The organism is Chryseobacterium ginsengisoli (assembly GCF_039542325.1).
Lineage (GTDB): Bacteria > Bacteroidota > Bacteroidia > Flavobacteriales > Weeksellaceae > Chryseobacterium > Chryseobacterium ginsengisoli.
In genome coordinates, this window is the sequence record NZ_BAABHX010000002.1 from 115,343 (window position 1) to 173,013 (window position 57,671).

General features: G+C 33.7%; 56 protein-coding genes and 1 tRNA gene (1 of these 57 cut by a window edge). 20 read left to right on the forward strand and 37 right to left on the reverse strand.

The window, feature by feature from the left end; translation table 11 throughout:
• Positions 1 to 690 carry the 5' portion of a DEAD/DEAH box helicase gene (locus tag ABD940_RS05565; RefSeq protein WP_345200864.1) on the reverse strand. 453 nt of this gene lie to the left of the window's left edge, so the window shows 690 of its 1,143 coding nt (coding positions 1–690); its start codon is at positions 688 to 690; its stop codon lies beyond the left edge, outside the window.
• A gap of 301 nt (positions 691 to 991) precedes the next feature.
• Between ABD940_RS05565 and pncA the strand changes: the two genes are divergently transcribed.
• The gene (gene pncA / locus ABD940_RS05570) at positions 992 to 1,597 is read left to right on the forward strand and encodes a bifunctional nicotinamidase/pyrazinamidase (RefSeq protein WP_345200865.1); all 606 of its coding nucleotides are present in this window, start codon (positions 992 to 994) and stop codon (positions 1,595 to 1,597) included.
• A 217-nt stretch (positions 1,598 to 1,814) separates the two neighbouring features.
• Here the strand turns inward: pncA and ABD940_RS05575 are convergent, their stop codons facing one another.
• Entirely contained in the window at positions 1,815 to 2,966 is a 1,152-nt protein-coding gene (locus ABD940_RS05575; protein ID WP_345200866.1) for a pseudouridine synthase, read from the reverse strand.
• A 102-nt stretch (positions 2,967 to 3,068) separates the two neighbouring features.
• Here ABD940_RS05575 and aroB point away from each other — a divergent pair, with 102 nt between their 5' ends.
• The 3 genes from aroB to ABD940_RS05590 all read left to right on the forward strand — a co-directional run bounded on the left by aroB (position 3,069) and on the right by ABD940_RS05590 (position 5,898).
• Positions 3,069 to 4,115 (forward strand): 3-dehydroquinate synthase, encoded by a 1,047-nt coding sequence (aroB, locus tag ABD940_RS05580; RefSeq protein ID WP_345200867.1) that lies wholly within the window; start codon positions 3,069 to 3,071, stop codon positions 4,113 to 4,115.
• Positions 4,116 to 4,388: 273 nt separating this feature from the next.
• Entirely contained in the window at positions 4,389 to 5,099 is a 711-nt protein-coding gene (locus ABD940_RS05585; protein WP_345200868.1) for a porin family protein, read from the forward strand.
• Positions 5,100 to 5,319: 220 nt separating this feature from the next.
• Positions 5,320 to 5,898: a porin family protein gene (locus ABD940_RS05590; RefSeq protein ID WP_345200869.1), complete on the forward strand. Its 579-nt coding sequence runs from the start codon at positions 5,320 to 5,322 to the stop codon at positions 5,896 to 5,898.
• Positions 5,899 to 5,971: 73 nt separating this feature from the next.
• Here the strand turns inward: ABD940_RS05590 and purF are convergent, their stop codons facing one another.
• From purF to ABD940_RS05620, 6 genes are all read right to left on the reverse strand, one after another.
• Positions 5,972 to 7,471, reverse strand: a complete 1,500-nt coding sequence (gene purF / locus ABD940_RS05595; RefSeq protein WP_345200870.1) for an amidophosphoribosyltransferase — start codon at positions 7,469 to 7,471, stop codon at positions 5,972 to 5,974.
• Between the two features lie 64 nt (positions 7,472 to 7,535).
• Positions 7,536 to 7,895 (reverse strand): four helix bundle protein, encoded by a 360-nt coding sequence (locus ABD940_RS05600; protein ID WP_345200871.1) that lies wholly within the window; start codon positions 7,893 to 7,895, stop codon positions 7,536 to 7,538.
• Positions 7,896 to 7,932: 37 nt separating this feature from the next.
• A complete protein-coding gene (gene purC, locus ABD940_RS05605; RefSeq protein WP_259106868.1) occupies positions 7,933 to 8,652 on the reverse strand; it encodes a phosphoribosylaminoimidazolesuccinocarboxamide synthase in 720 nt (239 codons plus the stop codon).
• Between the two features lie 21 nt (positions 8,653 to 8,673).
• Positions 8,674 to 9,369 (reverse strand): DUF3307 domain-containing protein, encoded by a 696-nt coding sequence (locus ABD940_RS05610; protein ID WP_345200872.1) that lies wholly within the window; start codon positions 9,367 to 9,369, stop codon positions 8,674 to 8,676.
• Between the two features lie 3 nt (positions 9,370 to 9,372).
• Positions 9,373 to 9,978 carry a SatD family protein gene (locus ABD940_RS05615; protein ID WP_345200873.1) on the reverse strand — a complete coding sequence of 202 codons (606 nt, stop codon included), beginning with the start codon at positions 9,976 to 9,978 and terminating at the stop codon, positions 9,373 to 9,375.
• Positions 9,979 to 10,177: 199 nt separating this feature from the next.
• Positions 10,178 to 12,040, reverse strand: a complete 1,863-nt coding sequence (locus ABD940_RS05620) for an endonuclease (protein WP_345200874.1) — start codon at positions 12,038 to 12,040, stop codon at positions 10,178 to 10,180.
• Positions 12,041 to 12,233: 193 nt separating this feature from the next.
• Between ABD940_RS05620 and ABD940_RS05625 the strand changes: the two genes are divergently transcribed.
• From ABD940_RS05625 to ABD940_RS05655, 7 genes are all read left to right on the forward strand, one after another.
• Complete coding sequence (locus tag ABD940_RS05625) at positions 12,234 to 13,373, forward strand: acyl-CoA dehydrogenase family protein (RefSeq protein WP_345200876.1); 1,140 nt, start codon at positions 12,234 to 12,236, stop codon at positions 13,371 to 13,373.
• A gap of 26 nt (positions 13,374 to 13,399) precedes the next feature.
• Positions 13,400 to 13,897: a DinB family protein gene (locus ABD940_RS05630; RefSeq protein WP_345200877.1), complete on the forward strand. Its 498-nt coding sequence runs from the start codon at positions 13,400 to 13,402 to the stop codon at positions 13,895 to 13,897.
• 206 nt (positions 13,898 to 14,103) lie between these two features.
• Positions 14,104 to 17,034, forward strand: a complete 2,931-nt coding sequence (locus ABD940_RS05635) for a reprolysin-like metallopeptidase (protein ID WP_345200879.1) — start codon at positions 14,104 to 14,106, stop codon at positions 17,032 to 17,034.
• A 238-nt stretch (positions 17,035 to 17,272) separates the two neighbouring features.
• Entirely contained in the window at positions 17,273 to 17,740 is a 468-nt protein-coding gene (locus tag ABD940_RS05640) for a pyrophosphohydrolase domain-containing protein (protein ID WP_345200880.1), read from the forward strand.
• Position 17,741: 1 nt separating this feature from the next.
• Positions 17,742 to 18,308: a TlpA family protein disulfide reductase gene (locus ABD940_RS05645; RefSeq protein WP_345200882.1), complete on the forward strand. Its 567-nt coding sequence runs from the start codon at positions 17,742 to 17,744 to the stop codon at positions 18,306 to 18,308.
• Between the two features lie 3 nt (positions 18,309 to 18,311).
• Complete coding sequence (locus ABD940_RS05650; RefSeq protein WP_345200883.1) at positions 18,312 to 18,917, forward strand: DUF4230 domain-containing protein; 606 nt, start codon at positions 18,312 to 18,314, stop codon at positions 18,915 to 18,917.
• A 12-nt stretch (positions 18,918 to 18,929) separates the two neighbouring features.
• Positions 18,930 to 19,115 carry a hypothetical protein gene (locus ABD940_RS05655; protein WP_345200885.1) on the forward strand — a complete coding sequence of 62 codons (186 nt, stop codon included), beginning with the start codon at positions 18,930 to 18,932 and terminating at the stop codon, positions 19,113 to 19,115.
• A gap of 165 nt (positions 19,116 to 19,280) precedes the next feature.
• On the opposite strand, the gene leuB is transcribed toward ABD940_RS05655, so the two are convergent.
• From leuB to ABD940_RS05675, 4 genes are read right to left on the reverse strand one after another with little or no spacing between them, the layout of a single operon-like run.
• Positions 19,281 to 20,402: a 3-isopropylmalate dehydrogenase gene (gene leuB, locus ABD940_RS05660; protein ID WP_345200886.1), complete on the reverse strand. Its 1,122-nt coding sequence runs from the start codon at positions 20,400 to 20,402 to the stop codon at positions 19,281 to 19,283.
• Complete coding sequence (gene leuD, locus ABD940_RS05665; RefSeq protein ID WP_345200887.1) at positions 20,392 to 20,991, reverse strand: 3-isopropylmalate dehydratase small subunit; 600 nt, start codon at positions 20,989 to 20,991, stop codon at positions 20,392 to 20,394. Before leuD ends, leuB begins: the two co-directional genes overlap by 11 nt.
• Positions 20,992 to 21,021: 30 nt before the next feature.
• Positions 21,022 to 22,410 carry a 3-isopropylmalate dehydratase large subunit gene (leuC, locus tag ABD940_RS05670; RefSeq protein ID WP_345200889.1) on the reverse strand — a complete coding sequence of 463 codons (1,389 nt, stop codon included), beginning with the start codon at positions 22,408 to 22,410 and terminating at the stop codon, positions 21,022 to 21,024.
• Between the two features lie 30 nt (positions 22,411 to 22,440).
• A complete protein-coding gene (locus ABD940_RS05675; RefSeq protein WP_345200890.1) occupies positions 22,441 to 23,604 on the reverse strand; it encodes a 2-isopropylmalate synthase in 1,164 nt (387 codons plus the stop codon).
• Between the two features lie 147 nt (positions 23,605 to 23,751).
• Between ABD940_RS05675 and ABD940_RS05680 the strand changes: the two genes are divergently transcribed.
• The 8 genes from ABD940_RS05680 to ABD940_RS05715 all read left to right on the forward strand — a co-directional run bounded on the left by ABD940_RS05680 (position 23,752) and on the right by ABD940_RS05715 (position 32,607).
• A complete protein-coding gene (locus tag ABD940_RS05680; RefSeq protein WP_345200891.1) occupies positions 23,752 to 25,296 on the forward strand; it encodes a hypothetical protein in 1,545 nt (514 codons plus the stop codon).
• 170 nt (positions 25,297 to 25,466) lie between these two features.
• The gene (gene thrS / locus ABD940_RS05685; RefSeq protein WP_345200893.1) at positions 25,467 to 27,404 is read left to right on the forward strand and encodes a threonine--tRNA ligase; all 1,938 of its coding nucleotides are present in this window, start codon (positions 25,467 to 25,469) and stop codon (positions 27,402 to 27,404) included.
• 139 nt (positions 27,405 to 27,543) lie between these two features.
• Positions 27,544 to 28,044, forward strand: a complete 501-nt coding sequence (infC, locus tag ABD940_RS05690) for a translation initiation factor IF-3 (protein WP_345200895.1) — start codon at positions 27,544 to 27,546, stop codon at positions 28,042 to 28,044.
• A gap of 295 nt (positions 28,045 to 28,339) precedes the next feature.
• Positions 28,340 to 29,161, forward strand: coding sequence for an alpha/beta fold hydrolase (locus ABD940_RS05695; RefSeq protein WP_345200896.1), 822 nt, complete (start codon positions 28,340 to 28,342; stop codon positions 29,159 to 29,161).
• Between the two features lie 243 nt (positions 29,162 to 29,404).
• Positions 29,405 to 29,602 carry a 50S ribosomal protein L35 gene (gene rpmI / locus ABD940_RS05700; RefSeq protein ID WP_002979658.1) on the forward strand — a complete coding sequence of 66 codons (198 nt, stop codon included), beginning with the start codon at positions 29,405 to 29,407 and terminating at the stop codon, positions 29,600 to 29,602.
• 119 nt (positions 29,603 to 29,721) lie between these two features.
• Positions 29,722 to 30,066, forward strand: coding sequence for a 50S ribosomal protein L20 (gene rplT, locus ABD940_RS05705; RefSeq protein ID WP_047402053.1), 345 nt, complete (start codon positions 29,722 to 29,724; stop codon positions 30,064 to 30,066).
• 106 nt (positions 30,067 to 30,172) lie between these two features.
• Complete coding sequence (locus tag ABD940_RS05710; RefSeq protein ID WP_345200899.1) at positions 30,173 to 31,345, forward strand: M28 family peptidase; 1,173 nt, start codon at positions 30,173 to 30,175, stop codon at positions 31,343 to 31,345.
• A gap of 89 nt (positions 31,346 to 31,434) precedes the next feature.
• Entirely contained in the window at positions 31,435 to 32,607 is a 1,173-nt protein-coding gene (locus ABD940_RS05715) for a M28 family peptidase (RefSeq protein ID WP_345200902.1), read from the forward strand.
• A gap of 207 nt (positions 32,608 to 32,814) precedes the next feature.
• On the opposite strand, the gene hisIE is transcribed toward ABD940_RS05715, so the two are convergent.
• The 24 genes from hisIE to amaB all read right to left on the reverse strand — a co-directional run bounded on the left by hisIE (position 32,815) and on the right by amaB (position 56,978).
• Complete coding sequence (gene hisIE / locus ABD940_RS05720) at positions 32,815 to 33,402, reverse strand: bifunctional phosphoribosyl-AMP cyclohydrolase/phosphoribosyl-ATP diphosphatase HisIE (RefSeq protein WP_345200904.1); 588 nt, start codon at positions 33,400 to 33,402, stop codon at positions 32,815 to 32,817.
• Positions 33,399 to 34,151, reverse strand: coding sequence for an imidazole glycerol phosphate synthase subunit HisF (hisF, locus tag ABD940_RS05725; RefSeq protein WP_345200907.1), 753 nt, complete (start codon positions 34,149 to 34,151; stop codon positions 33,399 to 33,401). The genes hisIE and hisF overlap by 4 nt, the downstream gene beginning before the upstream one ends.
• Positions 34,144 to 34,866, reverse strand: coding sequence for a 1-(5-phosphoribosyl)-5-[(5-phosphoribosylamino)methylideneamino]imidazole-4-carboxamide isomerase (gene hisA, locus ABD940_RS05730; protein WP_345200910.1), 723 nt, complete (start codon positions 34,864 to 34,866; stop codon positions 34,144 to 34,146). Before hisA ends, hisF begins: the two co-directional genes overlap by 8 nt.
• A gap of 2 nt (positions 34,867 to 34,868) precedes the next feature.
• The gene (gene hisH / locus ABD940_RS05735) at positions 34,869 to 35,447 is read right to left on the reverse strand and encodes an imidazole glycerol phosphate synthase subunit HisH (protein WP_345200912.1); all 579 of its coding nucleotides are present in this window, start codon (positions 35,445 to 35,447) and stop codon (positions 34,869 to 34,871) included.
• Positions 35,448 to 36,542, reverse strand: a complete 1,095-nt coding sequence (gene hisB / locus ABD940_RS05740) for a bifunctional histidinol-phosphatase/imidazoleglycerol-phosphate dehydratase HisB (RefSeq protein ID WP_345200914.1) — start codon at positions 36,540 to 36,542, stop codon at positions 35,448 to 35,450.
• Positions 36,539 to 37,570, reverse strand: coding sequence for a histidinol-phosphate transaminase (gene hisC / locus ABD940_RS05745; RefSeq protein WP_345200916.1), 1,032 nt, complete (start codon positions 37,568 to 37,570; stop codon positions 36,539 to 36,541). The genes hisB and hisC overlap by 4 nt, the downstream gene beginning before the upstream one ends.
• A complete protein-coding gene (gene hisD / locus ABD940_RS05750; RefSeq protein ID WP_345200918.1) occupies positions 37,557 to 38,849 on the reverse strand; it encodes a histidinol dehydrogenase in 1,293 nt (430 codons plus the stop codon). Before hisD ends, hisC begins: the two co-directional genes overlap by 14 nt.
• A gap of 1 nt (position 38,850) precedes the next feature.
• Complete coding sequence (gene hisG / locus ABD940_RS05755; RefSeq protein ID WP_345200920.1) at positions 38,851 to 39,708, reverse strand: ATP phosphoribosyltransferase; 858 nt, start codon at positions 39,706 to 39,708, stop codon at positions 38,851 to 38,853.
• 246 nt (positions 39,709 to 39,954) lie between these two features.
• A complete protein-coding gene (locus ABD940_RS05760; RefSeq protein ID WP_345200922.1) occupies positions 39,955 to 41,055 on the reverse strand; it encodes a glycosyltransferase family 4 protein in 1,101 nt (366 codons plus the stop codon).
• Positions 41,052 to 41,828 carry a polysaccharide deacetylase family protein gene (locus ABD940_RS05765; RefSeq protein ID WP_345200925.1) on the reverse strand — a complete coding sequence of 259 codons (777 nt, stop codon included), beginning with the start codon at positions 41,826 to 41,828 and terminating at the stop codon, positions 41,052 to 41,054. The genes ABD940_RS05760 and ABD940_RS05765 overlap by 4 nt, the downstream gene beginning before the upstream one ends.
• 1 nt (position 41,829) lies before the next feature.
• A complete protein-coding gene (locus tag ABD940_RS05770) occupies positions 41,830 to 42,762 on the reverse strand; it encodes a glycosyltransferase family 2 protein (protein ID WP_345200927.1) in 933 nt (310 codons plus the stop codon).
• 4 nt (positions 42,763 to 42,766) lie between these two features.
• Positions 42,767 to 43,936, reverse strand: a complete 1,170-nt coding sequence (locus ABD940_RS05775) for a glycosyltransferase family 87 protein (RefSeq protein ID WP_345200929.1) — start codon at positions 43,934 to 43,936, stop codon at positions 42,767 to 42,769.
• 29 nt (positions 43,937 to 43,965) lie between these two features.
• A complete protein-coding gene (locus ABD940_RS05780) occupies positions 43,966 to 44,778 on the reverse strand; it encodes a 2,3,4,5-tetrahydropyridine-2,6-dicarboxylate N-succinyltransferase (protein WP_345200933.1) in 813 nt (270 codons plus the stop codon).
• 256 nt (positions 44,779 to 45,034) lie between these two features.
• On the reverse strand, positions 45,035 to 45,568 hold the full coding sequence (locus ABD940_RS05785; protein ID WP_345200935.1) for a C40 family peptidase: 534 nt from the start codon (positions 45,566 to 45,568) through the stop codon (positions 45,035 to 45,037).
• Between the two features lie 187 nt (positions 45,569 to 45,755).
• Positions 45,756 to 46,133 carry a hypothetical protein gene (locus ABD940_RS05790; RefSeq protein ID WP_345200937.1) on the reverse strand — a complete coding sequence of 126 codons (378 nt, stop codon included), beginning with the start codon at positions 46,131 to 46,133 and terminating at the stop codon, positions 45,756 to 45,758.
• 37 nt (positions 46,134 to 46,170) lie between these two features.
• A tRNA-Ala gene (locus ABD940_RS05795) sits at positions 46,171 to 46,244 on the reverse strand.
• Between the two features lie 199 nt (positions 46,245 to 46,443).
• Entirely contained in the window at positions 46,444 to 47,859 is a 1,416-nt protein-coding gene (locus tag ABD940_RS05800) for an efflux transporter outer membrane subunit (RefSeq protein WP_345200940.1), read from the reverse strand.
• Positions 47,860 to 47,945: 86 nt separating this feature from the next.
• Positions 47,946 to 51,092, reverse strand: coding sequence for an efflux RND transporter permease subunit (locus ABD940_RS05805; protein ID WP_345200942.1), 3,147 nt, complete (start codon positions 51,090 to 51,092; stop codon positions 47,946 to 47,948).
• Between the two features lies 1 nt (position 51,093).
• Positions 51,094 to 52,278, reverse strand: a complete 1,185-nt coding sequence (locus ABD940_RS05810; protein ID WP_345200945.1) for an efflux RND transporter periplasmic adaptor subunit — start codon at positions 52,276 to 52,278, stop codon at positions 51,094 to 51,096.
• Between the two features lies 1 nt (position 52,279).
• Positions 52,280 to 52,735, reverse strand: coding sequence for a transcriptional regulator (locus ABD940_RS05815; RefSeq protein ID WP_345200948.1), 456 nt, complete (start codon positions 52,733 to 52,735; stop codon positions 52,280 to 52,282).
• A 117-nt stretch (positions 52,736 to 52,852) separates the two neighbouring features.
• Positions 52,853 to 53,365 (reverse strand): GNAT family N-acetyltransferase, encoded by a 513-nt coding sequence (locus tag ABD940_RS05820; protein ID WP_345200950.1) that lies wholly within the window; start codon positions 53,363 to 53,365, stop codon positions 52,853 to 52,855.
• A 342-nt stretch (positions 53,366 to 53,707) separates the two neighbouring features.
• Complete coding sequence (locus ABD940_RS05825) at positions 53,708 to 53,935, reverse strand: DUF2007 domain-containing protein (RefSeq protein WP_345200952.1); 228 nt, start codon at positions 53,933 to 53,935, stop codon at positions 53,708 to 53,710.
• A 63-nt stretch (positions 53,936 to 53,998) separates the two neighbouring features.
• Positions 53,999 to 55,324 (reverse strand): L-lysine 6-transaminase, encoded by a 1,326-nt coding sequence (gene lat / locus ABD940_RS05830; RefSeq protein WP_345200954.1) that lies wholly within the window; start codon positions 55,322 to 55,324, stop codon positions 53,999 to 54,001.
• Between the two features lie 103 nt (positions 55,325 to 55,427).
• On the reverse strand, positions 55,428 to 56,978 hold the full coding sequence (gene amaB / locus ABD940_RS05835) for an L-piperidine-6-carboxylate dehydrogenase (protein ID WP_345200956.1): 1,551 nt from the start codon (positions 56,976 to 56,978) through the stop codon (positions 55,428 to 55,430).
• 137 nt (positions 56,979 to 57,115) lie between these two features.
• Here amaB and ABD940_RS05840 point away from each other — a divergent pair, with 137 nt between their 5' ends.
• Entirely contained in the window at positions 57,116 to 57,316 is a 201-nt protein-coding gene (locus tag ABD940_RS05840; RefSeq protein ID WP_345200959.1) for a hypothetical protein, read from the forward strand.
• A gap of 77 nt (positions 57,317 to 57,393) precedes the next feature.
• Here the strand turns inward: ABD940_RS05840 and ABD940_RS05845 are convergent, their stop codons facing one another.
• Entirely contained in the window at positions 57,394 to 57,582 is a 189-nt protein-coding gene (locus ABD940_RS05845) for a type II toxin-antitoxin system antitoxin (RefSeq protein ID WP_345200960.1), read from the reverse strand.
• Positions 57,583 to 57,671 lie beyond the last annotated feature (89 nt).

A 57,671-nucleotide genomic window follows, 5' to 3' on the forward strand; every position in this document is an offset into this window, starting at 1 on the left:
ATTTTCCGGAGAAACGTGATAAGCCAATTGCTCGATATTATCAATTTCAACTTCTTCTTTCTTAATTTCAATCATCACCGGATTGATGGATAAACGTTCCTTCATTTCAGAAACTTTGTCATTTAAAGTTGCTGAAAATAAAGTCGTCTGTTTTGCAACAGGCATCATGGCGATAAGTTTATTCATTTCTTCTCCAAAACCTAGTTGAAACATTTTATCAGCTTCATCAATCACCAAATGTTGGATTCCTGAAATACTCAATGCATTATGATCAATCAAGTCCAATAAACGACCTGGAGTTGCAATAAGAACTTCCACGCCAAACATTCCTTTCATCTGCGGATTGATAGAAACACCGCCATAAACAGCCATTGTACGAACTTCACGTTTCAGATTTTCCGTAAAGGCTCTAAAAACCTCATCAATCTGAATCGCTAATTCTCTCGTAGGAACCAATATTAAAACCTGAACATTACGGTCTTTTTTAACCTCAGCATTTTGCAGTTTTTCCAAAATAGGCATCACAAAACATGCAGTTTTCCCTGAACCAGTCTGTGCAATTCCCATAAGATCTTTTCCCTGCAAAATAACGGGAACAGCCTGTTCCTGAATTGGAAACGGCTTCAGATAGCCTAATTTGTTGACAGAACGAATAATATTGTGTGATAATCCTAACGATTCAAATGACATAAAAAAACTTATTTTATGCAAAGATAAGCTATTGAAATTTGGTTTATATACTAATTTGTTGGTAATCGCAAAGGTGCAAGAATTATATTTGAAATGAGGTTTTTAGGCGTAAGGATTCTATTTGCGATAAATTGAGTAGGTAAAAAAATTGCTGAAATTTTTTACGCCTTTGCAGTTACCAACACTTTAAATCCATTAAAAAATTATTAAACTAAATGCCGATTTGTCCGATATTTTAAGATTGGGCAATTTTTTGAATAGTAGTTTTCGTAATTTTATCAATAATTCGAGAATTTTAAATATGAAAAAAGCGTTAATAATCGTAGATGTACAGAATGATTTTTGTGAAGGCGGTGCATTGGCAGTTCCGGGAGCAAATGAAGTGATTCCTTACATCAATGCTCTAATGGAAGAAAATGAGTATGATCAAATTGTTTTAACTCAGGATTGGCATCCTGCAAATCATAAAAGTTTTGCCAGCAATAATGGCAGAAATGTTGGTGAAAGTATTATTCTGAATGGTGTTCCGCAATTTATGTGGCCGGATCACTGTGTTCAGGGAACTTTCGGGGCAGAATTTCATAAGGATCTAAACAGAGATAAAGTCACTCACATTATTCAGAAAGGAAAAAATACTGAAATTGATGCATACAGCGGTTTTCAGGACAACAATCATTTTATGAAAACAGGATTGGATGATTTCTTGAAGTATCATGACATTCAATTATTGGAAATTGTAGGTTTAGCAATGGATTATTGTGTGAAATTTACTTGTACAGACGCTGTTGCGAGTGGCTATGTTACTTGTCTTCACTTTAACGGAACCCGTGCTGTTAATGTAAAACCTGATAACGGAAGAGATGCTATTTATGATATGATTCAGAAAGGAGTGACTGTTTTGGGATAACTTTCTAAACACAAAAAACAAAAGTTCCAATAATATAATTCGTATTAAAATTTAACATTCTATTTGTTATTCTGAATGGAACAAAGTGAAATGAAGAATCTCTTTAACAATAAATAACAGATTCTTCCTTCGTCAGAATGACAGACTTTGAAAATAAAAAGACGTTGAATAAATTTTCAACGTCTTTTTATTTTTTAACTTAAAATCTACTTTAAAATTAAAGCATTTTAAGATTATTTACTTCAAGTTCTGTAAGAATTCTCCAGTGTCCTCTTTTGATATTCTTCTTCGTTAATCCGGCAAACATTACTCTGTCAAGAGCTTCCACTTCATATCCTAATCTTTGGAAGATTCTTCTGATAACACGGTTCCATCCGATGTGGATTTCGATTCCGATTTCATTTTTAGGTTTTCCTTCAATATATGAAATTTGATCAACAATTGCTACACCTTCATCCAGACGAATTCCTTCAACGATCAGTTTCATGTCTTCATGACTTAGTTTTTTATCTAAAGTTACATGGTAGATTTTCTTGGCATCAAAAGATGGATGTGTCAACTTTTTCGTCATATGTCCGTCATTCGTTAAAAGAATAACTCCCGTTGTAGAACGATCCAGTCTTCCGACAGGGAAAACGCGGTAAGGAGAAGCATTTGCTACCAAATCCATTACTGTTTTTCTTGCTTTATCATCTTTCGTTGTAGAAATATAACCTTTTGGTTTATTTAAAAGAACATAAACTGGCTTTTCAGGAGTGATATTCTGTCCGTCGAAAACTACTTTGTCTGTTTTCTGAACCTGATAACCCATTTCATTAACCACTTTTCCGTTTACTTCTACTAAACCTTGAGTGATTAATTCATCGGCTTCTCTTCTGCTGCAGATTCCTGAATTAGCGATGTATTTATTAAGACGGATAGTATCTTTATGAATATCTTTTTCTATTTTATTCAGTCTTCTTTTTTGTACGAAAGATTTTGCGCCATCCTGATTTCTATCATCTGTACTTCCCGGTCTTCTTCCGTATTTTAAGCTTCCTCTTTCATACTTATCTCTGGTATCAAAGCTATTAGGTCTGCTTCCTCCTCTTTTTGGAGCTGGTTTACTGAAAGATTTTTTTTCTTCACCAGCACTGGTAATAAAAGGCTCTTGTTCAGTTTTTCCAAACTTCTTATCCATTCTGTCTTGGTAACTTGTACCACTGCTCTTTCTGGAATCAGAATTTCTCTCTCCAGCTTTTGGAAATGGTTTTTTGAAAGGTTTTGAACCAGAAGAATTTCCTGATCTTGAAGCACGAGAATCATCAGAATTATTTCTTGTTGAACTTCTTGGTTTCTTTGGTCTTCCTGAATTATTGTCTCTGCTCATGCTAAATATTTGTGCAAAGATAGTTAATTTAGTAACGAGTTAAAAATTAAGAATCATAACTTTGCAATATAGTTTAATTCTAACATTACAGGAAAACCGAAAATGATAACAATAGTAGACGATAATTTCTCGCAGTTAAACAGCTTTTTACACGAAAAATCTTTCAGCAAAATTTTTATTTTAGTTGATGAAAATACGCACGAATATTGTCTTCCTACTCTTTTAGGAAATATGGAAACAGATCTTGGTTTTGAGATCTTGGAGATTGAAGCCGGTGAAGAAATGAAAAATATTCAAACTGCAAATCAGCTTTGGGAAATCCTTACAGAAATGCAGGCGGATAGAAAAGCATTAGTAATCAACCTTGGAGGCGGAGTAATTACAGATATGGGTGGTTTTGTAGCTTCTACTTATAAAAGAGGAATTCAGTTTATTAATATTCCCACTACTCTTTTATCGATGTGTGACGCTTCGATTGGCGGAAAAACAGGAATCGATTTGATGCACTATAAAAATATGGTAGGAACTTTCACTTTTCCTGAACAGATTTTTGTGTATCCTAAATTCTTAGAAACATTACCTTTTAAAGAATTAAGAAGTGGTTTTGCAGAAATGCTGAAACATGGATTAATTGCTGACAAATCACATTGGGAAAACCTTACGCAGATCAATAAATTGGATATTGAAGCAGTAATTCCTCATATTCAGACTTCAATGGATATTAAACAAAATGTCGTTGAACAGGATTTTCACGAAAAGAATATCAGAAAAAACTTGAATTTCGGGCATACAATCGGTCATGCGATCGAAAGCTTATGTTTAAATCAGGGAAATCCTATTCTTCATGGTGAAGCTGTTGTGATGGGAATGATTTCTGAAACATATTTGGCTTATCTGGAAGGTCTAATTTCTGAAGACGATTCAAAATTAATTATTGAAAATATTCAGAAATACTATCCTTATTTAGATATAAGCGATTTTAAGGATGAAGATATTTTTGATCTTTTATTAAATGATAAAAAGAATGTTGATAGCAAAATCAATTTCTCTTTATTAACGGGAATTGGTTCTTGTAATTTTGATCATCAATGCAGTCAAAAAAATATCTCAGAATCTTTGGATTTTTATAGAAAACTAAACGATGCATAAGATAATTTTCATTAAACGATGAAATAACTTTTCAATTTTTAACAAAAATGTCAATTTAGAATATTTTTAAATAAACGTTTAATTTAATTTTTAATAAATTGTAAATCAATCTATTAAAATTAAGAACCACTTATTTTTATAGGTGGTTTTTTGTTGAATTTTATCATAATTGGTTTTTTGGCAAGCAATTTGAAAGATACTCTCCGTCAAATGAAAAAATGACAAGTAGTAAAATTTAAAATAAGAAATAGTAAAAATTAAAAAATTAAAGTTATGAAAAAGTTAATCTTAGGAATAGCAGTAACAGCAAGTTCATTAGCATTCGCTCAAACAACGACTTCAAGCTCGAATATGTCATCTGAAAAACCAGTGCAATTTGGTATTAAAGCTGGAATAAATGTATCATCAATTTCAAAAGATGGATATGAAGACGCTAAAGCTAAAGTAGGATTTGCCGGAGGTGTTTTTGCAAACATTCCTTTATCAGAAATGTTCAGTGTTCAGCCGGAAGTAATGTATTCTCAAATGGGATCAAAAGTAACTAGTAGCTACAGCGGTACAGTTCTAGGAAATAATTTCACTTCAAAAAGTTCTGCAACATTGAATTTAGATTATGTTACTGTTCCTTTAATGCTTCAATTTAGAGCTACTCCTGCATTTTATGTGGAAGCAGGTCCTGAATTTGGATTTTTGGTAAGTGCAAAAACTAAAGATGCAAGTACAACTACTGTAAATGGATCTACAACTACTACAACATCAGAATCTGGTGACGTTAAAGATTATTTTTCAGGATTTAATATGGGTGTTGGTCTTGGTTTAGGATATGATATTACTCCAAACTTTGGTATTAGTGCAAGATATGTTGCCGGATTTACAGATATTAACAAGAAAGACAGTAATACAAACGGTAATACTTCTCTTCAAAATGATGGAAATAAAAACAGAAATAATACATTCCAAGGAGGTGTATACTTCAAGTTTTAATAATCCAGGAATTTAGGAAAAAACAATTTTGATTTCAATAAAGAAAGATCAGACTTACCATTAAGTTTGATCTTTCTTGCATTATAGAACTTTGTATTTATGAATTACATTTTATTTAAACCTGATTTTTATCAATATTTAAGTTAATTAATAAATTTTGGCAAGAAATTTGCTTATTAGAGTTGAAATTTTATTAATTATTAATTAAAAATTTATAACTATGAAAAAATTATTTTTAGGATTAGCAATTGCTATCAGTTCACTGACTTTTGCTCAGGAAAAAGAAAAATCTTCAGCCCAGCCTGTAAAATTCGGAATCAAAGCTGGATTAAATGTATCTTCTATTAATGATGACGATTCAAAAGCAAAGGCAGGCTTCTATGGAGGTTTTTTTGCCAACATTCCTGTAGCAAGCTCTTTTAGCGTACAACCTGAGGTTTTGTATAACGGAATGGGTGCTAAAGATAAAACTTATTCATCTTTAAAATTGAACTTGGATTATATTTCTCTTCCTGTAATGGTTCAATACAATGTTCTTCCGGAATTATATCTTGAAGCAGGTCCTCAGTTCAGCTTTGCAATTAGCCAGAAAGTAAAAGGCGATGGAGGTTCTGTAGATGTAGACAAAGCTTTTAAAGGTTTTGATCTTGGTTTGGGTCTTGGTGCAGGATATTATATTGAGCAGAAATTCGGAATTACGGCAAGATATGTTGCCGGACTTACCGATATTGCAGAAGATAATCCAGGAGATGCAATCAGAAATGGTGTTTTCCAGATTGGTATAGCTTATAAATTCTAAGCAAATTATTCTAAGAAAAAAGGTCAGACTTGTTATTAAGCCTGACCTTTTTGTTTTTATTTAAACTAAAATTTTAATTAAATAATTCCACTTCTTCACCTTTTTCTACAGGATATTCTTCTGTAAAACATCCGAAGCAGTGATTTGCAGAACCTAAAATTACTTTTAAGTTTTCTGTGCTTAAAAATTCTAAAGAATCAACTCCCAAATAATCTCTAAGCTCTTCTGTTGTCATATTTGCAGAAATCAAATCATCTTTTGAAGGAGTATCAATTCCTAAATAACAAGGTGCAATAATCGGCGGAGAAACACTTCTGAAGTGAATTTCCTTCACGCCTGCATCTTTTAGAATCTTAACCAGTCTTTTAGAAGTAGTTCCACGAACGATTGAATCATCAATGATCACTACTCTTTTGTCTTTGATTTCAGAAATGATAGGGTTCAGCTTAAGGTTTACTACCCTTTCTCTCATTTCCTGAGTCGGTACGATAAAACTTCTTCCGATGTATCTGTTTTTAATCAAAACCGGACGGAAAGGTATTCCTGAAGCTTTAGAAAAACCAATGGCAGCCGGAACTCCCGAATCAGGAACCCCGATTACAATATCAGCTTCTACAGGAGCCTGTTCCCAGATTTTCTCCCCAGATTTTTCTCTGATTTCGTAAACGTTGATATTTTCTAAAGATGAATCTGGTCTTGCAAAATAAATGTACTCGAAAGAACAAATTCTTTGCTTCGCTTTCGATTCATCTACCATAATTGAGTGAAGTTTTCCAGGCTCATTTTCATTCGTATAAATGATTTCTCCCGGTAAAATATCACGAACATATTGTGCTCCAACAGCATCTAAAGCTACAGATTCTGAAGCTACAACGTAAGAATTTTCGTTGATTGCTCCCAAAACTAAAGGTCTGATTCCGTTGAAATCTCTGAATGCAAAGAATTTATTTCTTGTCATTCCGACAACAGAATATGCTCCCTCAATTTTCTCCATAGTCGCTTTAATAGCTCCACGAAGTCCAAGATCAAGATTTTTTTGGATTAATCTTAAAATAACCTCAGAATCGGAAGTTGCTCTGAAAACAACGCCTTCAGCTTCCAATTCAGCTTTTAATTCTTTTGCATTGGTAAGATTACCGTTATGCGCAATTGAAAGGATAATCTGGTCATATTCGTTTTTTGCGAAAAATGGCTGAAAATTATACTTCTTTTTATCTCCTGCAGTCGTATAACGTGTATGTCCGATTGCAGAATTTCCCATAAAAGTTTCAGGATCCTGGATCTCTTTATAAACATCTAAAACCAGCCCTTCATCTTTCATATTGGTGATTTTTCCGTCCTTTAAAACAGAAATACCACAAGCTTCCTGACCTCTGTGCTGTAACGCAAAAAGCCCGAACTGCGAAAGAGAAAACGTATCCAAATCATTATCAGAATACATTCCGAAGATACCGCATTCCTCATTGGGAGCATCCAGTCTTTCTTCTTCCTGCGTTCTGAAAAGATTTCTTCCGTAGGTTTGAGTTTCAAATTGTTTTAAATATTCACTTTTATGAATGTCTAAACTTTTCATTTCTATTTTTTCTAAATTAGAAGTTAGATATTAGATGTTAGAAATTAGTCTAAGTTAACTTCAATTATAATTTTAAACTTGTCTTTAATGAATAAATCATTTTCTGTATCTCAGCCAAAAGTTCTTTTAAAGGAATTATTTTAGTTTCGGAAATAAAATCTAAATCTATTAATAATTGTAGTTGAGTTTGTAGTTCATAAGTTGAGCCAAACGCAATTCCAAGAAATTGATAAAATTCATTCTTATTATTTCTTCCTGCTCCTTCTGCAATATTTGAAGGTATTGAAACAGCACATCTTCTAATTTGAGACAGTAAACCAAATTTTTCTTCACTTGGCAATTCTGCAGTAACTAAATAAACTTGTTTTACTAAAGCCATCGATTTACTCCAAACTTTAAGATCTTCTATTCGATGTGATTTCATACTAACCTCTAATATCTAACTTCTAACTTCTAAAAATTTACTTACCAAGTAAATTTTTCAATCTATTGTAGATCTCAACGTAAGCCTCAGTAACTTCTCCTAAATCTCTTCTGAATCTGTCTTTATCCAGCTTCTTCATTGTATCCTTATCCCAAAGTCTGCATGTATCAGGAGAAATTTCGTCTGCAAGGATGATTTCACCGTCAGAAGTTTTTCCTAATTCGATTTTGAAATCAACTAAGATGATATTCATTTTGTCGAAAAGATCGATCAAGATTTCGTTAATGTCTGAAGTTAATTCATACATTTCGTCAAGCTCTTCATACGTTGCAGCGCCTAAGAAAACAGCGTGATGATCATTGATAAGCGGATCTCCCAATTCGTCTTTTTTGTAGCAGATATCGAAGATCGTAACCGGAGATTTAATTCCTTCTTCAACTCCTAATCTTTGAGCCATACTTCCCGCAGAATAGTTTCTTACCACCATTTCCAAAGGAATAATTGATACTTTCTTTACCAATTGCTCTCTTTCGTCCAATTGTTTGATGAAATGAGTTTTAATCCCTTTTTCATTTAAATATTCGAAGATTAAAGTAGTGATCGCGTTGTTCATCTCCCCTTTCAAATCTACAGAACCTCTTTTTTGAGCATTAAATGCAGTAGCATCGTCCTTGAAACGAACTACAACTTGGTCAGGATTATCGGTAGCAAATACTTGTTTCGCTTTACCTTCGTACAACATTTCTTTCTTTTCCATTTCTTACTAGATTTATTTTTATTATTTAATTAAAATTCCTGTTAAAACTGCCAATCCAAAGCTCAGAAGTGTACCTATTAATACATATTCTGTTAATTTTCTTTGTTTGGCCTGTGCTAAGTCGCTGAATCTGAAAACAGATTTTGCAGCAACCATAAAACCAACGCCTTCCCAATGATTCACCAAAATAAAAGTGAATACCAGTAAACGTTCTAAAATTCCAATATATTTTCCGGCACTTGATAAAGATTCGGTTTGTATGTTACCTGTAGTCTCCGGAACGGGCGTCCATGAAGACAATAATATTTTGATAAAAATTGAAGCGGGGGTTGTTAAAAATAAACCTGCCATCAATATTTTTAAAATTTCCTGATCTTTTAAAAATTCAAAATTGAATTCATTAAAATAAAAAGAAATTCCGACAATCACTAAAATATGAAGAGCCTGATCAATAAAGAACCAGCCTTTTTTATTTTTAACAGTCTGAAAACTGAGTTTTGCCGCATCAATAATAAAGTGTGTAATTCCCACTAAAACAGCGACCCACCCAAGTTGAATATCCCAAAGGAAAATAAAACTTAAAACTGTGTGGATCAGAACATGAAGATACAAATATTTGCTCTTCAGTTTTTTGCTTTCTTTCTCTGCAACCCAAGAATTTGGCTGGAGAATAAAGTCTCCAAATAAATGTGCCAATATGAGTTTAATGAAAAGCATACTCTATAATTCTGAAATTTTCTTTCTAAAATATTGATTGGTCTCCACGATAAGCTCGTAGTTTGCACGCTTCAATCTCTGACTTACAGACGATTGTGAAATTGTGAATCTTTTTGCCAGATCTTCTTGTGTAATATCCTTATTCATAATCATTTCGTGAATAATTTCGGAAGTCGCCATCGTCCAGTTATCAAAATCTTTGGATGACCATTTCAGTAGAATATTTAGGTCTCTGTCTACAGAATCGTTGGAAGTTTTGATAGAAACGGTATGCCCGTCGTTCTTTAAGTCATTCAGTAATCTTCCGGAATGTACATATGCAGTTCCATTGGATTCTGTGATTTTATTAGATGAAAAATTTTCTTCGCCAATACCTATGGCAATTCTTACATCTAAATTTTCCTGACTTTTTATAAGTGATTTTATCGCCAAAAAACGCCAAAAAACATCGTCTATATTACATTTGAATTGAAACTCATCTCCTCTGTAGATTTCCCATGTTTGAGGAGCGCTTCCCCAATTGTCGAGAAGATTTTTAAGCTTGGTGATCCAAACTTCTGTTTCCGCGTGTTGTGAATTTATAATATCTCCGGTAAGTACCGCTATCATTTTGCAAATATAAGCATAATTACTTATAAATAAAAAATATAAGCAGAAACACTTATAGATATTAATTATTAGTGAATCTGCTTATATCAATTATATATTAATTGTAAACGATTGTAATATTTACAATTAATTAATTTTCAAAGGTTTTGATAAGAATGCCAATTTTTAATTTATATAAATCTTAGTTTTAACTTAAAAATTACTTCTTAATAAACTGATAAACTTTCTCATCCAATTTTAACAGATAAGAACCGGTTTCTAGGTTTTGAACAGAAATATTCTTTTTATTTTTAAAAGGTAAATTTTCAGAATAGATCAATTTTCCTGAGAAATCTAAAATCTGAGCCGATTTCACATTCTCAACCTTTCCATTTACGAAAATATTATCATGAACAGGATTTGGATAAATTTTAACATCATTTCCAGCTAAAACTACATCAGAAGCGGAAAGCGTTCCTAAACTCTGACAATAATCACTTGCATAGGAATTCCATTCAGAAATATTAAAAGATGTTGTAGGCTGAGTTACACTTGGCTGTCTGTACAAAGAAACGTTTGCCAATGTGGAAGTATTTGACTGCCCGCTTACTCCAATCGCATCAACCGTTGAAGACTTGTATCTTAACTCTAAATAATTGCTTCCTGAAAATGTCATTTGAGGAGCTGCTGTTACGAATTTCGCCTGATTAATATTGTAACACGAGAAGTTAGCTGCGGGATTTAACACTACAAAAGCTTCATTGTTTTGTACAGTTCCTTCCAATTCATAAGGATCTACAAAATAATAGCTTGTGCCACTGTAAAACTGAATCGATAACCTGTAATCGCTCAAGTTCACAGGATGTCCTGTTTTATTTGTAATTTCTAATCCTTTGTTGTTTGAAGTTCCTTCCAGATATTTTGTTACCATTAAATCTTTAGCATAAACATCAGAAGCTAAAGTTGTCGCGGAAGCTATATTGCTGTCGGATGACAATAAATATCCGTTATCATAAGCTTTAACTGTAAAAGTATAAGCTGTTGAAGGTGTCAAATGGTCCACACTGAATGTTGTATTTTTTGTTGCTCCGACCAAAGTTCCATTCTGGTAAATTTTATAACCGATAACATCTGTACTTGAACTTGGCGTCCAGCTCAATGTTGTAAAATAGGCACTGTTTTGAGTAACCGTTAAATTTGTAGGTGTTTGTGGCACAACCGCATCCGGAGTTTGTCCCCAGATTGCATTAATCCAAGCCGGATTATCAATAAAAGGATTTCTGTTTTTCTGCAAATTATAAACCGCATTATTTCTGTCAATTTCTTTTTGAGAGACAGGATCTTGCTGATTCCACTGAAGAAGCATTGCTACATAAGCCGGATCAAAAGCTCTTTCTTCAGTTCCATCCAAAGGATTGGTATCTGAAACAGGATTAGCATTATTATTAAAATTGAAAGTACCTAATTTCCCTTCATACCTTACTGCAAAATAAAGTAAACTTCTCGCTACATCACCTTTAAATTCATTGATTGGTTCGTAAACACGTCCTGTATAAGTCATTCCGGGAATTGCACAATTTCCGATTCTTGAAGTATTGGTAAATGTGTAATATATAGTAGAACCTACAATTCCGTAAGGATAATTACTTCTTAACTGATTGATTCTTGCATCGGTCGGAACCACATAAAATAAGTCAGAATACATAGGATAATTGCTGTAGAATGTACTTTGAGGCATCATGTGTTCCCGATTCCAACCTAAGCCTTCTGCGGACGCACTTCCGATTATATTTGCAGTTGTATATTCGTAAGCATCCGGTCCTGTTGGAATTTCAGAATACATATCTAATAATATAGTTGTATTTGAAGCATCATGATCATAATATTTATCCAAATCTGTCTGATTGTAATAATTCGTAAGATCGCCGTAATGCCAGTTTATATTTTTCGCCGAAATAATGTCATGAAGCTTTGATTTCAAGGCGTAACCCGTCAAACCTGTAGTTCCATCGTAATATCCTGCAGGAGCTTGAGCCGCAAAATACGATGAAATCATAATAATAGGAAGTAGAAGTTTTTTCATGTTTTAAAATTGGGAGGCTAAAATAGTAAATTAATATGCTTAAAGTTCGGAAAATTTTATTAAAAAATCATTAATTTTCAAAATATAAAAAATTGAGAATTAAAGTTTTGCAAATGAAACCTTATGGCTTAAATAATTTTTTTGGGCGTTCCGTCAATTTGGTTATCTTTGGGAACTAACTATTTTTATCTATATGAATACAGAGACTATTGACAATATCAAAATGATAGCGGAAACGGCAAGAGAATTTGCTGAAAAGAATATTAGACCTAATATTATGGAGTGGGACGAAAGCCAGACTTTCCCTAAAGATCTGTTTCATGAGTTAGGAGAAATGGGGTTCATGGGAATCGTTATTCCTGAAGAATACGGTGGTTCAGGACTTGGATATCATGAATATGTTACAATTCTGGACGAAATTTCTCAGGTAGATCCTTCAATTGGACTTTCTGTAGCGGCACACAATTCACTTTGCACAAATCATATTTATGAATTTTCAAATGAAGAGCAAAGACACAGATGGCTTCCTCAATTGGCTTCTGGAAAAGTAATCGGAGCTTGGGGATTAACAGAACACAATACAGGTTCAGATTCAGGAGGAATGTCTACTACAGCTGTAAGAGATGGTGACGACTGGATCATCAACGGTGCTAAAAACTTTATCACACACGCAATTTCCGGAGATATCGCTGTTGTAATGACAAGAACTGGGGAAATTGGAGCTAAAAATAATTCAACAGCTTTCGTATTGGAAAAAGGAATGCCTGGTTTTTCTTCCGGTAAAAAGGAAAATAAATTAGGAATGAGAGCTTCTGAAACGGCAGAATTGATTTTCGACAACGTTCGTGTTCCGGATTCTCACAGATTAGGAGAAGTTGGAGAAGGTTTCAAACAGGCTATGAAAATTCTTGACGGAGGTAGAATTTCTATCGCTGCATTAAGTTTAGGAACTGCAAGAGGCGCCTACAAAGCTGCTTTAAAATATGCTAAAGAAAGACAGCAATTCGGAAAATCTATTTCAGAATTTCAGGCAATCAATTTTATGCTGGCAGATATGGCAACTGAAATAGACGCTTCTGAATTATTGATCCAAAGAGCTGCAACATTGAAAAATGCTAAGCAGAAAATGACAAAAGAAGGCGCTATGGCAAAATTATATGCTTCTGAAGCTTGTGTAAGAATTTCAAACAATGCAGTTCAGATTTTCGGAGGATACGGTTATACAAAAGACTTCCCTGCAGAGAAATTCTACAGAGATTCTAAGCTTTGCACGATCGGAGAAGGTACTTCTGAAATCCAAAGGTTGGTAATCGGTAGAGATATCACAAAATAAAATTATTTCAAAAAAGACATAAACAAATGATTAAACAAGCATTATTAGGTGAATTTTTGCATGAAGCAGAAAGCACCAGAAAACTTTTAAAAGCGATTCCGGACAGCGCTTTGGATTTTAAGCCATCCGATATCAACTGGACAACGGCTCAATTAGCTTCTCATATTTCAGAAGTTTATAATTGGTACGAAGGAACTTTCAATCTGGATGTATTTGATATGGGAACATACAAATATGATAAAGGCGATATTTCTAAAGCAGAAAATATTGTTGCCAAGTTTGAAGAAAATGTTGCAAAAGCTCAGAAAGTTTTAGAAAATTGGGACGAAAGTACCGCAATGAACGAATGGAAAATGGAAATGGACGGAAATTCACTCTTCCCTCCTATGCCGAAAATTCAGGTGGTTCGTGCTTTTTTATTTAATCATTTGTATCATCACAGAGGTGAGTTGGTAGTTTATCTTAGATCTACAGGAAATAAAGTTCCGGGAATGTACGGACCAACTGCCGACGATAAGTTTTAAAAATTAGAATTATATCATCAATAAGTGAATAGCACTCGTGTTTTGCGGGTGCTATTTTCTTTTTTTGAGATTATAAATTTTAAGCTATAACTAATGTATTGCATAATTATTTAGATGCATTGTCTAAAATTTTCTTAAAAAATTTTCTTTTTCATAATTAAATTTTTATTAGCTTTGATATTCCACAATCAAATAGAAAAACTTATATGAAAAAACAGCTATTGGTGATTGGAATGCTTGCATCAGGTATTTCATTCGCACAGACTGATCGTCTTTGGTCTGAAAATTCAACAAAAAAAATCACAGAAATCTTTGAAAACAAACTAACAATTAACAATCCTAAAATCTACACTCTGGATATTAATGGTTTGAAAAATGCTCTTGCCAAAGCTCCAAAGAGATTGGTAGCAGGAGAAAAATCAGAGATCATTATTTCTTTTCCGAATTCTGAAGGAAAAATGGAAAACTTTAAAGTAAGAGAGAATTCCAACTTTGATCCTCAGTTAGCAGCAAAATTCCCGGACATCAAATCGTATGTAGGTGAAGGTTTTGGAGATTCAAATTCTACCGTTTATTTCAGTGTTTCGCCACTTGGTCTTTCATCAATGGAAATTTATGGCGACAAATCTGCGGTTTTCATTGAGCCTTATTCCAAAGATCTTTCAACGTATGTCGTTTACAAAAAATCAGACAAAAAAGATGATCTCAACAAATTTGAATGTACTGTAATTGATGTTGCTAAAAAAGGAGTTTCCGGTATTACGGATCTTGCAGCAAGACCAAACGCAGATGATGCAAAATTAAGAACTTTCAGATTGGCATTGTCTTGTACGGGAGAATATACAACGTATTTTGGAGGAACAAAAGCCAACGCTTTAGCCGCAATGAACAATACCATGACTCGTGTAAACGGAGTTTTTGAAAAAGATTTTTCGGCAAGAATGGTTTTAATTGCTAATAATGATGCGGTAATTTACACCAACGCTTCAACAGATCCATATTCTGCAGCTTCAGGAATGAGCAGTTGGAATTCTCAGTTGCAGTCAACTTTAACATCTGTGATCGGTGAAGCAAACTACGACATCGGTCACTTATTCGGAGCTTCCGGAGGTGGCGGAAACGCAGGCTGTATTGGCTGCGTCTGTACAAACGGATCAAAAGGAAGCGGCTATACTTCTCCGGCAGATGCAATTCCATCAGGTGATAATTTCGATATCGATTATGTTGCTCACGAAATGGGACATCAATTCGGAGGAAACCATACTTTCTCTCATACCAACGAAGGAACAGGCGTAAATGTAGAACCTGGTTCCGGATCGACAATCATGGGTTATGCAGGAATCACTTCTCAGGATATTCAACCGCATTCAGATGCATTTTTCCATGCAGTGAGCATTCAGCAGATTACTAATAATATTAAAGCTAAAACTTGCCCGGTTAGTACAAACACAGGAAATTCAATTCCAACAGCTGGTGCAGGTCTAGATTATACAATTCCGAAAGGAACACCATTTGTTTTAACAGGAACCGGAACAGACGCCAATGGAGATTCTTTGACATACGTTTGGGAACAAATGGACAGCGCTTCTTCTTCACAGACAGGAGCAAGTTCGGCAGCAAGTGCTACAAAGGCAACGGGACCTACTTTCAGATCTTGGACACCACAAACAACTCCGGTAAGATATTTCCCAAGAATGGCTTCTGTATTAACAGGAGCAACAACAACGGCAGGTTCAGAAATTACCGTTGAAGCTCTATCAAATGTTGCAAGAACTTACAATTTCAGATTTACTGTTCGTGATAACAGAGCCGGAGGTTCAGGAAACAATTCTGATGATACGGTGATCACTGTAAATGGAACGGCAGGACCTTTCAGTGTAAGTTCTCAAAATTCAGCAACAACTTATGCAGGTGGAAGTACTCAAACCATAACATGGAACGTTGCAGGAACTACAGCAAATGGAGTAAATGCTGCGAATGTAGATATTCTTTGGTCTACAAATTCAGGAACAACATGGACTACTCTATTGGCTGGAACTCCAAATGACGGAACTCAGGCTGTGGTAATTCCAAACGCTTCTACCACAACGGGAAGAATTATGGTAAAAGGTTCAAACCATATTTTCTTTGATGTAAATAATGCAAATATTACTGTAAATGCAGGTTCAGGAACTTCGGATACGACTGCTCCGACAGCGCCTACATTAGCAGCTTCAGGCACAACTTCTACAAGCACAAATCTTTCTTGGTCAGGAGCTACAGACAACGTGGCAGTTACAAGTTACGATGTTTATCAAGGAGCTTCATTGATCGGTTCTACAGCTTCAACAACTTATGCAGTAACCAGTTTAACTCCATCAACAACGTATAGTTTCTCTGTTAAAGCTAAAGATGCTGCAGGAAATGTTTCGCCTTCAAGCAATACAGTAAGTGTTACAACTCTTGCAGGAACTACAGTTTCTTACTGTTCAGCTTCTGCCAATAATACAGGAGACGAAAGAATCGGAAATGTGAAATTCGGAACTATCAATAATACATCAACAGGAACTGTAGGTTATGAAAACTTCACGGCTATTTCTACAAACGTTACAAGAGGAACGGCTTATGCAATTTCTGTAACTCCGGTTTGGACTTCAACGGTTTACAGCGAAGCGTATGCTGTTTATATCGATTATAACGGAGACGGAGATTTTACAGACAGCGGAGAATTAGCTTGGTATAAAGCAGGTTCTACCACGACTCCGGCGACAGGATCAATTACTATTCCGTCAACTGCAACGCTTGGAACAACAAGAATGAGGGTAATGATGCAGTACAGTTCTGTACCTACATCTTCTTGTGGAACTTATACTTACGGACAGGTTGAAGATTATACATTGAATATCGTTTCATCAGGAAGAGCTGAAACAGTAAATACAAAAGATCTATTAACTGATATTAAATTATATCCAAATCCGGCAAGAGATATTTTAAACGTATCAAACACGACGACAGAAGATTATAAAATCTTCGATATGGGTGGAAAACTAATCAACTCAGGAAAACTTGAAAGAGGATCTGTAAATGTAAGTAACCTTATCAAAGGAGCTTATATGATACAAATCGGAGAAATCTCTAAGAGATTTATCAAAAACTAATACCTTACTCAATTAAACTTTGAGACAAAAGGCTGCCTGGAAATGGGCAGTCTTTTTTTATGAGTAATAATTAATTGGTAATGAGTAATTTTAAAATTAAATTTTAGTTATATTATATACGAAGCAGTAAAACGTCTTAATTTTAATACCACTTATTAAATAATTCAACAAAAAACCTAATCCCTAATTCCTATTATCTAATTCCTAATTTTTATATTTGCCTAAATAAAAAATATTCATGGATAAAATTGACAGTCTGAACCAAGTAGCAGAATTCCACACAACTTTCAAAGCCCCTATTTTAGATACTCCACAAATTCCTTCACCTGAAAGATGCAACCTTAGAGTTGAACTTTTACAGGAAGAATTAAACGAATTAAAACAAGCCATTGCAGACAATAATATCGTAGAAATTGCAGATGCATTGTGCGATTTACAATATGTTTTGAGTGGTGCAGTCTTAGAATTCGGACTTGGCAACAAATTTGTAGAGCTATTCAACGAAGTTCAGCGCTCGAATATGTCTAAAGCTTGCGATAATGAAGAACAGGCACAGGAAACCGTTGAATTTTACAAGGCAAAAGATGTAGAGTCATTTTATGAAAAGTCCGGAGAAAAATTTAATGTTTACAGAAAGGCGGATCATAAAGTATTGAAAAATAAATACTACTCTCCTGCCGATTTAAAGACAATTATCGAAGATTAATATGAAAAAATTTATTACAAATATTGTTGCTGTTTCAACTTTATTTTTGGCTTGTCAACAACTTAGCGCACAAAAGGTTGTGATCGGACGCGAGGTTGAAACAACAAATGATGGCAAAATGCTTTTGGGAAATCAGTTGAAAAGCAAATTTCTTGAAGCTCCGTATGCAGATTGGTATGTAAAAGAACATGACGAATATGCAATGGATCAAAAAGCGGTCAGCGAACTTAAAAAAGATAAAATTAATTCTTATAATCTCATCGTTTTCATGGGAACTTGGTGTGAAGACAGCCACAGAGATTTTCCAAGATTAATGAAGATTTTAGAAGAAGTAAAATATCCTGAAGGTAAATTGACAATCATTGCTGTAAACCGCAAAAAAGAATCTCCGACAGGTGATGAAGCACGTTATAATATCCAGAAAGTTCCGACAATTATCGTTGAAAAATATGGTAAAGAAATCGGAAGAATCGTAGAAATGCCTACAACCGGATATATTGAAAGAGATTTGGTTGAAATCCTGAAAAAAGATGATGCTTCAGTAATTAAAGAAATTTTTGGTAAATAAGATTTGAGAAATATAAAGATTTTAGTTCCGTTTTTAGCGGGAGTTGTATTGATGACAATTCTGTTTTTCAGCTTTAAGTCTTGTTTTAGTCTTAGCAAAAAAACAGAAAGTTCAGACTATTATATTCTGACCAACCAGATTTCCAAGATGAATAAAATGGTTGTGATTGAGCAAAATACTTCTTCCATGCAGAAAACCAAAATGGGTTATGAATTTTTAGGTAAAGAAATGACAAGCAACAGCATCATTACTTACACAAAAACAAATGCTCAGGTTTCTTACGACCTTAATAAAATGAAAATGAAGGTAGATTCTATCAATAAAAAATTAATTATTACAGAATTACCGGATGCAGACATCAGAATTACTCCAAGTGTTGAAATTCAGTCGATGGATGATTCTTTTTTCAACAGGATTTCTGAGAAAGATATTAAAAATGTAACGCAGAAAGCTAAAGATACAGCCGTAAAATCCATCAATGAAAATCAACTGAGAACGGAAGGGAGAAAACAATTGATGGAAAATCTTAATAATATTTTCGTTTTGGCAAAGGCTTTGAATTATACAATAGAAGACCAGACCGGTAAGCTGGGTGTTTTAGGACTATAAAATTCAAAAGCTATGGACTCAAAAGGAAAAGACAAAAAAGAAGAATCTGCAAATTCTGCGGAAACTAAAAGACAAAATCAGGATTTCCCAAATATTCCTGCCTCATCAAAGAAAACAAATCCGCCTGATATTGATAAAGAAGACGTTCAAAAATCGTCAAAAGGTAAATCAGGAAAAACAGATAATACGGATGAATAAATAAAAAGGTTCCGCTTCGATTGAAGTGGAACCTTTTTTAGAAAAAAATATACAAATAAAAGTCAAATATCCTAATAAACCGACAGTGGTCAATTCGCTCCGCTCGTAAACTACCCTAACTATTTGACTATTGACTTACGAAGCAAAATCGACAATTCACTTTCTTTATACAATCGTTGATTTCCCGATTTTCACATTTTCAAAATTATAATATGATTTCTCGGAATATTTAATATAATCTGCAATAAAACTTCCCACTTCACTTGTCGAATAAGGCTGTTCTGAATTCAGATCAACTGTAACATATTTATTTTCAATCGCATATTCCACAGATGCTCTCAATTTTTCTGCAGCATGATCCAGTTTTAAATAATCGAGCATCATCGCCGTACTCAAAATTGAAGCAATAGGATTGGCAATTCCTTTTCCTTTCGCTTGTGGATAAGAACCATGGATAGGCTCAAACATAGCATTTTCATGACCAATTGAAGCCGATGGAAGCAGTCCGATAGAACCGCCGATTACACTTGCTTCGTCAGAAATAATATCTCCAAACATATTTTCCGTAACGATCACATCAAACTGTTTTGGATTTAAGATTAATTGCATGGCTGCATTGTCCACAAACATAAAATCAAGCTCTACATCTGGATATTCTGCTGCAATTTCTTTACAGACTTTTCTCCATAATCTCGAAGTATCCAAAACGTTGGCTTTATCAATTAAGGTTAATTTTTTTCTGCGTTTTTGTGCTTCCTGAAAAGCCATATGAACGATTGGCGCGATTTCTTCACGATTATATTTACAAATATCATAAGCATAACCCGCTTCTTCATCCGTAAATTTTTCGCCAAAATAAATTCCGCTCACCAATTCTCTGAAAATCTGAATATCAGTTCCTTCGATGATTTCTTTTTTCAAAGGACTTTTTTCAATTAAAGAATTGTATGTTTTTAAAGGTCGGATGTTGGCAAAAAGCCCTAGCTCTTTACGAAGTTTCAATAATCCCTGTTCCGGACGAACTTTCGCATCGGGATTATTATCAAAAGAAGGATCGCCGATCGCTCCGAAAAGCAACGCATCAGATTCTTTGCAGATTTCCAGTGTTTCGTCGGGCAAAGGATTTCCTGTTTTAAAAATGGCTTCAGCTCCTACTAATCCGTATTTAAATTCGAATTGATAATGAAAAGCTTCGGCAATTGCATCTAAAATTTTAATGCTTTCAGCAACAACTTCCGGTCCGATTCCATCTCCGGAAAGAACCGCAATTTTAAAATTAGTTTTCATATACTTTTTGTGTTTTTAGTTCAAATTCTTTAATCGCCTGTTTTCTGCTGATTAAAAAGTCAATATCATCATAACCGTTTATCAGACATATTTTTTTATAAGAATCAATTTCAAAATTCTCTGTTTTATTGTTGAATGTGATCGTTTGTTTTTCAACATCTACTAAAATTTCTTTTTCAGGATTTTCTGCAATATCGTTTAAAATCTGTTTTAAAAAATCTTCTGAAACTTTTACGGGCAACAAGCCGTTATTTAACGCATTACCTTTAAAAATATCTGCAAAAAAACTTGAAATAACTACTTTAAAACCATAATCCGTCAAAGACCAGGCTGCATGTTCCCGACTGCTTCCGCAACCGAAATTATTTCCTGCGACAAGAATTTCACCGCTGTATTTTGAATTATTTAAAACAAAATCAGAATTCGGTTCATTCGTATGAACGTTGTACCTCCAATCCCTGAAAAGATTGTCACCAAAGCCGTTTTTATCTATACTTTTTAAAAATCTTGCAGGGATAATCTGGTCTGTATCTATATTTTCAACCGGCAAGGGAATTGCCCTGGATTTTATAATGGTTAATTTTTGCATTTTGTTTAAATCAAAATAATTTTAATTCGTTTAGTTTAAATTTTCAAAAACGGAAATTCGACCCTCGATTGCAACTTTTGCGGCAGTTAAAGGACTTGCCAGAATCGTTCTTGCACCTTGTCCCTGTCTTCCCTCAAAATTTCTGTTGGAAGTTGAAACGCAATATTCACCTTCGGGAATTTTGTCGTCATTCATCGCTAAACAAGCCGAACATCCCGGCTGCCTGATCTGAAAACCTGCTTCATTAAAAACTTTATCTAAACCTTCTTCAAAGATTTGTTTTACAACCTGTTGCGAACCCGGAACAATCAAAGCCTGAACGTGCTCCGACTTGTTTTTTCCTTTAATATAATTTGCTGCAGAACGGAAATCTTCAATTCTTGCATTGGTACAGCTTCCGATGAAAACATAATTTACTTTGATATCCGAAAGAGCTTGTCCGGCTTTTAAACCCATGTATTTCAACGCTTTTTCCTCAGATTCATTTTGCGGAATCGGAATATTTTGATTAATAGAAATTCCCATTCCCGGATTTGTTCCGTACGTGATCATTGGGTAGATTTCCGAAGCATCGAAAGAAAATTCTGTGTCGAAAACAGCTCCATCATCGGTCTTTAATGTTTTCCAATATTCTAATTTTTCTTCCCATTCTTCGCCTTTTGGCGCGAAAGTTCTTCCTTTTACATAGTTGAAAGTCTTTTCATCAGGAGCAATCATTCCTCCACGAGCACCCATTTCGATGCTCATATTGCAAACCGTCATTCTGCCTTCCATCGACATTTCTTCGAAAACATTTCCGGCGTACTCACAGAAATAACCTGTTCCGCTGTCGGTTCCGACTTTTGAAATAATGTATAAAATCACATCTTTCGGCTGAACATTTTTGTTTAATTTACCATTAACGGTAATTCTCATCGATTTTGGTTTGTTCAACAACAAGCATTGGCTTGCAAAAACCTGCGCAACCTGACTCGTCCCGATTCCAAAAGCAATCGAACCGAAAGCACCATGCGTTGAAGTGTGACTGTCGCCGCAAACAATGCTCATTCCGGGTTGTGTAACTCCCAATTCCGGAGCAATAATGTGTACAATTCCTTGATATTGATGACCTAAACCGTATAGTTCAATATTGTTTTTTTTACAATTTTCTGTTAGTTGTTCAACTTGATTTCTCGAAGAATCATCTCGAATCGGTTTATCCTGGTCTAGGGTCGGAACGTTATGATCCGCAGTCGCTACAATTTGTTTTGGTCTGAAAACTTCAAGATTTCTAGTTTCTAATTCAGCAAAAGCTTGTGGACTTGTTACTTCATGAATCAGATGTTTGTCAATGTATATAATTTGAGGTCCATCTGGAATCGTTTCTACAACATGAGCATCCCAAACTTTATCAAAAAGTGTTTTTTTATCGCTGTTCATTTTAATTTATCTAATTGAAAATAAGTACTACTACCCTATTTTTCTTGTAACTCTTTCGATGATAGAACTTAAATCGTCATTATTAACTTCTTTTTTATTATCTGCAATTTTTAAAAACTCCTGATACAGAAAATCAAGTTCATTTTTAGTTACATCAAAACCAATATGTTTGAATCTGTACGCTAAAGCAGAACGTCCACTTCTAGCCGTCAACACAATAGTTGAAGCATTCACACCCACTTCTGAAGGATCGATAATCTCGTAAGTTTCTCTATTTTTAATCACACCATCCTGATGAATTCCTGAACTGTGTGCAAAAGCATTCGCTCCCACAATCGCTTTATTTGGCTGAACAGGCATTCCCATGAGTTCAGAAACCAAAACACTCATCGGATTGAGCATTTTGGACTGAACGTCAGTATATAATTTTAAATATGGATGCTGTTTTAAAACCATCACAACTTCTTCCAACGCTGTATTTCCTGCTCTTTCTCCCAATCCGTTGATGGTACATTCGATTTGTCTGGCTCCATTAATAACTCCTGCAATAGAATTGGCAGTTGCCATTCCCAAATCATTGTGACAGTGACAAGACAAAATTACATTTTCGATGCCTTTTACATTTTCTTTCAGATATTTGATTTTTTCACCGTATTCTTCAGGAAGACAATATCCTGTCGTATCGGGAATATTGAGAACTGTTGCACCAGCTTTAATAACTTCTTCACAAACTTTTGCTAAATAATCGTTATCTGTTCTTCCGGCATCTTCAGCATAGAATTCTACGTCTTCGACATAAGATTTGGCATATTTTACAGCCTGAACAGCTCTTTCAATAATATCTTCTCTGTTTGAATTGAATTTAAATTTAATATGAGAATCAGAAGTTCCGATTCCTGTATGAATTCTTGGTCTTTTTGCGAATTTTAATGCTTCTGCAGCTGTGTCAATATCTTTTTGATTGGCTCTCGTTAAGCCACAAACCTTTGCATTTTTTACCAGTTTTGAAATCTCCGAAACCGAATGAAAATCTCCGGGACTTGAAATTGGAAAACCAGCTTCGATCACATCTACACCAAGTTCGTCGAGTTTTTCGGCTATAATTAATTTTTGCTCTGTATTTAATTTACAACCCGGAACCTGCTCTCCATCACGCAGCGTGGTATCAAAAATTTCGACTTTTTCGGAATTCATAATGAAGTTTTTACTTAATTTTGATTCAAATCTAGAAAGATGAAACGTTTATTCATTTTTAGTTTTTATAAAAATTACAATACTCGAAATATTGTTTTTTAATTTCAATTAATTGATTATCATTATTTTAAATTCCAAAAATTTACAATGGCAGAATTGCATAAAGATTTTTTATTTGTACTGATTAAGTCATTAACAACCTCCGAAAAAAGGCAATTTAAGCTGTATGTAAACCGTCTTGGAATAAATGTAGATGCAAAATTTCTTCTTCTTTTTTCTGAAATGGATAAGATGAAAGAATATGATGAAAATATTATTCTTGATAAGAAAATTTCTACCAAACAACAGCTGTCAAATCTGAAAGCTCATCTTTACAAGCAGATTTTGGTAAGTTTAAGAATGAATCCAATTCATCAGAATTATAGAATACAGTTGCGTGAACAGCTTGATTTTGCCAATATTTTATACCAAAAGGGACTGTATAAACAAGCGTTAAAAATTTTAGATAAAAGCAAACAGACTGCTTTAGAATTAGATGAAAAAAGTATCGCTTCGGAAATTATTGATTTAGAAAAAGTAATTGAATCACAGTTCATTACCAGAAGTATCGAAGGTCGCGCTGATGAATTAATAAAACAATCTACAGAAATCAGCAAACAAAATCATTATGCAACTGAATTATCTAATCTCTCATTAAAATTATACAGTGAAATGCTGACGCATGGTTATGTGAAAAATGATGAAGATCGTGCTGAAATCATGGGAATTTTTAATACTCAAATTCAGAAAATTAATTTTGAAAAGCTGAATTTTACTGAGAAATTATGGTATTTTAAAGCGCATGTCTGGAAAAATCAATTGCTTCAGGAGTATAAATATACATTGAAGTATGCCTTTCAGTGGGTTGATTTATTTCACAAAAATACGGAGATGATTGTAAGTCATCCGGTTTGGTATATTAAAGGAAATACTTATCTGTTAAAAATTCTTTTTCTCTACGGAAATATCGATATGCTGGAAAATCGTTTTAAAGATTTTAATGAGATTGTTAATTCTTCAAGTTTTACTCAAAATGAAAACATACAAGCTCTTGTTTTTCTGACATATTATAATACTTTAATGAATATTCACTTTGTAAAAGGTGAATTCTTTTCAGGTTCAAAATTAATTCCTGAAATCGAACTTAAAATGGAAAGATTCCGTGATAAGATTGATGAACATCATTTCATGATTCTTTATTTAAAAATGGCGGCGATGTTTTTTGGAAGTAAAAAATTTAAGGAGTCGATAAAATATTCATTAAAAGTAATTGAATCTAAAGGAAATGTACAGGAAGATCTATTATTTCACACCAGAATTTTGATATTAATGTCGAAGCATGAATCGGGAAATGATGAAGATTATGATGAATTTATAAAAGCCACTTTAAAGTTCACCAAAAAGATGAAAAAACCAGATGAATTCCATTTTGAAAGCATTAAATTTTTCAAGAATTTAAATGATTTAACGCCAGATAAACAGCTGGAATCTTTCAGAGAATTTGATCATAAATTAGAACTTTTTGCAGGAAATGAATACTACAGAAGGTCTTTATTATATATAGATATTCACGGTTGGGTAAAATCTAAAGTGAAAAATATAGATGTTGTTGAAATTATTAAAGAAAAAGTGAAGTACAAAAGGAAGAATTAATTTTACAGATGTGTTTTTAACTTATTCATAATTAAGCTCTTCATTAATTCTCAATTAATAAAAACGATTTTAATCCTTTTTTAGTATTAAATATCTTTTCAAATATGCCTTAAAGTAGTATTTTAAATAAAAAATGCGTATTTTTGCATCTTAAAATTTCTTAGTAAACAATGATAAAAATTACACTTCCAGACAATAGCGTCAAAGAATTCGAGGCGGGAGTTACTCCGCTAGATGTGGCAAAATCTATAAGCGAGGGATTGGCTAGAAATACCATCTCTGCAGTTGTAAATGACAAACAAGTAGAAACGACCACACCTATAACCACGGATTCTACAGTACAGTTGTTGACTTGGAACGATGATCTTGGAAAGAAGGCTTTCTGGCACTCTTCTGCCCACCTTTTGGCGCAGGCAATCCTTGAATTTTATCCTGATGCTAAGTTAACAATAGGTCCTGCAATCGAAAAAGGATTCTATTATGACGTAGATTTCGGTGACGAAAGCTTGTCTGATAAAGATTTTGAAAAAATCGAAAAAAAGGTTTTAGAAAACGCTAAAAAAGGTTCTACATTCTCTTTATATCCTGTTTCTAAAGAAGAGGCATTAAAGACTTATGCAGATAATCCTTATAAAGTAGAATTGATTTCAAATCTTAATGATGGAGAAATCACTTTCGTTACACATGACAATTTTACAGATCTTTGCCGTGGCGGTCACATTCCGAATACAGGAATTGTGAAGGCAATGAAGATTTTAAATGCTGCAGGAGCTTATTGGAGAGGAAATGAAAACAATCCTCAGTTAACGAGAGTTTATGGTATTTCTTTCCCAAAACAAAAAGATTTAACAGAATATCTTGAGCTTTTAGAAGAAGCTAAGAAAAGAGATCATAGAAAATTAGGTAAAGAATTAGGAATTTTTGCTTTTTCTGAAAAAGTTGGTCAGGGTTTACCTTTATGGTTACCTAAAGGAGCAGCTTTAAGAAAAAAATTAGAAAACTTCCTTTCGGCAGCTCAGAAAAAAGCAGGTTACGAGTTCGTAATTTCTCCGCACATCGGAGCAAAAGAACTTTATGTAACTTCTGGTCACTGGGATAAATATGGAGCAGATAGCTTCCAGCCGATTAAAACTCCGAATGAAGGAGAAGAATTTATGCTGAAACCAATGAACTGTCCGCACCACTGTGAGATTTACAAAACTTCACAATGGAGCTACAGAGATTTGCCTAAAAGATATGCAGAATTCGGAACAGTTTACAGATATGAGCAAAGTGGTGAGCTTCACGGTTTAACGAGAGTTCGTGGGTTTACTCAGGATGATGCGCATTTATTCTGTACACCGGATCAGCTGATGGATGAATTTAAGAAAACTATTGATTTGGTTCTTTATGTTTTCGGTTCATTAGGTTTTGCTGATTTTACGGCTCAGATTTCATTAAGAGATCCCGAAAATAAAGAAAAATATATCGGATCTGACGAAAACTGGGAGAAAGCAGAAAATGCAATCGTAACAGCGGCTACAGAAAAAGGATTAAATACAGTTACTGAATACGGTGAAGCTGCATTCTACGGTCCTAAACTAGATTTCATGGTGAAAGATGCTTTAGGTAGAAAATGGCAGCTTGGTACTATTCAGGTTGATTACAATTTACCGGAAAGATTTGATCTTTGGTATACAGGAAATGATGGTGAAAAACACAGACCGGTAATGATTCACAGAGCACCGTTTGGTTCTATGGAAAGATTTATTGCGATTCTCATTGAGAACACAGCGGGAGATTTTCCATTGTGGCTGGCTCCGGATCAGTTTATCATCCTTCCAATCAGTGAGAAATATGTAGATTATGCTAAAAAAGTTTCTCAATTATTAGAAAATCACGATATTAGCGGATTGATTGATGACAGAAACGAAAAAACGGGTAAAAAAATCCGTGATGCAGAGTTGAAGAAAATTCCATTCATGATTGTAGTGGGAGAAAATGAAGAAAAGGATGGCACAATTTCTGTAAGAAGACGTGGTGAAGGTGATTTGGGTGCAATGAGCATCGAGAATTTCGTTACTTATTTTAAAGAGCAATCGAAAACAGGATTTGAGTTTAATGCTTAAATTACTGGTTTCATTCTGAAAGATTTTCTTCAGAATGATTTTAGAAAAATAGAAAGTTAACCAATAAAATTATAATACAATAGCACAAAGATTTAACAACAGGGGCCCACAAAGACGTCCTGTACAGGAGGACTTACACTTGATCAACGATAAAATTCGTGTGAGAGAGCTGCGTTTAGTGGGCGATAACGTAGAGCCGGGAATTTATCCAATTGACAAAGCAAGACAAATTGCTGCAGAACAAGAATTGGATCTAGTAGTGATTTCCGATAAGGCAGAACCGTTTATTGCAAGAATATTAGAATATAAAAAATTCTTATATGAGCAAAAGAAAAAGCAAAAGGAACTTAAGGCTAAACAAGTAAAAGTGGTTGTAAAAGAGATCCGTTTCGGACCTCAGACAGACGAACACGATTACGAGTTTAAGAGAAAGCATGCTGAAAAATTCCTTGAAGAAGGTTCAAAATTAAAAACCTACGTATTTTTTAAAGGACGTTCGATTATCTTTAAAGATCAGGGAGAAATTTTACTTCTAAAACTTGCTCAGGAACTTGAGCACGTTGGAAAAGTAGACCAGCTTCCTAAACTTGAAGGAAAGAGAATGATTATGATGATGAGTCCTAAAAAACCAGCTAAATAATCTACAGAAGGGTCATTGAGATCCTGTTTATAATATAAACCTCAAAGCAATTTGAGGTTTTTTTGTTTTTACTATAAATATTTATGATTTATAGTACTTTATTAAAGTAGTTAAATCGATGAGAAGAATTTATTTACTATTTTATATAAATTCATAATAGTCATTAATTATTTATTAAAATTTAACTTAGGTTAAGATTATGATGAAAATTTTACTCTAAATTTGCTTTAGAAATAAGAAATCAAAAACTTATTTAAAAATAATAAAACATTAATAACACTTAAACATCAAAGCTATGAGTACATTAAAATTAAAAGACGGAACAGAAATTTTTTACAAAGATCAGGGAGAGGGACCAGTTCTTATGTTTCATCATGGATGGCCACTATCATCTGATGATTGGGATGCACAGGTAATTTTCTTTTTACAGAAAGGTTACAGAGTAATCGCTCATGACAGAAGAGGTCACGGTCGTTCAAGCCAAAATATTTACAATCACACAATTGAACAATACGCTTCCGACGCAGCTGAATTGGTTGAATTCCTTGACCTGAAAGATGTAGTTCACATCGGACATTCTACAGGAGGTGGAGAAGTTATCCGTTATGTTAACAAATATGCTAATGGAAGAGCTAAAAAAGCAGTATTGATCAGTGCTGTTCCTCCAATTATGGTACAAAGCGAAAGTAATCCTGATGGTGTTCCGATGGAAGTTTTCGACGGAATCAGAGATCAAACGCTGAACAACAGACAACAGTTTTATATTGATTTGACTTTTCCTTTCTACGGATATAACAGAGAAGGTGCCGATGTAAAAGAAGGTGTGCAAAGAAACTGGTGGAGACAAGGAATGATGGGCGGAATTGTTGCTCATTACGATGGAATCAAAGCCTTTTCTGAAACAGATTTCAGAGAGGATCTTCAGAATGTTGATCTTCCGGTTTTATTGCTTCATGGAGAAGATGATCAGATTGTTCCTATCGGAAATGCAGCAATAAAATCAGCAAAATTGTTGAAAAACGGTAAATTAATTACTTATCCGGGTTTCCCTCACGGAATGCCTACAACTCATGCTGAAACAATTAATAAAGATCTTTTAGAATTTATTGAGTCATAATTTTATTTATATATTTAAAGATAAACTGCGGGCGATTTTTGTCCGCAGTTTTTATTTTAATGAAGAAAGTCTTTTCTTATAAAAAAATCTGCTTAAAAATATTGGGTTTCTTTTTCCTTTTCTCCTATTGAAAATTTCTTTTCATGTCTCGTTTTTTTTTCGTAATTTTGCAAACTATTATTCCTAAATGTCTTTAGGATAACCAATACAGATATTGATAACAAAACAATAAAAAGCAAAACAATGCCAAAATTAAAAACGAAATCAGGTGCTAAAAAGCGTTTTGCTCTTACTGGTTCTGGTAAGATCAAAAGAAAAAATGCTTACAAAAGCCACATCTTAACTAAGAAAGAAACTAAGCAGAAGAGAAATCTTACTACTACTTCTTACGTAGCTAAAGTGGATGAAAAAAGCGTTCAACGTCAATTAGCAATTAAGTAGTTTTTATAAATCTATATTCGGTTTATAAGAATTCAAAAAATTCAACATTTTAACCCTGAAATGGAGCAGCTAAGAGTAATGAAACAATTACCGCACATTTCAAAAAAACAATTTAAATTATGCCAAGATCAGTAAACTCCGTAGCTTCAAGAGCTCGTAGAAAAAAAGTTTTAAAGCAAGCTAAAGGTTTTTTCGGTAGAAGAAAGAACGTTTGGACTGTAGCTAAAAACGCGGTAGAAAAAGCAATGCAATATGCTTACCGTGGTAGAAAAGAGAAGAAAAGAAATTTCAGATCACTTTGGATCACGCGTATCAACGCAGGAGCTAGAGTACACGGAATGTCTTACTCTCAGTTTATGGGAGCTCTTAAAAAGAACAACATTGAGCTTAACAGAAAAGTTTTAGCAGATTTAGCAATGAATCACCCTGAAGCTTTCAAAGCAGTTGTAGATCAAGTAAAATAATGTAAAATTTTTGTTATCAATATAAATTCCCAAGTTTTTTGCTTGGGATTTTTTTATTATATACATTTGTCTAATATTTAATAAATAAGTAAAACTTTCTTTAAAAGTGAAAAAATTAACTACCCTTCTATTATTATCGTTAACAACTTATAACTTACAGGCTCAAAGTCTTATTCAGGCGTATAAAAACAGGGCAGATCAGGTTTCTCAGACAAATATTACGACACTGTTACAGGAATTTGGGAATCTTGGTGTGAAAACCACAGGCTCTACAGCCAATACAAACGCCTTGAACTGGCTTAAAGCAAAATATCTGTCTTATGGATATACGGCAAGTCAGATGACGGAAGATACGTTTACTTATGGAAGTACAAGTTCAAAAAATTTGATTCTAACCAAAACGGGAACGCTTTATCCTGATACATATGTTATTATTTGCGGACATTACGATACGATTACAGGTCCTGGAGTAAGTGACAACGGAAGCGGGACTTCAATTATTCTGGAAGCTGCAAGAATTTTAAAAGATATTCCGACGGAATATTCCATCAAGTTCATTAATTTTTCCGGAGAAGAACAAGGATTGTTGGGAAGCAATCATTACGCAAATAATGTTGTTTTCTTAAATGGAGTTCGTCAAGTGAATGTACGAGTGGTATTTAATATAGATCAGGTTGGAGGAAAAATAGGAAATACAAACACAGCAATAAAGTGCGAAAGCGACCAAAGCGGACAGACTGCAAATAATGCAACGTCTCTTTCTTTCACACAGCAATTAGCGAACTGTACAACGTTGTATTCGCCTTTGCAGACTGTGATGTCCAATGCATATTCATCAGATTACATGCCTTTTGAAGCTAATGGTGATATCATTACAGGATTTTATGAAAATGTAAGAAGCTACAACGAACATACTGTAAATGATACATTTGCCAATGTAGATCCTGTTTATGTGTTTAATGCGGGAAAAGCGGCAGTTGGTGCGTTACAGCATTTTGCGACGGCAACAACAACTCTATTAAAAACAGATGAAGTAGTTTCAAATACTTTAGAATCTATCAAAGTTTATCCAAATCCTGCAAAAGATTATCTTAATATTGAACTTCCAAAAGATATTAAAGATTTCAAACTGGAAATCACAGATATGAACGGGAGATTGGTTTTAAACAAAGAAAATGAAACAAAAATTAACGTGTTCGGATTGACAAACGGAGCATATTTATGTGCCATTAAAGCAAATGATAAAACAGCGGTAAGAAAGATCATCATCGGAAAATAATTTTATAATTAAATAAATTGAAATCCTGAGTTTTTGCTCGGGATTTTTTTATTGCTACATTTGCAAGATTATTAAAAAATCAAATTAAGGTGAAAAAAATCCCTACTCTTCTACTTTTTTCTTTATCAACTTTAAGCATAAATGCGCAGACTTTTATTCAGGCTTATCAGGACAGAGCCAGTATGGTTTCGCAGACAAATATTACTACAAACCTACAGGATTTTTCAAACCTTGGAGTAAAAACGACTGGTTCTACAGCCAATAATAATGCTTTTAACTGGTTAAAAAATAAATATTTAGCTTTTGGATATTCAACAAATCAGATTACGGAAGATGCTTTCACTTACAGTAATAAAACTTCTAAAAATTTAATTATAACTAAAACGGGAACGCTTTATCCTAATAAATATGTTATTATTTGTGGACATTTCGACAGCATTACCGGTCCTGGAGTGAACGATAACGGAAGCGGAACTTCGATTATTTTGGAGGCTGCAAGAATTTTAAAAGATGTTCCGACGGAATATTCTATTAAATTCATCCACTTTTCCGGTGAAGAACAGGGGTTATTAGGAAGTGCTCATTATGTAAACAATGTAGTTTATCAAAACAATATCAAGCAATTAGATATAAAAATGGTCTTCAATCTTGATCAGGTTGGAGGAAAATTGGGGAACAATAACAATACAATCTATTGTGATGAAGATCAGGGTGGTTTAACGAGTAATAATGCAGCTTCCACAGCAATCACCCAACAATTGAGAAACTGTACGGCTCTTTATTCGCCTCTTTTAACAGCTGTTGATCCTGCTGAAGACACAGATTATATTTCATTTGAAGAAAAAGGAGAAATTATAACCGGTTATTTTGAAAGAATAAGAAGTAATTATCCTCATACTTCAAATGATACCTTTGCCAATACCGATCCTGTTTACATTTTTAATGTCGGAAAGGCTTCTGTAGGAGCTTTACAGCATTTTGCAGTGGCAACAAGTTCTTTATTAAAAACAGAAGAAACCATTGTTAAAAATCCTTTAGAATCAATAAAAATTTATCCTAATCCTGCGAAAGATACTTTAAATATTGAACTTCCAAAGGAAATCAAAAATTTTAATTTTGAAATTACAGATTTATCCGGAAGGTCTTTGATTACAACGAAAAATGAAACTAAGATTAATGTTTCAACATTGAAAAAAGGAGCATATCTAGGTGTTATTACATCTGATGAAAAAACTGCAGTGAGAAAAATTTTAATTAAATAATTTAAGAAAAGAGCCAATCCTAAAATTGGCTCTTTTTTATTTTTTAACCACCTTTAGTAGTTTCAGTGGGGCTTACTTTTCCTACGCTACCTCTTTTTTTTCCGGAAGTATTATTCGGATCATTTGTTTCTTTGCTTTTTGGCAATTAAGGATTTTCTTTTTGTCTTCGGTCATGATTTTAGTTTCTAATTCATCTAAAAGTACAGTTTATTTATCACGTGACATCAAAATTTCTTCAATATCTCCTAAACTGATATTTTTTGCTTTCAATAAAATCAAAAAGTGATACAATAAATCGGCAGCTTCATTTTTAAACAGATCATCATTATCATCTTTTGATTCAATCACCAGTTCTACAGCTTCCTCTCCTACTTTTTGAGCAACTTTATTGATCCCTCTCTGAAATAACGAATAAGTATAAGATCCTTCTGTTTTTTCATTGATTCTTTGACCTACATTTTCCTCTAATTCATATAAAAAACCTTTAGAACTTTTCTCGCCAAAACAACTGAAACTTCCCGTGTGACAAACTATATTTTTAGGAATTACTTTAATTAAAATCGTATCGTTATCGCAATCAATTTCAATATTTTTTACTGTTAAGAAATTTCCGGACTCCTCACCTTTTGTCCAAAGTCTATTTTTTGAACGGCTGAAAAACGTAACAATTCCTTCACTTTTTGTTTTTTCAAAAGCTTCTTCGTTCATATAACCCAACATCAGCACCTGTAACGTTCTATTATCCTGAATAATAACAGGAACTAAACCATCACTTTTATTAAAATTTATATTCATCGTATTGCTATTTTTTTAGATTTTAATTCACTTTTCAAATCCTGGATTTTCACTTCTCCAAAATGAAAAATACTTGCGGCTAAAGCTCCCGTTGTTTTGGTTTGATTAAAAACGTTCTCAAAATCTTCAATATTTCCAGCACCTCCGGAAGCAATTACAGGAATATTTACATTTTCGGAAATTAATTTTGTGATTCTAAGATCAAAACCTTTTTTCGTCCCGTCTCCATCCATTGAAGTTAAAAGGATTTCTCCGGCTCCCAATTCTTCTACTTTTTTTGCCCAATCTAATGTTTTCAAATCCGTTTTTTCTCTTCCACCTTTTACATACACCCAATCCGAATTATCAACAAATTTTGTATCAATCGCAACAACAACACACTGACTTCCAAATTCTTTAGCCAAACCAGAAATCAATTGTGGATTTTTAACGGCAGAAGAATTAATACTGATCTTATCCGCTCCGGCTTCTAACAATTTTCTAACGTCTTCAATCGTCGAAATTCCACCTCCAATAGTGAACGGAATACTTAGTTCTTTAGCAATATCTTTTACTAATTCAACAAAAGTTTTTCGCTCTTCAATTGTTGCCGTAATATCTAAAAAAACCAATTCATCGGCCCCTTCAGTTTCATACCTTTTTGCCAGTTCAATAGGATTTCCGGCATTTCTCAATCCTTCAAAGTTGATTCCTTTCACCGTTGTTCCATCTTTGATGTCCAAACATGGAATAATTCTTTTTTTAAGCATTCTCAATAAAATTTTGAAGTTGTTTTAAGCTAATCCTGTCTTCATAAATCGCTTTTCCGATAATCGTTCCGGAACATCCTATTTCTTTCATTTTGTAAACATCTTCAATCCCTGAAATTCCGCCACTCGCAACCAATTGAATGGAAGTTTGAGCTAAAATATCTTGGTATAAATCTGTTGAAGGACCTTCCAGCATTCCGTCTTTTGAAATATCTGTGCAGATTGTATTTTTTACCTCTTTTTTCTGATATTGTAGGATAAAATCAATTACATCTCTATCGCTTTCTTCCAGCCAGCCTGAAGTTTTTATTTTCCTATTTTCACAATCAGCTCCCAGAATAATTTTTTCTGATCCAAATTTTTGAATTAAATCAAAACAAAACTCAGGATTTTGAACCGCAATACTTCCGATCGTAATCTGTTTTGCCCCTGAATTGAAGACGATTTCTATATCTTCCAACGTTTTCAAACCACCTCCAAAATCAATTTCTAAAGACGTTTCTTTAGCAATATTTTCCAATACTTTCTGGTTGACAATATGTTTAGATTTTGCTCCATCCAAATCAACCAAATGAAGAAATTTTATTCCAAAATCTTCAAATTCTTTAGCAACTTCTACAGGATTTTTATTGTAAATTTTCTTTGTGTCATAATCACCTTTTGACAGACGCACACATTTTCCGTCAATAATATCAATGGCAGGAATAATTTTCATACTTAAAGTTTTAAAAAGTTTTGTAATAATTGACTTCCAATTTTTCCCGATTTTTCAGGGTGAAACTGCATCGCAACAAAATTATCTTTTTGTAAAGATGCACTGAAAGGCAAAATGTAATCGCAAATGGATGTTGTGCTTTCCGATAATTCACAATAAAAACTATGTACAAAATACACATCATTGTTTTCTTTAATCTCTGAAAATAAATCTGATTTAAAATCTGAAATTGTATTCCAACCAATGTGTGGAACGATATTTTTTGCAGGAAATTTCTTTACATTAATATCAAAAATTCCCATTCCTACAGTGTTTCCTTCTTCGTTGTTTTTACACATTAATTGCATTCCCAGACAAATTCCTAAAACAGGTTGTTTCAAAGTTGGAATTAACTGATCTAAGCCTTTTTCTTTTAAAATTCTCATCGTTGAAGACGCTTCACCAACTCCCGGAAAAATAACTTTATCAGCTTTTTGAATTAAGTCAAAATTATCTGTAATAATCGATTCTGCACCTAATCTGTTCAATGCGTTTTGCACGGAATTTACGTTTCCGCCATTGTATTTTATAATTGCAATCATTTATAAACTTCCTTTCGTTGATGGTACATTAAAATTCTGATCCGATTGATTCACAGCCATTTTTATTGCCTTCGCAAAAGCTTTGAAAACCGATTCAATCTTGTGGTGTTCATTTTCTCCTTCAACTTTAATATTTACATTACATTTGGCTGAATCAGTGAAAGATTTAAAGAAGTGTTGAAACATTTCCGTCGATACATCTCCTATTTTTTCTCTTTTAAAATCTGCATTCCAAACTAACCACGAACGTCCTCCGAAATCAATGGCAACCTGCGCCAAACAATCATCCATCGGAAGTAAAAAACCATATCTTTCAATTCCTTTTTTCTTTCCTAAAGCTTTCAAAACAGCTTCTCCCAAAACAATTCCTGTATCTTCAATCGTATGATGTTCATCAACCTGCAGATCGCCTTTCACTTCAATTTTCAAATCTAAATTTCCGTGTTTTGAGATTTGTTCAAGCATATGATCAAAAAAATGTAATCCTGTTGAGATGTCGGAATTTCCACTTCCGTCAAGATTAACTTCGATTTCAATATCCGTTTCATTTGTTTTTCTTGAAACGTTTGATTTTCGAGGAATCTGTTTTAAATATTGATAAATTTCACTCCAGCTTTCTGTGCTCAATTCTGCATCATCATTTTGAATTTTATTAATGAAAATCGCTTTTGAAGTTAAATTTTTTGCTAGTTGAATATCTGTCAATCGATCTCCTACCACGAAAGAATTTTCAAGATCGTAATCTCCGTAAATGTATTTTCCGAACATTCCTATTCCTGGTTTTCTGGTAGGTAGATTTTCGTGTTCAAAACTTTTATCAATAAGAATGTCATTGAAAATAATTCCTTCGTTTTCAAAGGCTTTCAACATTTTTTCATGAGGTTTTATAAAATTTTCATAAGGAAAACTCTCCGTTCCCAAACCATCCTGATTGGTCACAATTACCAATTCATAGTCAAACTCTTTAGCAATTTTTGAGAGGTTTTGAAAGACTTCGGGATAAAACTCTAATTTCTCTAAAGAATCAACTTGAAAATCAGTTTTTGGTTCAATAATTAATGTTCCGTCTCTATCTATAAATAATGCTTTTTTCATAATTCAATACTTTTTAAAACGTTAATTAACTGAATATTTTCTTCTCGATTTCCAACATTTATTCGGATACAATTTGGAATTTGTGGACTTCTTTTGCTGGTCAGAATTTCTTTTTTCAATAGTTTTTCATAAACTTTTTCAACATTTTCAAACTCAATCAAAAAGAAATTGGCATCGCTTGGATAAACTTTTTTAATACAATCAATCTCTCTAAATTTATTTTTCAACCACGATTTTTCAATTAAAGTGTTTTCTATATTTTTATTTATATTATCCTTTATATTAATCAGTTCTGTTATTTTATTTAAACTTAAAGAATTAATATTATAAGGAGCTTTTACCATATTAATCAACTTAATAATTTCTTTCGACGAATAAGCAACACCCACTCTTGCTCCCGCCATTCCCCAAGCTTTTGAAAAGGTTTGAAGAACAATAAGATTGGGGTATTCTTCAAGTAATTCAATACATGATTTTTTTCCAGAAAACTCAATATAAGCTTCATCAACCACCACAATTCCCTTGAAATTCTGAACATAAAATTCAATATCATCGATACTGTTTCCTGTCGGATTATTGGGGGAACACAAAAAGAAAATTTTTAACTGATTACCTATAATTGTATTTAAAAAATCCTCTTTTATAATTTTAAAATTTTCATTTAAATCTAACTTTACAACTTTGTTTTCATTAATCGAAGCATAAAAACCATACATGGCGAAAGATGGATTCATCATTAAAATTGAATCGTTTTTAGGTTCACAAAAAACCTTAATAATTAAATCAATCAGTTCATCACTTCCGTTTCCGATTGCCATTTGATCCGCTGAAATATTTTTTATTTCTGAGAGCTTTTGCTTTAATTTTTTCTGCGTAGAATCAGGATAACGATTCAATTCACCATACGGACTTTCGTTGACATCCAACAAAATCGGATTTTCAAATTCATTATGATCTCTGAAACTGATGTAAGGCTGCAGTTCAAGGATATTTTTTCTTACTAAACTATTGATATTAAATTCTTTCATTTTCTTTATTTAATCGTATTGTAACGGCATTTTTATGAGCAAATAATCCTTCTGCTTCTGCCATGATTTCTATTGTTTCTCCTAAATTCTGAAGTCCTTCTTCTGAGAGATTTTGGAAAGTAATTTTCTTCACAAAACTGTCTAAAGACACTCCGCTATAATTCTTTGCAAATCCGTTCGTTGGAAGTGTATGATTAGTTCCGCTAGCATAATCTCCTGCACTTTCACACGAATAATTTCCCAGAAATACTGAACCTGCATTTTGAATTTTCGGAATATATTTTTCAAAGTCTTCCAAAGCTAAAATCAAATGTTCAGGAGCATATAAATTGCTGAATTCCAAAGCTTCATCAATTGTACTCAATAAAATAAAATGACTGTTTTTCAATGATTCTTTCGCCAACTCATTTCTTGGAAGTTCTTTAAGCTGATTTTCCGTTTCTTTAATGGTTTGGTTAAAAATTTTCTCATTCGTAGAAATAAAAATCACCTGACTGTCGCTTCCGTGTTCTGTCTGGGAAAGCAAATCGGCTGCACAGAATTCCGGAATTGCATTTTCATCAGCAATTACTAACACTTCACTTGGTCCTGCAGGCATATCGATGGCAACGCCGAATTTCTGACAGTATTCTTTTGCCGCAACAACATATTGATTTCCAGGACCAAAAATTTTGTAAACTTTCGGAATGCTTTCCGTACCAAAAGTCATGGCTGCAATGGCTTGAGCGCCACCTGTTTTAAATATTTTAGTTACTCCGCAAAGTTTTGCTGTGTAAAGAATCGCAGGATTAATATTACCGTTTTTATCCGGAGGCGTGCATAAAATTATTTCCTTACAACCCGCTAATTGCGCAGGAATAGCAAGCATTAAAACGGTTGAAAATAAAGGGGCTGTTCCTCCGGGAATATAGATTCCCACTTTTTCTATCGCTCGGTTTTCTCTCCAGCAAACAACTCCTTTTGTTGTTTCAATCTTTTCAATTTCAACGATTTGTGAAGCGTGAAACTTGGTAATATTATCTTTTGCCTGTTGAATCGCAAGCTTCAATTCGTCACTGATTATGCTTTCCGCATTTTCTATTTCTTCTTCTGAAACCTGAATATTTTTAACTTCTGCATTATCGAATTTTTTATTAAAATCAATTAAAGCCTGATCTCCATTTTCTTCGACATTTTTGAAAATATCAAATATGATTTCTGTAAGTTTTTCTCTTTTTAAAACTGGTCTTTTTATCAATTCAGACCAAGTGTTTTTATCTGGATATTTATTAATTTTCATATCAGATGACCATTTTATCAATTGGAATTATTAAAATATCCTGCGCTCCTTTTTCTTTCAGTTCGTCAATCACTTCCCAAAACCTTTCTCCGTTAATTACTGAATGAATACTGCTCCAACCCTCTTCTGCCAAAGGAATTACAGTCGGACTTTTAAGAACAGGAAGAGTTTTTGAAATAATTTCAATTTTGTTATTCGGAACATTCATTAAGATATATTTTGAATTTTTAGCCTTCAAAACAGCTTTAATTCTGAAAAGAAATTTTTCTAAGATATTCTGTTTTTCTATATCCAATTGAGATGTTTTTGCCAAAACGGCTTCAGACTTTAATAATGTAATAGTTTCTCTCAAACCATTTTTAAATAATGTACTTCCAGAGCTTACAATATCACAAATTCCGTCTGCTAATCCGATGTTTGGGGCAATTTCTACAGAGCCGGAAATCACATGAATATCGGCAGAGATATTATTTTTATTGAGAAAATTCTTGAGAGTATTCGGATAAGAAGTAGCAATTTTTTTACCTTGAAAATAGTCGATATCGTCAGTTTCAACTTCTTTTGGAATGGCTAATGAAACTCTGCATTTTGAAAATCCTAAAGGTTGAATAATTTCAATATTTTTCTGTTTTTCTGCTAAAAGATTCTCACCGACAATGGCAATATCTACCACTCCATCTTCAAGATATTGAGGAATATCTGAGTTTCGCAGATACATAATTTCGATTGGGAAATTTTCTACAGAAACTTTCAGCTGATCTTTTCCGTTATTGATGAAAATTCCACAGTCTTTGAGGAGTTGAAGGGATTCTTCGCAAAGCCGTCCGCTTTTTTGTATGGCAATTTTTAATTTACTCATTTTACTTTTGTTAGGTCTGAGCAAATAAAAAATGGTTGGATTGAAAAAATTTCCCGGAAAAATTTAGAAACAAAAAAACCGTCTATTTACTCAGACGGTTTTTAAATATTTTTGATTTTTACACAAAACATATCGATCAATTCCGCCTAACAGAGATGATGATAATGATGTAGTGTTAAAAAATTCGGTTTCATTGTTGAAATTTTGTGGTACAAATGTAGAACTTATTTTTAAACTGCAAAGATTTTATTGCAATATTTTTTTGTAAAGACTCATTAATTGATTGGCAATTGGCTCATCATTAAACTTCTGAACAAACTCAAAACCCTTATCAGCACGGCGTTTTCTTTCCGATTCATTATCCCATAAAAATTTTATTTTTGACTGAATATCTAAATAATTTTCAGGAGTAATATAAACAGAATCCGATCCACCCGCTTCAGGAAGACAACTTGTATTGCTTGTAATCGTTACTGTTTTGGAAAAAAGTGCTTCTATGACAGGGATTCCAAAGCCTTCGAAAAAGCTTGGATAAACAAAAATATCAGCCAATTTGTAAATAATTGCCAGTTCATTCATAGAAACGCCTTCTAAAAAATGAATCTGTTTTTCCATTTTATTTTTCATAATAAAATTCGATATTTTTTGAAAATATTTTGTTTTTTTTCCGACTACAACTAATGGAATTTCTGTATCTTTTATTGCTTTAATAACATTTAAAAGATTTTTACGTTCTTCAATCGTTCCAACATTTAAAACAAACCTTTCCGGAAGGTTGAATTTTTGCTTTGTATTTTGAATTAATTCATTGGACTGCTGTGCTTTAAAAGCTTTGTGACAACCTTGGTAAATCACTTCAATTTTATTTTCAGAAACTTTTAAAAATTGAATAATATCTCTTTTTGTCTGTTCTGAAATGGCAATGATTTTATCCGCAGAATTTGCCGCTTTTTTGAATTTCCAAAGATGAATTTTTCTGTCAAAAAAAGAATAATATTGAGGATATCTTACAAATATCAAATCGTGAATGGTGACGATTTTTTTGACAGGTTTCTTGTCCCATTTCAAAGGTAGTTCACCCGATAAACCATGAAAAATATCCACATTTCGCTGTTGTGCATCTTTTCCCATTTTGAATTGGCGCGACATCGTTCCTTTTGACGTTTCAACAAAATGAACATTTGGTTTATTTAAAATATCAGCTCCTCGTTCAGACTTATTTTTATTCAATAAAAGGTATTCATTTTCAGGAAAATATTCAGATAGGATTCTGACCAAATCTCTTGAATAATTTCCTAAACCCGAAGTGTTATGAAAAAAACGTTTGGCATCGAAAGCGATTTTCATGATTCTATTTGTTTTTGAAATTCCTGAAATGTTCCGAATGAATAATTTTTACTTTTTAACCAATAAATGAATTCCTCGAATCTTTCAACCATATCTTTTCCTGAATTTTTCACGGTAAAACCAGGTAATTTAAAAGCTTCATCTTTAATTTCGGCAAATTCCCATGGATGAAAATAAATGTTTAAATAATTGTCTTTTTTCAACGTATCCGAAGCTAGTTTTTTGTAAAAAGATAAAGGAAAATTGTGAAAACTCAGCCAAAATAAGGGAATCCTGAAATTCGGAGAAACCGAAGCCGGAATTTGCGTCACATTTCCTTCCTTAAAATACGTTCTGGAAACTTTCAAATTATTATATCTTCCTGGAAGAAACGTAGGATTGATGGATGAATTGTAAGAATATCCTGCATTTTCTACCGCATTTTTGCTTACAGGCATCATTCTCGGCATTCTCAAACCCGTCACTTTTGTGGAAAATAATTCTTCTAATCTGTCTTTTGATTCTTTTAGGTGCTTTTCTTCAAAATCAGAATGAAACCATGTATGGGAAGCCAATTCGTGACCTTCGATCAATAATCGTTCAATTAATTTTTTGCTGTTTTCAGCAAAAACTACAGTTGAGAAAAAAGTAGCTTTTACATTAATTTTTTTAAGAATATCTAAAATTCTTTCGAGTCCGTTTTGTGAGATTGAGATTTGCTCTTCAAAAGGAATTTCTCCTTTGTATTCTAATGGCATATCAAATTCCTCGATGTCAAAACTTAATAAAACCATTTTATTGAAAATTTTTATTTTTTATGATATAATTAGGTCTTTCTTTTACTTGTTTGAAGATTTTACCTAAATAAATCCCTATAATTCCTAAGATAATTAATTGTAACCCTCCAAAGAAAACGATGGTCATAATTAATGATGCCCAACCTGAAATTTCTGTTTTAGCAATGAATGAATAAAGGACATAAATTCCATAACCAACTACAGAAATGCCAGAGAACAAAAATCCCAAATAAGCTGCAATAGATAAAGGTTTTACACTAAAAGCAGTAATTCCTGTGAAGGCAAAAGTGATCATTTTTTTGAGATTATAACTGCTTTCTCCTGCGATTCTTTCATTTGCGGTAAACTCAATTCCTGTTTGTTTGAAACCCATCCAACTCGTTAAACCTCTTAAAAACAAATCATCTTCGTTGAAGCTTCTCATCACTTCAACTGCATTTGCATCCATCAATCTGAAGTCTGAACCGCCTCCCTTAGTCAAATTAACATCTGACAGACTTGATAAAATTTTATAGAAAAAATCTGAAGTTTTCCTTTTAAAATAAGAAATCCGTTTGGGATAGGTTCTAATCGTATAAACAATATCGTTTCCTTCTTCCCATTTTTCAATCATTTCCGGAATGAGTTCCGGCGGATGCTGCAAATCACCATCCATTGAAATAACTGCATTTCCATGAGCATTATCCATTCCCGCTTTTACGGCAGGTTGATGTCCGAAATTTCTTGAAAATTCAATGAATTTTACTTCATTATATTGTTGGGAAAGTTCTTCTAATCTTTGCTGAGTATTGTCCCGACTTCCATCATTTACAAAGATAATTTCAAAATCATAATTGCTTAAACCATCAAAAACTTCTCTAATTTTCTGGTGAACCAAAGCAACGTTTCCTTCTTCGTTATGGGCAGGAATGACGATGGAAATTTTCTTCATAGTATTAATTCAGGCTGTAATCTTTTTCAAAATTTTTAGTTAAAAGCTCATAAGTTACCCTCAACCAAATAATAATGCAAGGTACAGCTTTTAAAGAATATTTTTTGATATAATTCTCTTTTACAAATTTTGGAAATAAATCTGAAGTTGAAAAACAAGTGAAAATAATCACGAAAATTAATAATCCAATAATCAATGGTGATCTTTCTTTTTGAAGGAAAAACCAGATTAAAACTCCCACAACTGCAATAATATACGTTGGAGATTCTGAACTTGAACTGAACAATACCAAAAATAGTAAAGTTGAAGCCAAAATCATCAATTGGAATGCGTAATTTTTATATTGTTTAATTCTGATATAAGGTAAGGCAAAAAGTGGTAAACCTGCCGCTAAAAACACTAAATTTGAAATCGAAGCATCACTTAAAATCCTTCTGAAAAAGCCCATCAATGAAATATCCTGCATATTTCCAAGAACCTGATTTTCATTGTTTTTTTCTACAAGCGACTGAAACCAATCCGAATAACACTGAATCACAAATTTCGGAGTTGAATATGCCATTGGCAGAACGAAAAATAATACCGCAATAATTAATCCTGAAAGAATAAATTTCGTTTTATTTTTGATGAAGAAAAACTGCGTTAGTCCTACAATTCCATAAATTTTCACAAATACTCCTATTAAAATTGCAGTTACAGATTTTACTTCTTTTCTTTCGTAAATGTAAGTTGCAGACAATAATAAAAGTCCTGTCAGAGCCACATTAAATTGTAAACTTAAAGCAGCTGTAATATATTCCTGCAGACATAACAATCCAAAAATCGCCTTTTTTGAATCAGAAAAAGGAAGCTTATAAATTCCGTAAATGAAGATTAAAGTATTGGCAACATTCCAAAGAGAAATTCCCAGCCAATCGGGCATTAAAGCAAATGGAGCGATTAACGCACTGAAAAAAACGCCATAATGATTTAAATCAAAAAAAAGATCAGGATAATGAATAAATAAATTTTTCTGATTGACAGTATTAAAAAATACACTCTTGAAAATCAGATAATTATTGATCGCGTAAGCTCCTCTATTATATTTCGAAATCGCCGTAACAATTGATATAATAAGATAAACCCCAAATATATATTTAGGGTTTAGTAGTATTTTAAGAAATTTTTCTTTCAAAATAGTGGTATTAGTTTAAAATATTAATCTTAAACAGCAACATTATTATCTCTTAAAGCATCATTAAGTGATGTTTTCTTATCTGTAGATTCTTTTCTCTGACCGATGATCAAAGCACATGGAACCTGATATTCTCCAGCTGGATATTGTTTTGTATAACTTCCAGGAATCACAACTGAACGCGCAGGAACTCTACCTTTAATTTCAATTGGAGTATCTCCTGTAACGTCGATAATTTTAGTTGAAGCTGTTAAAACAACATTTGCTCCTAAAACTGCTTCTTTTTCTACGTGAACACCTTCTACAACGATACATCTTGAACCAATGAAACAATCATCTTCAATAATTACCGGAGCAGCCTGAAGCGGTTCTAAAACACCACCGATTCCAACACCACCACTCAAGTGAACGTTCTTACCGATCTGTGCACAGCTTCCAACAGTCGCCCAAGTGTCAACCATCGTCCCTGAATCTACATAAGCACCAATGTTTACATATGAAGGCATCAAAATAACTCCGGGAGCAATGTAAGCTCCTTCTCTAGCGATTGCATGTGGTACAACTCTTACACCTTTTTCAGCATAATTTCTTTTCAAAGGCATTTTATCATGAAATTCAAACGGACCTACTTCAATAGTTTCCATTTTTTGGATCGGGAAATACATTACGACAGCTTTCTTTACCCATTCATTTACCTGCCATCCGTTTTCTGTAGGCTCAGCTGTACGAAGTTCTCCTTTATCAACCAAAGAAATAACCTCTCTGATAGCTTTTTGGCTATCTTCATTCTGCAATAGATCTCTGTTGTCCCAGATATTTTCAATAGTTTGTTGTAACGACATGTTTCTAGTTTAAATTTATTCGCGCCAAATATACAAAAAAGTTCAGCAAAACCTTTTGAAAGTATTTTGTTTAAACTGATTTTAATATTTTTAATAAAATTTTTATTTAACTACAAAAGTTTTTAATTCTCGATTTTAATTCCTAAAAATTCTTCATACGGTTTGTCATTATACAAAATCTAAGTTCTAATTATTATAACATTTTCCCGAGATTCCAGAATGACAAAGACTTTGTTTTATTTATGAAATTTAAATATTATAAAACTCTTTGAGCATGAAGATAAGCCTTATTCCAGTACGTTTCATTCAATGAAGAAATAATCACTCCTTTTGAAGTGGAAGCATGTATAAATTTTACCTCACCATCATTTCCGATGTCATGAACAATTCCTACATGAGAAACCCTGCTTCCTCCGGCTGTCGCAAAAAATAAGAGATCTCCAGGTTTTACATCTTTAATATCAATTTTGCTTCCTGCTTCAGCTTGATCCGAAGATCTTCTTGGCAACTTTAGATCATTTTCTTCAAAGACTTTTACTGTAAATCCTGAACAGTCGAAACCTGAAGAAGTATTTCCACCAAACTTATAAGGAGTTCCGATATATTTTTCAGCATCTTTAAGAATATCATTAATCGATTTTGAAACTTTTCCGTCAAAATTTGAATCCAATTTTCTGAGGTTTTCAGATTTTACAACAGTTTTTGTATTTTTTTTCGCTGCAACATTTTTCGAACTTCCGCAAGAAATAGTAATTATTGATGCAACCGACAAAACAAATACCTTTCTCATAAGTTGTTTTCTGCAAAACAATCTGTCCTTCATACTTCTCTGGATTTTACTATACTTACAAATATAAGTAAATTATGTTTTCAGTTAATCGACTTTTTATAACTGTAACTGAATTTTTATTGAAATTAATTTTAATAAAAAAAGCCATCCAATTTGGACAGCTTCTTTTTATAATGTAAAAATCTTATTATTTTGAAGTTTTTGCACCTTTCCAAGTTCCGGCTCTTGTCGGCGTTGGAACTGAATTTGTCCAGGTTCCTGTAGCTTTTTTATCTTCTCTTGTCAAATTGCCTCTAAATTCTCCATCTTCTGGAAAACCAATTGTTGCAACCAATTCTCCTGATTCACTAAGATGTCCTGAAATATAATAATTTTCAGTAGTCTGATCAGAGTGCATTGTTCCCGTTACTTTTCCGTCTGTTGCTACAACGATATTCCAGTCACCTTTTTCGGTTCCTTCATAAGTTCCAGCCCAAGTTCCGATGAAATCGTAGATCGTGTCTTCGTCTTTGCTACAACCGATGAACAAAAAAGCCGTCAATAAAAGTAAAAATATTTTCTTCATAGTTTTATAAGTAGTTTTATCACTTAAACAAATTTCGTGGAGAATACGGGATTCGAACCCGTGACCTTTTGACTGCCAGTCAAACGCGCTAGCCAACTGCGCCAATCCCCCTTCCTTAGATCCGTATTTTCCGAAGCCGTACAAAAGTAAGTATTTAAACTACATATACAAACATTTTGTTAAATTTTCTTCAATAAGTACTCTAAATATATGTCTATTTTTTATCATTTAAAGAACTTTTGGATAAAAACAAAAAACGCATGCTAAAATAAATTAACATACGCTCTTTCAATTAACTTTATATTAGAAATTATTTCCAACCACCTCCAAGAGCCTGATAAAGCTCTACTCCGGCTTTCATTTTACTGTATTGTGCATTGGCGATATTCAATTCTGCATTTAAGGAATTTACGCTTGCATTCAATACTTCAAGATAATTCGCCATACCGTAATTGACCAATTCCTGAGAATAATCTACGGAATTTTTATAGTTTAATAATTCTTTCTGTTTCAATTCGATATACTGATCCTGAACCGAATAAACTCTGATTGCATCAGAAACTTCTTTTCCGGCTGTAAGAACCGCTTTTCTGAAATTCAGATAAGCTGTTTCCTGATTAGCAAGACTTACTTCATAATTCGTTCTGATTGTTCTTTTATTTAAAATCGGTTGAGCCAATCCTCCTACAACACTTGCAAATAATGAATTTACACTGAACAAATGATCAATATCAAGCGACTGAATTCCTCCGCTTCCTGTAATTTTTAAAGTTGGATAAAACTGTGCTTTTGCAGAATTTGTTAATTCAAATGCGTTCATCAGATTATATTCAGCTCTCATCACATCGGGTCTATTCGCTAATAACTGAGCAGGATATCCTAATTTTAAATCAATCGGAACATTCTGAGCTTCCAGTGTTGATCTTTCAATTGAATGTGAAGGCTCTCCCATCAACAGACTCATCGTATTTTCCAACAATTGGATTTGAGTGTCAATATCAATTAATAAAGACTTTGCATTGTAAACCAAAGCTTCACTCTGCTGAACAGCAACTTCCGTTAAAGTTCCTGCAATTTTCAAAGCTTTTGTAGTTTCTAAATTTTGTTCACGAACTTTAATTGTTTCAGTGATAATTTTTTTCTGCTCATCATACGTCAACAATTGATAATATGAAGAAGCTATTGAAGCAATCAGATCCGTTTTTACGGCTTTATGAGCTGCAACAGTTCCTAAATAAGTTGCCAACTGAGCTTTTTCCTGAGCTTTTAACTTTCCCCAGATATCAGCTTCAAAACCAATACTTGCCGTCACATCAAGCTGGTTGATATAACGTCTTGATCCGAATAACTGTCCTGTTTGTGTATTCAGAGACTGAGTCTGGAAAGTGTAACCGGGACCAACAGTTACCGTCGGTTCGTAAGCTGCTTTACTTTGTTTTAAGTAAGCTTCTGCCGAAGTGATGCTCTGTAAAGCAATTCTTATATCCAGATTATTTTCCAAAGCCTTCGAAATATGTCCCTGAAGTACCGGATCCGTGAAAATTTCTTTCCAGGAAACATTCGCGATATTCGTACTATCGGTAGGAAGCATATCTGTACGGTACAGTTTTTCCTCTGCAACATTATCCGGTCTGTGATATTCTTTTCTTGCCATACAAGATGATACGGCTGCAAGAACTGCGACTGAAAATGTTATTCCTTTTATGATGTTTAAAATACTCTTCATTGTAAATAGAAGTTAGAAATCAGAGGTTAGAAGTTAGATTTAAAAACTAATTTCTAATATCTAACCTCTAACTTCTCTAATTAAATTTATTCTGCTAAATTGATTTCTTTTTCTTTGATTGGTTTCACTTTTTCCTGCAAATATTCGAAAATTACATACAAGACAGGAATTACGAAAAGTCCTAAAATAGTACCTATCAATAATCCGATTGCAGCACCTGTCGCAATTGACCTGTTACCAACTGCACCGATTCCGCTTGCTAGAACCAATGGCAATAAACCAAAGATGAATGCAAATGATGTCATCAGGATTGGTCTTAATCTCGCTTTTGCCGCATTAATAGCAGACATTACAATCGTTTCCCCGTGATGCCTTCTCTGAACAGCAAATTCAACAATCAAAATCGCATTTTTCGCTAACAATCCGACCAACATAATTAAGGCGATCTGGAAATAAATATTGTTTTCCAAGCCCATGATTTTCTGACCGAAATAAGCTCCCATTACTCCAAGAGGGAGAGAAATTACAACCACCAAAGGAAGAATGTAACTTTCATACTGTGCAGAAAGGATGAAGTAAACGAAGATTAAGCTTAATGCAAAGATCAAAACAGTTTGTGATCCTGAATTCAATTCTTCTCTTGTTAATCCTGTAAACTCAACATCATAATTCTGATTTAAAGTTTCTTTGGCAACCTGCTGAACAGCCGTGATTGCATCCCCGGAACTATATCCTGCAGAGTTTGCCCCTGTAATTTTCACCGAAGTAAATAGGTTATAACGGCTTACAGATTGTGGTCCGTATGCTTTTTTCATTGAAACAAACTGAGAGATTGGTGACATTGCTCCGGAACCTGTTTTTACATACAATTCATTAAGATTATTAATATTTTGTCTGTTTTCAGGAAGCGCCTGAACCATTACTCTGAACTGTTTTCCGTACTTCGTAAAGTCAGCGGTATAAATACCTCCAATGTAACCCTGCATTGTTGCCAAGATATCACTTACAGAAACTCCCATTTGTTTTGCCAATGGAACATTTACCTGCATTTCGTACTGAGGATATTTTGTATTAAATGAAGACTGCGCAAATTCAATTTCAGGTCTTTGCATCAGCTTACCGATGAACTCGTTCATTTTATTGTCTAAATCTGCATATTCACCTCCCGATTTATCCAGAAGCACCATCTCAAAACCGGCACTGTTACCAAAACCAGGTACACTCGGCGGTTGGAAGAATACAATCTTAGCATCAGGAACTTTTCCGGAAATCCCGAATAAACTTTTAGTAATATCTTCAGAACTTTGTCCTCCGCTTTTTCTTTCGTCAAATGGTTTTAATTTAATGAAAGCAAGACCATTATTACTACCGTTTCCAGATAAGAAACCTCTACCGGTAGAAATTGTAACGTTTTGTACGCCTGGAACTTTAAGAGCATTTGCCTGAAGTGTTTTCAACGCATTGTACGTTCTCTCCATTGAAGCTCCCGGAGGAAGCTGAACGTCTGTAAAGATGATCCCTCTGTCTTCCGTTGGCACGAAACCTTTCTTCATTGTTGTACTTGCCCAATACAAGATTCCTCCTGTAATTGCGAAGATGATCAATGTAACCCATTTATGTCTTAAAAGAAATACAAATCCTCTTCCGTAACGTTCTGTCGTGGTTTTAAAGGCAATATTAAACTTATAGAAAAACTTCTGTAAAAAGTTTAAGTTTTTATATTCTTTATGATGTTCATCGTGAGGTTTTAGAAATAATGAACATAAAACCGGACTCAATGTCAAGGCATTAATCGCAGAAATAATAATCGCAATAATTAAAGTAATACCAAACTGTTGATAGAAAACTCCAGTAGGACCTGTAATAAATGTTACCGGAATAAATACGGATGCCATTACCAAAGTAATCGAAATGATTGCTCCTGTAATCTCATCCATCGCTTCCACTGTCGCCTTTTTAGCATCGGAAATACCATTTTCCATCTTGGCGTGAACTGCCTCGACGACGACAATCGCATCATCCACAACGATACCGATCGCAAGAACTAAAGCGAATAACGTTAATAAGTTTAATGAATATCCAAATAAATTCAGGAAGAAGAATGCTCCTACAATCGAAACCGGAACCGCAATTGCCGGAATCAAAGTAGATCTGAAATCCTGTAAGAATATATATACAACAATAAATACCAAGATAAATGCTTCAATTAAGGTATGAACAACCTTGTCAATAGATGCATCAAGAAATTCGTTGGTATCAAAGTTAAATGTATATTTTACTCCTTCCGGGAAGCTTCCTTCTGCTGATTTTAGATAAGTTTTAATATTTTTAATAATCTCCTGAGCATTTGAACCCGGCGTCTGGAAGATACCCATAGAAATCGATGGACTGTTTCCATTTTCCCCAATTCCTGTGTAAGACTGACCTGCCAATTCTACTTTAGCAACGTCTTTCAACATTAAGTTTTGTCCGTCTGCAAGAGATTTAATGATAATATTATCGTACTGTTCCTTATCGTTGAATTTTCCGACATATTTAATGATATATTCAAAAGAGCTACCACTGTTTTGTCCAATAGAACCAGCTGCAGCTTCTCTACTCTGCTCATTGATTGCATTGGTAACATCTGTCGGAGTAATTCCGTAAGCTGCCATTTTTGCAGGATCCAGCCAAACTCTCATTGAATAGTTTTTTCCACCGAAAACGTTGGCATCACCTACTCCATTAATCCTTTTTAAGTTTGGAATAACGTTGATATTCAAAAAGTTTTGAAGATATACATCATCAAGATCTTTATTTTCAGAATAGAAAGACATATACATTAAGGCACTTGTCTGTTGCTTTTGAGTCACAACTCCAGAACGTGTAACTTCGCTTGGAAGCAATGGTGTTGCTCTGGTAACACGGTTTTGTACGTTTACTGCAGCAATATCCGGATCAATCCCTTGTTTAAAGAATACCTGAATCTGTGCAGAACCATCATTTCCCGCAGATGAGGTAATGTAATCCATTCCTTCAACCCCGTTAATCTGCTCCTCCAAAGGAACTACAACACTCTTCATTACAGTTTCCGCATTGGCTCCGGTATAGTTTGCTGTAACGCTGACTGTTGGCGGTGCAATGTCTGGATACTGTGTAACCGGCAGTGAGATCAATCCCAAAACCCCGAGAATCACGATCAGGATCGAGATTACCGTGGATAAAACCGGTCTGTTTATAAAATTTTTAATCATTTTAGAATTTCGGTTTTATAGATTGAACAAGACTATCCATTTTAACTGGCTTTTTGATAACGGCAGTTCCAGGTTTTAATCCTCCGATTCCTGCAGCAATAATTGTTTCACCGTTATTTACTCCGGATTTTATAAGAGCCATATTGTCGATTCTGTCAATCACATTTACAACAACATTTTTAGCCGTATCTTTTTCTACTTTGTAAACGTAAACAATACCTTGCTGCTCGTAAGTTGCACTTTCGGGAACAACCAATACATTATCGTAAGATTTTGGTAATCTGATCGATCCGCTGTTTCCATTGCTTAACAATTTCTGAGGATTCGAGAAACCAACTCTGAACTGAATTGTACCTGTTGTGTTATCAATTTGTCCTGTAATCGCTTCAATTTTACCTTTTTCACCATAAATACTGCCATTTGCTAACTGAAGTTCAACTAAAGGAAGATTTTTTATTTTTTCAGGCAATGATGCACCCGGAGATTTTTCAAGGAAATCAAAATATTCTTTCTCATTCATTGAAAAGTAAGCGTATAATTGTGAAGTATCTGAAATTGTTGTTAAAGCCGTTTGATCTGTCGGTCCAACTAAGCTTCCAACCTTTAAAGGAAGTTTTCCGATAACACCGGAAATAGGGGCACGAATTACAGAATATTCAATATTTGCTTCTACTCCTTTGTAATTAGCAACAGCCTGACTTTTAGCAGCCTGAGCTTGTTTTAATTGAGCTTGAGCCTGAGCTAAATTTGCCTGAGCCGTTTGAAGCTGAACATTACTGATAATATTTTTCTGAACAAGCGGTTTCAGTTTATTTACTTCCACATTCGCTGCACTTACCGCAGCCTGAGCAGCAGCAATATTGGATTCTGCAGCACCAATTCCGGCTTTGGAAGCAGCTGCATTTTCATTTAAGATGTTGGTTTCCAAACGGAACAAAGCTTGTCCTTTTGTTACATATTGTCCTTCATCCACCAAAACCTGTGTGATATATCCCTGTATTTTAGCACGAACATCATTATTTACCCTACCCTGAATGGTAGCTGGAAAAGTCTGATAACCTACTATATTTTTTGTCTCCACATTCACCACAGGATATGGTTTTGCACCATCCTGTTTCGGAGCTTCTTTTTTGCAGGCAACCAAAGAGAGTGCTGCAATAGAAAGTATAACTAGCTTATTATTCATTTTATAGTTTATTAAGAGATTCCTGAATATTAATTATATTTTTATTTAAAAGTGCCTTATAGGCTTCCATTCTTTCGTTGTGTCCATCGTCATGATTTTTTTTAAATTGATCTAAGTCATCTAGTAGTTTTAATTCGTCTTGCATCTTTTGAACTATTTTTTCAAATCTTATTCTCTTATACTCGTCATTGGTGAAAAAATATCGTTTCCGCTCATCCATTTTGTTGTGATCTACGATAAGCTCCGAATTCAATAGTAATGAAATACTCGTAGAAACTGAACTTTTACTCGCTGAAAGCACTTCCACAAACTCATCAAAAGTGATACCTACCTTATTATAATCGAATAAAAGGTAGGCATATATTTTTGAAGCTAACGGAGGTAGATTGAAAACCGTGCCATAAAATTTCACGGCATCCTGAAAAATTTTTTCATCAATTTCTATACTCTTATGCATTGTATATAAATTTGAAGCAAATGTAAAAATTAGTTCAGAACTAAACGAACAAACCCGATAGAGTTTCTCAATTTATAGTTTCTTAAAGAATCAATGGAAATAGATTTAACTTTTTGATCAAATTATAATCTTTTCAAAAGCCTTTCTCATTCCACCTGCAAGAAAAACTTCTCCACAGTAAGAATAGCCTTTGCTTTCAAGGATCTTCAACATGGCAATATTATCAAAGTTGGTATCTACTTTCACACTCTGAATTCCCTGTTCTCTGGTAAAATCTTCAATATGATCGAATAATTTTTTTACCATTCCCTGTCCTGCAAACTTTTCGTCAACAGCGACTCTGTGAACAACAACGAATTCTCCGTCACTCAACCAAGCTCCTTGGATTGTACTGTAAGCTGGCTCGTCATTCATTATCAAAGCGGAATAAACTGCAATTTCTCCATCTACCGTCATTACATATCCGAAGCCTTTTGCAATATCACTTTCAACGGTTTCAAGATTGGGATAACCCTGCTGCCATTGTGTGCTTCCGTCTTGTCTTCTTCTTTCGATTGCCTGTTGTAAAATGTTCCAGATAATGTCTCTGTCTTCAATTTCTGCCTTTCTTAGTTTAATTTCTGAATTCATTGCTGTGAAAAATTTTAATAAAGAGATTGAAAAATTTAGAATTATTTAAATTTTAATAAAATCAATTTGGGAGTTTCATTTTTGAAGACAAATAAAGTCACCATTATTGAATTTTTTTTTGAGATGCTTCGACAGGCTCAGTATGATATCGCTAAAAATGACTTGCTAATAAAAACATTTAGTATTAGAAATTTCATGCTGAGCCTATCGAAGCATCTATACAATTTTCAATCCTTTAATTATTTTAATATAAAAGTTTAAAATTTAGAATTAAAAAACCGAAAACTAATTAAAATTAATTTTCGGTTCGAAGTAGTAAAATTTAAAATTATGAAATTGTTTTTAATTTTCATTTTGCTGAAGATAAGCATCGATCACATCAAATGCTTTTTTTTCATCTTCTAGTTTCACCATCACTTTTAACGATGTTGCTGTAGGCGTCGTCGTAAAAGTAAGGTAATTGTTTTCGATCGCATTTTTGATCTGCGCATCGTCCAATTTTGACTTGATTAACTGTATTTCCGCCTGTTTGTCACTTTCAAAAACTGATACTCTTGTACTTCTTTCCATATTTCTATATCGTTTAAGTATCTAAATATATAACGTTTTTTTGAAAATTACAAATTTTAGGTTTTAAATTTTATTAATATTATTTTCGATTTTGTCAATCGCAATCTTAATTTCTTCTTTTGAGACATTCAAATGAGGTCTGAAACGAAGCGACTGATCACCACATGATAAGATAAATAAACCGTCGTTGAAAAGCTCGTTTCTCAGGTGATCTCTTTGTTCTGCAGTTGGAAGATCAACAGCACACATTAATCCTCTTCCTCTTGCATTAGAAATCTTTTCAGGATACTTTTGAGCTAATATTTTTAATTCTTCCAATAAATAATCTCCGACAATTCTCGCATTTTCTACCAGATTTTCTTTTTCAATAACTTCCATTACCAATTGGAAACGAAGCATATCGATAAAATTACCTCCAAATGTTGAGTTGATTCTAGAACTTTCTCTGAAAACATTATCAGGAATTTCATCAAACTTTTCTTTATTTGCTAAAACTCCGCAAACCTGTGCCTTTTTACCAAAAGAAATAATATCCGGTTTTGCAGTAAAGTGTTCAAAAGCCCACATTTTTCCTGTAATTCCGATACCTGTCTGAACTTCGTCAAAAATTAAAAGAATTTCATTTTGGTCACAGATTTTTCTTAATCCTAACAAAAATTCGTCTCTGAAATGGTTATCGCCACCTTCAGCCTGAATCGGCTCAATAATGATACAAGCAACTTTATCAGGATTCATCAAAATAGCTTCTTCAATATTTAATAAAGCTAATCTTTCGTTTTTAATTGTTTCTTCCAGATTTTCTTCCGTGATCGGGAAAGTCAATTTAGGATTTAAGATTCTTGGCCAGTTAAACATCGGGAAATACTGATATTTTCTTGGATCAGAAGTATTTGTAAGGCTTAAAGTATAACCACTTCTTCCGTGAAATGCCTGTCTGAAGTGAATACAGATTCCAGCTTCAACATCAAGACCTTTTTCGAAATTTTTGCGTGTTTTCCAGTCAAAACATGCTTTCATAGCATTTTCGACACCTAAAGTTCCGCCTTCAATAAAAAAAGCATATTGCAATTCCTGAGGAATCACCACTCTTTCGAAAACTTCTAAAAAGTGTGCATATTCTTCAGAATAAACGTCTGCCAACGTTGGCTTATTGACAGCCATTTTCCCCAACCAAGCTGATTTTTCAACTAAATAAGGGTGATTGTAGCCGATAGACGCCGAAGCGAACATCGAAAACATATCTAAATATTCTCTATTTGTAAGTTTGTCATAAAGCCATGAACCGTGAGATTTTTCAATATCCATCACGAAATCGAAACCGTCTGCCAAAACATGTTTTCCTACAGTTTCTTTTACTTTATTCACTTGTATATCAATTGTTTGTTCCATGTTAAATAATAATCTTAGGGATGATTGTATTTAAAATTTTGTAAGACTTAGAAATAATTCTAAATCTATTAGTTGTTGGTTGTTTTAACTTAAATTAAAACGTTTAAAGATCAAACTTAATTCCTTGTGCCAAAGGAAGACTAGCTGTATAATTTATCGTATTTGTCTGTCTTCTCATGTAGTATTTCCAAACGTCAGAACCGGATTCTCTACCGCCTCCAGTTTCTTTTTCACCACCGAAAGCACCGCCGATTTCAGCACCGGAAGTTCCGATATTCACATTGGCAATTCCACAGTCTGAACCTGCATGAGAAAGGAATAATTCTGCTTCTCTTAAATTCTGCGTCATAATTGCAGATGATAAGCCTTGAGGAACATCATTTTGAATAGCAATAGCTTCTTCTAAAGTCGTGTATTTGATTAAATATAAAATTGGTGCAAAAGTTTCGTGCTGAACGATCTCATAAGAATTTTTCACTTCAGCGATACAAGGTTTTACGTAGCAACCAGACTCGTAACCTTTACCTTTTAAAACTTCACCCTCAACGATGAATTTCGCGCCTTCTTTTTTACCTTTTTTGATAGCTTCCTCATACATGTTTACAGCATCCGTATCGATAAGCGGACCAACATGATTCGTTTCATCCAAAGGATTTCCGATCTTCAATTGTCCGTAAGCTTTTGCCAATCTGTTCTTAACTTCATCATAAACACTTTCGTGAATGATCAATCTTCTTGTTGAAGTACATCTTTGTCCTGCCGTTCCAACTGCTCCGAAAACCGCTCCGATGATCGACATATCGATGTCTGCATCTTTAGAAATGATGATTGCGTTATTTCCGCCTAATTCAAGAATAGATTTCCCGAATCTTTGAGCAACGTTCGTAGAAACCATTCTTCCTACTCTTGTAGAACCAGTAAAAGAAACCAGAGAAACTCTCTTGTCATCAACTAATTTTTGTCCGATTTCGTGATCTGCAACCAATACACTTGAAATTCCCTCAGAAAGATTATTTTCCTTTAAAACTTCATTCATTATATTTTGACATGCAATGGCACAAAGCGGAGTTTTTTCTGACGGTTTCCAGATTGTCACATTACCACAAATCCATGCTAAAGCTGTATTCCAAGCCCAAACTGCTACCGGAAAGTTAAAAGCTGTGATAATTCCTACGATTCCAAGCGGATGATATTGCTCGTACATTCTGTGACCGGGTCTTTCCGAATGCATTGTATATCCGTGAAGCTGTCTTGAAACTCCTACTGCAAAATCACAGATATCGATCATTTCCTGTACTTCACCAAGACCTTCCTGTAGAGATTTTCCCATTTCATAAGAAACAAGTTTCCCCAAATCATCCTTGTACTGCCTTAGTTTTTGACCTAACTGCCTTACAATTTCTCCTCTTTTAGGAGCTGGAATAAGCCTAAATTCTTTAAAAGCCTTTTCGGCTGTTTCGATTACCTTGTCATAATCTGATTCTCCGGAAGTCTTTATCTTCGCAATCAGATTTCCGTCTACAGGAGAATAACTTTCTATGGTTTTCCCTGATGCAAAGTATTTTCCGCCTACAGAAGTCCCTTTATTTTCATCTTTAATTCCTAGATTTTTGAGTGTTTTTTCTATCCCAAAATCCTTAACCTTTTTAGACATAAAAATTTTACTTTTCGTTTCCTCTAAAGATAGAAATATTACTCGAACTGCAAAATTTTAATTTTTTTAACGTGTTTTTTATTTGGACTAATTATAAACATGCTTATCTTTGTATGATAATCATTTGACTTTCAGAAATGGAGAATAATAAGACGATAAACGAACCTGCTGTTGAGGAAAAGAAAAGCTCAAGATGGAAGAGGTTGGTAAAGAAATTTGGGATTGGCGGAATTATATTCTTTACCGTAAAAGGAATCATTTCTTCCACTCTTATTTATTTTCTGGGGAAAAATGCATGGAGTATCATTGCAAGTTACTTTACAGGAATATTTGATTAATTAATTGATATATACAAACAAAAAAAGCTGAGAATATTCTCAGCTTTTTGTTTTGGTTGAAGGTTAAATTTTATTAATTAATCTTTCTTTTTCCTTCCCGAATCAATTAATTTTTGATGAAGCAAATACTCAATCTGCCCATTTACACTTCGGAACTCATCATTTGCCCATTTTTCAAGAAGCTTATACGTGGACTCATCTATCCTTAAGACGAAAGATTTTTTGCCTTTGTTTTCGGGAGAGTTTTGAGTTTTTTCTGATTTCATTTTTCTTAATTCTTTTTGTTTTCAACGCAAAGGGCGCAAAGATTTTTTTAATTACTTTATGTTTTTTAAGTTCACAAAGGCTTTTCACT

Bases quoted from the DNA above. Each gene is read 5' to 3' on its own strand.
- pncA (WP_345200865.1), top strand. From the start codon at position 992: ATGAAAAAAGCGTTAATAATCGTAGATGTACAGAATGATTTTTGTGAA.
- ABD940_RS05575 (WP_345200866.1), bottom strand. From the start codon at position 2,966: ATGAGCAGAGACAATAATTCAGGAAGACCAAAGAAACCAAGAAGTTCA.
- aroB (WP_345200867.1), top strand. From the start codon at position 3,069: ATGATAACAATAGTAGACGATAATTTCTCGCAGTTAAACAGCTTTTTA.
- ABD940_RS05585 (WP_345200868.1), top strand. From the start codon at position 4,389: ATGAAAAAGTTAATCTTAGGAATAGCAGTAACAGCAAGTTCATTAGCA.
- ABD940_RS05590 (WP_345200869.1), top strand. From the start codon at position 5,320: ATGAAAAAATTATTTTTAGGATTAGCAATTGCTATCAGTTCACTGACT.
- purF (WP_345200870.1), bottom strand. From the start codon at position 7,471: ATGAAAAGTTTAGACATTCATAAAAGTGAATATTTAAAACAATTTGAA.
- ABD940_RS05600 (WP_345200871.1), bottom strand. From the start codon at position 7,895: ATGAAATCACATCGAATAGAAGATCTTAAAGTTTGGAGTAAATCGATG.
- purC (WP_259106868.1), bottom strand. From the start codon at position 8,652: ATGGAAAAGAAAGAAATGTTGTACGAAGGTAAAGCGAAACAAGTATTT.
- ABD940_RS05610 (WP_345200872.1), bottom strand. From the start codon at position 9,369: ATGCTTTTCATTAAACTCATATTGGCACATTTATTTGGAGACTTTATT.
- ABD940_RS05615 (WP_345200873.1), bottom strand. From the start codon at position 9,978: ATGATAGCGGTACTTACCGGAGATATTATAAATTCACAACACGCGGAA.
- ABD940_RS05620 (WP_345200874.1), bottom strand. From the start codon at position 12,040: ATGAAAAAACTTCTACTTCCTATTATTATGATTTCATCGTATTTTGCG.
- ABD940_RS05625 (WP_345200876.1), top strand. From the start codon at position 12,234: ATGAATACAGAGACTATTGACAATATCAAAATGATAGCGGAAACGGCA.
- ABD940_RS05630 (WP_345200877.1), top strand. From the start codon at position 13,400: ATGATTAAACAAGCATTATTAGGTGAATTTTTGCATGAAGCAGAAAGC.
- ABD940_RS05635 (WP_345200879.1), top strand. From the start codon at position 14,104: ATGAAAAAACAGCTATTGGTGATTGGAATGCTTGCATCAGGTATTTCA.
- ABD940_RS05640 (WP_345200880.1), top strand. From the start codon at position 17,273: ATGGATAAAATTGACAGTCTGAACCAAGTAGCAGAATTCCACACAACT.
- ABD940_RS05645 (WP_345200882.1), top strand. From the start codon at position 17,742: ATGAAAAAATTTATTACAAATATTGTTGCTGTTTCAACTTTATTTTTG.
- ABD940_RS05655 (WP_345200885.1), top strand. From the start codon at position 18,930: ATGGACTCAAAAGGAAAAGACAAAAAAGAAGAATCTGCAAATTCTGCG.
- leuB (WP_345200886.1), bottom strand. From the start codon at position 20,402: ATGAAAACTAATTTTAAAATTGCGGTTCTTTCCGGAGATGGAATCGGA.
- leuD (WP_345200887.1), bottom strand. From the start codon at position 20,991: ATGCAAAAATTAACCATTATAAAATCCAGGGCAATTCCCTTGCCGGTT.
- leuC (WP_345200889.1), bottom strand. From the start codon at position 22,410: ATGAACAGCGATAAAAAAACACTTTTTGATAAAGTTTGGGATGCTCAT.
- ABD940_RS05675 (WP_345200890.1), bottom strand. From the start codon at position 23,604: ATGAATTCCGAAAAAGTCGAAATTTTTGATACCACGCTGCGTGATGGA.
- ABD940_RS05680 (WP_345200891.1), top strand. From the start codon at position 23,752: ATGGCAGAATTGCATAAAGATTTTTTATTTGTACTGATTAAGTCATTA.
- thrS (WP_345200893.1), top strand. From the start codon at position 25,467: ATGATAAAAATTACACTTCCAGACAATAGCGTCAAAGAATTCGAGGCG.
- ABD940_RS05695 (WP_345200896.1), top strand. From the start codon at position 28,340: ATGAGTACATTAAAATTAAAAGACGGAACAGAAATTTTTTACAAAGAT.
- rpmI (WP_002979658.1), top strand. From the start codon at position 29,405: ATGCCAAAATTAAAAACGAAATCAGGTGCTAAAAAGCGTTTTGCTCTT.
- rplT (WP_047402053.1), top strand. From the start codon at position 29,722: ATGCCAAGATCAGTAAACTCCGTAGCTTCAAGAGCTCGTAGAAAAAAA.
- hisIE (WP_345200904.1), bottom strand. From the start codon at position 33,402: ATGAATATAAATTTTAATAAAAGTGATGGTTTAGTTCCTGTTATTATT.
- hisF (WP_345200907.1), bottom strand. From the start codon at position 34,151: ATGCTTAAAAAAAGAATTATTCCATGTTTGGACATCAAAGATGGAACA.
- hisA (WP_345200910.1), bottom strand. From the start codon at position 34,866: ATGAAAATTATTCCTGCCATTGATATTATTGACGGAAAATGTGTGCGT.
- hisH (WP_345200912.1), bottom strand. From the start codon at position 35,447: ATGATTGCAATTATAAAATACAATGGCGGAAACGTAAATTCCGTGCAA.
- hisB (WP_345200914.1), bottom strand. From the start codon at position 36,542: ATGAAAAAAGCATTATTTATAGATAGAGACGGAACATTAATTATTGAA.
- hisC (WP_345200916.1), bottom strand. From the start codon at position 37,570: ATGAAAGAATTTAATATCAATAGTTTAGTAAGAAAAAATATCCTTGAA.
- hisD (WP_345200918.1), bottom strand. From the start codon at position 38,849: ATGAAAATTAATAAATATCCAGATAAAAACACTTGGTCTGAATTGATA.
- hisG (WP_345200920.1), bottom strand. From the start codon at position 39,708: ATGAGTAAATTAAAAATTGCCATACAAAAAAGCGGACGGCTTTGCGAA.
- ABD940_RS05760 (WP_345200922.1), bottom strand. From the start codon at position 41,055: ATGAAAATCGCTTTCGATGCCAAACGTTTTTTTCATAACACTTCGGGT.
- ABD940_RS05765 (WP_345200925.1), bottom strand. From the start codon at position 41,828: ATGGTTTTATTAAGTTTTGACATCGAGGAATTTGATATGCCATTAGAA.
- ABD940_RS05770 (WP_345200927.1), bottom strand. From the start codon at position 42,762: ATGAAGAAAATTTCCATCGTCATTCCTGCCCATAACGAAGAAGGAAAC.
- ABD940_RS05780 (WP_345200933.1), bottom strand. From the start codon at position 44,778: ATGTCGTTACAACAAACTATTGAAAATATCTGGGACAACAGAGATCTA.
- ABD940_RS05785 (WP_345200935.1), bottom strand. From the start codon at position 45,568: ATGAGAAAGGTATTTGTTTTGTCGGTTGCATCAATAATTACTATTTCT.
- ABD940_RS05790 (WP_345200937.1), bottom strand. From the start codon at position 46,133: ATGAAGAAAATATTTTTACTTTTATTGACGGCTTTTTTGTTCATCGGT.
- ABD940_RS05800 (WP_345200940.1), bottom strand. From the start codon at position 47,859: ATGAAGAGTATTTTAAACATCATAAAAGGAATAACATTTTCAGTCGCA.
- ABD940_RS05805 (WP_345200942.1), bottom strand. From the start codon at position 51,092: ATGATTAAAAATTTTATAAACAGACCGGTTTTATCCACGGTAATCTCG.
- ABD940_RS05810 (WP_345200945.1), bottom strand. From the start codon at position 52,278: ATGAATAATAAGCTAGTTATACTTTCTATTGCAGCACTCTCTTTGGTT.
- ABD940_RS05815 (WP_345200948.1), bottom strand. From the start codon at position 52,735: ATGCATAAGAGTATAGAAATTGATGAAAAAATTTTTCAGGATGCCGTG.
- ABD940_RS05820 (WP_345200950.1), bottom strand. From the start codon at position 53,365: ATGAATTCAGAAATTAAACTAAGAAAGGCAGAAATTGAAGACAGAGAC.
- ABD940_RS05825 (WP_345200952.1), bottom strand. From the start codon at position 53,935: ATGGAAAGAAGTACAAGAGTATCAGTTTTTGAAAGTGACAAACAGGCG.
- lat (WP_345200954.1), bottom strand. From the start codon at position 55,324: ATGGAACAAACAATTGATATACAAGTGAATAAAGTAAAAGAAACTGTA.
- amaB (WP_345200956.1), bottom strand. From the start codon at position 56,978: ATGTCTAAAAAGGTTAAGGATTTTGGGATAGAAAAAACACTCAAAAAT.
- ABD940_RS05840 (WP_345200959.1), top strand. From the start codon at position 57,116: ATGGAGAATAATAAGACGATAAACGAACCTGCTGTTGAGGAAAAGAAA.
- ABD940_RS05845 (WP_345200960.1), bottom strand. From the start codon at position 57,582: ATGAAATCAGAAAAAACTCAAAACTCTCCCGAAAACAAAGGCAAAAAA.